This window comes from Pseudomonas sp. LBUM1660 (assembly GCF_059695935.1).
This window is the reverse complement of the sequence record NZ_CP166795.1, coordinates 5294413-5350188: the sequence shown is the minus strand read 5'-3', so window position 1 is coordinate 5350188 and position 55776 is coordinate 5294413. Positions and strand designations below refer to the sequence as shown.

The following is a 55776-nucleotide window of genomic DNA, read 5'->3' as shown; positions in this document are numbered from 1 at the left end:
CTCGCGTTTGAAGCGTTTTTCCCGCGACAGGCGCGAGAACCAATAAAGCAATTCGTCGGTGGCGCCGTCCGGTTCTTGCTCCAGCAGCCAGGTCATCAGATCCGGCATTGGCAGGGCGTCTTCGCAGCGCTCGAGCATTTCGCGAACGGTGCGCGGCGCGCGCGGGGCTTCGCCTTTCTGGGTCTTGTGGGCCTTGGGGAAGCGCGCCGGTTTTGGCTCGAAACGCGCCAGCGCATACACGTAGGCTTCAACCTGACTGGCGCTGCCGAGGAAGGTGCTTTGCGGTCGGGTGAACATCGGCATCGCGGCTTGTGGCACCGCATCGATGCCTTTGCGACGGATGGCCGACAAGGCCAGCGCCGCGCCACGGGTCACGGCGTTGTGGCGGCGCGCTTCTTCACGCAGCGGCAGCAACAATTCGCGGGCGTGGCGCAGGGTCAGCTGGGCGCTGGTCTGCATTTCGAGGATGCGCGCGTGGGTGCGCAGCAGCATGTCGTCATCGACCAGATGGCCGAGGCGCTGCTGTTCGGTGAGCATCTTCAGCAGGACGTTTTCGACCTTGCGCACGCCTTGCTCGAAGGCGCCGTCGGCGTTCACCAACTGAATCATCGGCTCGACGTATTCGTCCCAGGTCGCCAGCACTTCGGCGTAACGCTGACGCAGCGGGATTTGCCGGTCGCTGGTTTTGGCGCGTTCGGCGACGGCCACCAGGGCCTGTTCGTCGTTCGCGAGCTTCTTCAGTACATCGCGCACACGCATGTCGAGCAGGCGCAATTGACGCGCCAGGTCGTGGCCGTCGCGGATGTCGAAGGCGTCCTGGATGTAACCGGCAAGGCGTTCGAGGTGGCGCAGATAGGCTTCGATCTCCAGGCACAGGCCCAGACGGTGCTCACGGCGCAGGTAAGCGAGGAAGTCGTGGATCTGCGCATTGAGCTCGAAACGGTTCGGGCTTTTCGCCACGGGAACCAGAATGTCGAGGCGGATCCACACGTCCAGCAGGCTGGTGATGTCCTGCGGCGTACTGTCGAGTTGCTGGGCGGCCAACTGTGAACGCAGTTCGTTGAGGCTCAATGTGCCTTGGTCGAAGTGCTCGCACAGTGGCTCCAGAAGTGCCCAGTGTTCAGCGAGGGCGCGCAAGACGCGCTTGGGTTCGATCATCGGAATGGCCGGCTGGTTGGCGATTAAAAGCCGCGATTGTACTGCATCGGGGCCGATGCGATTCACTCTCGGGACGGGCTGTAGCTGTTTCTAAGGGAAAGAGTATCGATCAAGCGCGGGCGATCTTGAGCGAAGGGCGGTAGAATCAGCGCACTTTAGTTATCCACAAGTGGCCGACCTTTGCTTATCGAGTCCCGTCGCCGCGCCTATTTGACCGCCATGCAGGTGGTCAACTGGCTGCCGCGCACCGAATTGCCCTTTGCCGCGCCCTCGCGTCCCGAGCTGCTGGCGATGCCGGAGCCGTTGGTCGCCGCCGCGCCGGTGGTAGCGGCGTCCACACCTGCGCCTGCGCCTGCCGCCAACGTAGCGGCTGCGCCGATGGTGGCGCCGACGGAGCGAGTCAAGATCGAGGTGCCGCGCCCCTCATTGGCCAGCACCCGCACGAACGCCAAGGTCGAAGAAGAGGCCGCACCGGTCGTCGCCAAGGCAGTCCAAGTGCCGCCACCGCGTTTTTCCCTGCAATTGTTGCGCGCCGGTCGTTGCCTGCTGTTGGTCGAGTTACCCACAGGCGAACCGTTCCAGACCCGCGATCCAGCCTATCTTTTGCTCAAAGATATGCTGCGCGCCGCCGGTCTGCCTGACGCCCCGCAGATCATCGGCGAGCCGGTCCGCTGGCCGCTGCTGGCCCGGGGCACCATGGACCAGGGGCCGGAAGCCGCTCGGGATTTTGTGCAAGGTTTCCTCTCGGCCCGGCTGGAAGACGCTCCGTGCGTCTGCGTGTGGCTGATCGGTCTGCCAGCGGTGCGTTTTGCCGGTGAAGCGAACGCCGAATCCTTCAACCGTGAACTCCAGGTCGAAGGCCTGGGCTCGGTCTGGGCCCTGCCGGGCCTGGAATTATTAATGGAAGAGCCACAGCGTAAGGCTGATGTCTGGCAAGCCATGCGTCGGCTGATGGCGCGCTGGAAAGAATCGAATGAGTGACGCTGTATCGTTTCGCCCGATGACCGAGGCGGACCTCGACGCTGTACTGAAAATCGAATACGCGGCGTATAGCCACCCATGGACCCGCGGGATTTTTCAGGATGGGCTGGGCAAGTACCAGATCTGGCTGATGTTCGAAGGTCAGCAACAGGTCGGTCACGGCGTGGTGCAGATCATTCTGGATGAAGCGCATCTGCTGAACATCACCGTCAAGCCGGAGAATCAGGGCCGTGGCCTGGGTTTGACGCTGCTGGAGCATTTGATGTCCCGGGCGTATGACGCCAAGGCGCGGGAATGTTTCCTGGAAGTGCGCGACAGTAACCGTGGGGCGTTCAAGTTGTATGAGCGGTATGGGTTTAACGAGATCGGGCGGCGACGGGATTATTATCCGGCCGTTGGCGGGCGGGAAGATGCCGTGGTCATGGCCTGTACCCTCGTCGATTGAGCCTTTTTAAAAGCTTCGCGGGCAAGCCTCGCTCCTACGGGATTAGTGGGTACGACACCAATCCTGTAGGAGCGAGGCTTGCCCGCGAAGGCGTCCTGACTGACATCAACGATCAACGATTACCATCCATCGGATCCCGCCGCGCCAGTTCCTCTTCATCCAGCCCATTCCCCCCGCCAATATCGTCTTCATCGACAATGCTCAAATCCCAATCCGCCTGATTGCCTTCACCGGCCTCATGGGCATCCCGCGCACCGTCTTCACGGATCAACGTTTCCGGACTCATGTCATCATCGGTAGACTCATGGTCATCGGTCGAGGCCCCCGTCATGCCCGCTTCACGCACACGCTCCCGAGGCATCAGCCGTTCGCGCTCGGTTTCCGACAGTTCGTCGCCGATTTTCGCGCTGGGTTCGTCCTCGTCGAAATCCAGTTCATGCATCGAACCCATGCGGTCTTCGTTGTCGTCGATGGGCTCGGGCTGCGTCGCATCGAACGGACGTCGTGAATCAGTCATGGCAATTCCTCATACTGTGGGCCTTACTACGGTGGACCCGCTGAACTCCTGAGAATTCCACCGGCAATACTTGCATCAAGCGCGTGACCCCGACGGGCGGTTGTCTGTCAAACCAGCGCATCATTCTTGAGGCTTTACAGCATGAACGAATTACAAGATCTGATTGATAACAACGAACGCTGGGCCGAGGCGATCAAACAGGAAGATCCGGACTTCTTCTCCAAGCTGGCTCGCCAACAGACGCCGGAATACTTGTGGATTGGCTGTTCCGACGCCCGTGTGCCGGCCAACGAGATCGTCGGCATGCTGCCCGGCGACCTGTTCGTCCACCGCAACGTGGCCAACGTGGTGCTGCACACCGACCTCAACTGCCTGTCGGTGATTCAGTACGCGGTCGACGTGCTCAAGGTCAAACACATCCTCGTCACGGGCCACTACGGCTGCGGCGGTGTACGGGCTTCGATGCAGGATCGCCAGTTGGGCCTGATCGACGGCTGGCTGCGCTCGATTCGTGACCTCTATTACGAAAAGCGCGAAGAACTGGCCGAGTTGCCGACCGAAGAAGAACAGGTAGACCGTCTCTGCGAGCTCAACGTGATCCAGCAAGTGGCCAACGTCGGCCATACCAGCATTGTGCAAAACGCATGGCATCGCGGGCAGAACCTGTCGATCCACGGTTGCATTTACGGCATCAAGGATGGCCGCTGGAAAAGCCTGAACACGACCATCAGCGGCTTTGAGCAATTGCCGCCGCAGTACCGACTGCGTCCGGTCGAGACGCTGTAAAACGGTTTAACAGAGACTGCGCCGACGCCAGTGGTGGAAATACAACTGGCCGTCGGCGTTCGGCGATTCTTCGTAGCCGCAGATCCAGCCGCGACACTCCCGGGACCCGCACTGACAGGCGAACTGGCGCAGCAGTTTGTCTTCGGTCGTGGCGTAATCCATCGTCAGGGTGTCGCCTTTCTTAATATCCTTCAGTGCCCACAACCACAGCTCGCTCATGTCGAAAAAGACATTGGGGTCACAAGAGTGACTGAGCAGACCGCTGAAGTGTGGGTCGTAGACGTGGATACCAGGCGCCAGTTGCCGGGTATGTGGATGGCGATAAGGCAGGAGATGCCCCGACACGCGGCAGATTCGGCTGATCCGTGGAAATTCGCGCAGGGCTACGATAGCCACCGCCAATCCACTGGCGTTGTAGATAATCTCGAAATCGTCCCGGGAGGGAAATCCAAGGCCCAGCGGTAGCTCCGGGAAGGGATAGATTCCATCGGGAGGTTGCGCAACGGTCCCGTGCAGGGAATGAGGTTTCATAACGATCCTTGTCGGCAGCGCGTTGCGACTTCCCAAACTGACGTCCTGTCAGCCCTGCAACACAGAGGTTTACCTCAAGATCTCGCAAATTAAACGACAGGTCTACTGTCAGAACTGACAGGAGGGAAGTGCGCTTTTGCGCGTAAGCCTTCACTCACGCGCAAACGTGCAAGGGCGATTACAGCGCTGGTACAGGGGCCGCAGTCTCAGGCGCCGGGGCTTGCAGCTGTTTGAGTTGCGCCTGGATCGGCGTCGTCGCGCACTTGGCCACGGCTTGTTCAGGCGTCAGGTTGCGGATTGAGGTGTAGAACAGCTCGCAGGTTTTTTCTTTCTGGGTCACCTGCCACGTCTGGGTACAACCTTTCAGTTGAACGGTCGGGTCGGTCCCGGGTTTGCTGCCCATACCGGCCTGCCAGCAGGCGGCGCTCAAGTCCTGGCCCATGACTTTAAGCCCCGCGGCGTCGGCCTTGGCCTGAGCATCGTCGCCGGTGTAGCTCTCCGGGTTGGCGGCGTACCAGATGTAACTCGGGTGGTTGGAACCCAGCACCGGCACTTTCACTCCCTCGCTCGGGCTGATCGTGGCCAGACCGAGCACATTCACGGTCGGACCATATTGCTGCTTGATCCAGTTACGCACCGGAGCGCCGAACGCGACCATCGGCAATGCGGCACCGCGAGCGTTCTGGCTGACCTCTTTGACCATGGTGGTCTGGTAGTCCTTGAAGTAGTCGTAGACGCCTTCCAGATCCTTGCCCGCACTGGCCGGCGCCGCAATCGGTGCGATATCGATGATGGTCTGGTAGCCCGGCGTCTGATCGGCGGGGATACCGTTGTCGGTCAGCAGCGTGGCCCAGCGATCCGTGGTGGCGGAGCGCAGGTAATCCTGGGCTTGCGTCAGGGAGTAATCCGGCGGGAAATGCAGCAGCTCGACGCTCTTGCGGTTTTCCAGGGCCATGCCCAGCGGCAGGAACAAATACCAGCTGTAAGCCCACTTGCCATCTACGTTGAGCTTTTTGGCGCCGGTGTAGGCCAGATCACCGGCATTGAGCAGCGCGGCCAGGGGTTTTTCGTAACCCTTCGGCACACCGCTGATGTCGGCGTAGAGCTGATCGTTATCGGTCTTGACCCGCACTTTCGCGGAGCTGTAGCCATCGCGCTGCACGCTTTGGGTCAGGTAGTGCTCGACGGTCTGCTCAAGCGTCCAGTTGCGGAAGCAAACTACGTTGCAGTTGTTGGGGTAGGCGAACAGCCGCGTGACGCGTTCGGTGCTGCCCAGTTTCAGATCGACATTGGCGTGGGCGGCGGCGCTTAGGGTGAGGGCCGCGAGGGTAAGTCCTGTCAGTTTGAACATGCTCAGATCCTTTTCAGCGTGGGTCCGCGTTGATCGCGGGCGATAGTTACTTAAGCAGATCGGCCGGCAATCGCTCACCTGAACATCAAATGAGTCAGGTGATACTCCGGGAAATACATCCGGCACACGAAGATGACGCCGACCATCACCAGCAAAAACACTAACTGCAACGGACTGAAGTGCGCCCAATGCAGCGCGGTCAACCATGGACGCCGAGCAGCCAGTTCAGGATCAAGCTGACCGATACGGCGCTTGTGCAAGAGTCCGATTAGCATAAAACCGACATAAGTCGCCATGCCCGGCCAACCCAACAGAAGCCCGAACAGCAGCGTGAGGACGGCTTGCGGAGCACCATGTCGGATCACCAGCCAGCGGGTATCCGGGTTCCAGTGTCGGGGGACCAGGCCTTCGGTCAGCCACAGGTCCTGGACAATGAAATGCGCGGTGTACGGCACCCACCAGCTCATGGTTGATCGGAAAAACCAGACCGGCGCGCAGGCGAATACCAACGGGATGAATATCATCGGGATGCTGATGCTGAAGCCTTTGGATTTGTACTCGGTCGGGAAATAAAACAAAAACAGCGCCAGTGCGATACCCGCCCAGACTTGCACCCAGGTTTCGGCGGCAATGGGGCGCGGCAGGAAACGTCGCCAGTGGAAAACATCGGCGTGGGGCAACCGCAAACGCAGTTCTGGGTAACGCCACTTAAGGGTTTGCGCAAGGTCATGGCAGGCCTGCCATTCGTTCTGGCCAAAGCCGTCGACCATTTTCTTCTGTTGCCCGGGCTTCATCGGGTTCATCAGCAGATGCGCAGCCTGAACATCGGCGGGCAGCCAGGTCCGGTTGTCTTGTGCCTTGACTTGCAGGCTTGCGTAGAAGCTTTCCTGATTACAGCGCTCGATCAGTGCCTGCCAGAGCGACGCTGGTTCAGGATGAATGCCTTTTTTATCGTCCCAGCCAAACACCTGACCGACGTGGTCGAACAGCGGCAGGCTCCATTGGGTGTCGTTGAACAATTGCAGAAGGATTCGCTGCCACTCCTGGCGTCGATCGAACACCTGCAGCCAGGGTTGTGCGGCGTAACTTTTGAGCTGCGTCAGGAATTCCCGCTCCTTGCCGGCTTCGAGCAACTCCTGCAACGCCTGCCGATAATCCTGCAGCAAACCACTGGCGAGAGCGTCTCGCTGCCAATCGGTCATCTCGACGTTTTGCCAGGGCGCGAGCCAATCGAGGTGCTGGACCGCCCAGGTGGCAATCGAATTGCGCAAGCCCGGGTGATCGAAGCACAACGCCAGCAGCAATCTCTCAAACGCTTGGGCGCAGTGCTGTTGTTGCGCTTGCGTCCAGCGTTCGGTCAGATTTTGCTCAGAGAGCCCATCGAGCAATGTGCGCGCTGCCAGCTCGTCCTGCGTGATGACCGGTTCGTGCAGGGGCGCGGGATCGGATGGTGCAAGGTTCAGCGAGCGAAGAGGGCCCGGACTTTCAAGGCTCAGCGGACGCAGCTCGAGCACATCGGACCACGCCTGGAGGTTGGCATGATTTGGCTGTTCGCCGACTTCGACCGTCGCGACTTCAGGTTCTTCGGCGGCATATTCGGCCCGCCATTGCACAACATCCAGCGCTCGCTCATAGGCTTCGCGCAAGCGTTGAAAGCCTTCGGGATCTTCATCGGGCCGGAAGGTTTTCAGCAGCCGCGCATAGCTTCGCTTGATGGTGCGCGCATCAGCGTCTTCGGGCAGTTCCAGCACAGACCAGCAATCCATGTTGCTGCTCCTTAGTGCCAGAGACCGTTGTCCAGCGTGCCCAGTTGCTGGGTCAGTTCGCTGCGCGCTTCACGGATCCGCCGTTCATCCTGCGAATCAAGCACGTGCTGAAACTGTTTGGCCCAATGACCGATCTGTTCACGCATCTGCCCCAGACTTTCCTGATAGAGACGCTCAAGGCGTGCGGTCAAAACGGTATTGACCTGTTGATCGCGCGGATGAATCTTCAACAGCGCCAGGCCCTCCAGTCGCTGCTGAATCTCCTCGGGTGTGAGCACGCCGGGATTGTTCTCGATGACCAGCGAATGCTTGTCGCCCGTCAGCGGGATGACCACTTGGGCTTCGAGCAACCCGTTGTTGTCGTAGGTGAAACGCACATCGAGGGCGACTTCGCCGGCCTTGCGTTTCGGCACCTTGATGTCAAGTTCGCCCAATGCCACGTTGTCTTTGACCAGGCGGCTTTCGCCCTGAAAGATCTTCAGCCGCACCTGGTCCTGATTATCTTGCAGGGTGTATACGGTTTTCACCCGGCTCACCGGCACGATGCTGTTGCGCTCGATGATCGGCAGGTAATGTCCGCTTTCGTATTGCTGGCCGATTTGGGTCGAAGTTTCGATGCCCAATGTGTAGGAACAGACGTCGGTCAGCACCACTTCTTCCAGCGCGGCGGAGCGTGCTTTCAAGGCTGCCTGGATCGCCGCACCGTGGGCCACGACTTCGTCCGGGTCGAGACTGATTGAAGGAAAACGCCCAAACAGGCCGGCCGCCAGTTTGCGAACCAGCGGCATGCGCGTCGTACCGCCCACCAGCAGGATTTCGTCGAGGTCACTGACCCTAATCCGCGCGTCTCTCAGGGCTCGTTCGATCGGTGTGCGCAGGCGTTCGAGCAATGGCGTGTAGAGCGTGGCCAATTGCGCTTGGGTGATGCTTTGCGTCCATTGCTGGCCGTCGACCCGCAGGCTGAATTCGGCGCTGCTGTCCTGGCCCAGGGCTTTGCGCACGCGCTCGGCCTCGCGACGCAACGGCTGGATGATGCTGGCGCGGTCAGGAAAGTTATCGGTGTTGCGATGGTGCTCGAGAAAATGCTCAAGCAGCACGCTGTCGAAATCTTCGCCGCCCAGGAAGTTGTCGCCCGCGCTGGCGCGCACTTCCATGACCCCGTCGAACAGCTCCAGGATCGACACATCGAAGGTGCCGCCGCCGAGGTCGAACACCAGGAACGAGGTTTCCTTGTCCCGTTGGTGCAGCCCATACGCCAGGGCTGCCGCGGTCGGCTCGTTGATCAGCTTTTCAACCTTCAGACCGGCCAGTTCACCGGCAATCCGCGTGGCCTTGCGCTGGGCATCGCTGAAGTAGGCCGGCACGCTGATCACCGCTTCATGCACGGTTTCGCCAAAGGCCCGTTCGACGTCTTCCTTCAGGCTTTTGAGCACCAGCGCCGAAAGCTCCTCGGGGCGGAATGACCTGTCTCCCAGCCGCACTTCCGTGGCGCTGCCCATGTGCCGCTTGAACAGCGAAGCGGTCTGGCGCGGGTGGGTGTGCAAACGCTCGCGGGCGGCCTGACCCACCAACACGCGGCCCTGATCATCGAGACCCACCACGCTAGGGGTGAGAAACTGGCCCAGGGCATTGGGCACCAACTCGCTGGACTCCCCACGCCAGACGGCGACGAGGCTGTTGGTGGTCCCCAAGTCAATCCCTACGATCATTACGATGAACTCCCTTTCCGGCCTGCAAAAAGTTGAAACAGATAATATTCGCGCAAGGATATTACCGGAGTAGCGGGGCGGTAAAGGAAAGTAGTGGCACTGAGCTATTATTTGCTACGGAACGTGGTTTGGCGTGCAGGGATTGACGAATTACGTCTTCGAATACAGCCGAGCCCTAATGTGGGAGCGGGCTTGCTCGCGAAAGCGATGTATCAGTCACTAATGATGTTGACTGTCGCACCGCTTTCGCGAGCAAGCCCGCTCCCACAATGGTTTTGTGGTGATTATCAGGTTGGGTTAAGGCATCACCGGCGCCGTATACGTCAACGTCGTCCCCAGCGCCCACAGCAGAAACAGCACCAGCGGCGTGTGCACCAGCAATTGCACGAACGAAAAACCGATCAAGTCCCGCGCCTTCAATCCGAGCACGCCCAGCAGCGGCAGCATGTAGAACGGGTTGATCAGGTTCGGCAGGGCTTCAGCCGCGTTGTAGATCTGCACGGCCCAACCCAGGTGGTAATTCAGGTCGGTGGCCACCTGCATGACGTAAGGCGCTTCGATGATCCATTTGCCGCCGCCGGATGGGATGAAGAAACCGAGAATCGCCGAGTAAACGCCCATCAGCAGCGCATAGGTGTCGTGGGATGCAATGCTGACGAAGAAGGTCGAGATGTGGTGGGCCAGGGTCTGCGCGTCAGTGCCTTTGACCGTGGTCATCAGCGCAGCGATCGAGCCGTAGAGCGGAAACTGGATCAGCACGCCGGTGGTGGTCGGCACCGCTCGGGACACGGCATCGAGGAAGCTGCGTGGACGCCAGTGCAGCAGTGCGCCGAGCATGATGAACAGGAAGTTGTAGGTGTTCAGGCCCGAGATCGCGCTGATCGCCGGCTTGGTCGAAAACTCGTGGAACAGCCATCCCGCCGCCAGCAGTACCAATAGAATCGTCAGCAGCGGGCTGTGCTCCAGCCATTCGCCGGGACGGGTGCGCGGTTGCAGCGGTGGCAGGTTGAAACTCGGGTCGATGCCGCAGGCTTCGGCGTCGCGGGCTGTTTTCGGCCCCGGCGCGGTGGCGTAGGCAATGATCAGCGAAATCACGATCAGTGCCAGCAACATGACGCCGGACTGCCAGAGAAAAATGGTCTGGGTGAACGGAATGACGCCGGTGATCGACAGAATCGACGGCGGCAGGCTGGCCGGGTTGGCCTGCAATTGCGCGGCGGACGACGACAGGCCCAAGGCCCACACGGCGCCAAGGCCCAGATAGGCGGCAGCACCGGCGGCGCGGTAATCCATTTTCAGGTCGGTGCGGCGGGCGAGGGCGCGCACCAGCAGGCCGCCGAACACCAGCGACAGGCCCCAGTTCAGCAGCGACGCCACCATGGAAATCAACGCGACCCAGGCCACGGCCGAGCGCCCGTTTTTCGGGATCCGGGCCAGGCGGTCGATGAGTTTCACCGCGGGCGGGGAGCTGGCGACGACATAACCGCCGATGACCACGAACGCCATCTGCATGGTGAATGGAATCAGGCTCCAGAACCCATCACCGAACGCCATGGCCGCGTCAGTCGGTTTGGCGCCCATGGCCAGGGTGGCCACGGTCACGATGATCACTGCCAGCGCGGCAAATACCCAGGAGTCGGGGAACCAGCGTTCGGCAAAACTTGAACAGCGCAGGGCAAAGCGGGCGGAGCGGGTATCTTCGATATCAGCGGCCACGGGAGTACCTCGAGTTTTTATGTTTATTGTGGTCTTTGGGGCGGCAAAGGCCCGTCTGGACAGGTGCCAACAGTAAATCAATCAGTCATATTCTGTGACGAAGATTAACCAGACTGAGACTTTGGTCTAACGGGTTGTCGGTGGGCGCGTTTGCGTAGACCATGGGCGCCTTGGTTTTTTGCCCGTGCCAGAGTTCTTTTCATGACTGCCAATACCGATTCGCGCCCGGCGCCGTTCAGCCGCTCGGACTACAAGACCCTTGGCCTGGCGGCCCTTGGCGGTGCGCTGGAAATCTACGACTTCATCATTTTCGTTTTTTTCGCCCTGACCCTTAGCCAGTTGTTCTTCCCGCCGGAAATGCCCGAGTGGCTGCGCTTGCTGCAAAGCTTCGGGATTTTCGTGACGGGGTATCTGGCGCGGCCTTTGGGCGGCATTCTGATGGCGCATTTCGCCGACCGGCTAGGGCGCAAGAAGGTCTTCAGCCTGAGCATCCTGATGATGGCGCTGCCGTGCCTGCTGATCGGTATCATGCCGACCTACGCCCAGATCGGCTATTTCGCACCGCTGCTGCTGTTGGTCCTGCGGGTCCTGCAAGGTGCTGCGGTCGGCGGTGAAGTGCCGAGCGCCTGGGTGTTCGTCGCCGAGCACGCGCCGGCCGGGCATCGCGGTTATGCCCTGGGTTTCCTGCAGGCCGGGCTGACCTTTGGCTACCTGATCGGCGCCCTGACCGCGACCTTTCTGGCGCAGGCGTTCAGCCCGGCAGAAATCCTCGATTACGCCTGGCGTTATCCGTTCCTGCTGGGCGGCGTGTTCGGGGTGATTGGCGTCTGGCTGCGCCGCTGGCTCAGCGAAACCCCGGTATTCATGGCGATGCAGGCGAAGCGTGATGCCGCCGTCGAACTGCCACTGCGCACGGTCTTGCGTGAACATCGCCTGGCGATTCTGCCGGCGATGCTCCTCACCTGCGTGCTGACGTCGGCGGTGGTGGTGTTCGTGGTCATCACCCCGACCATGATGCAAAAAACCTTCGGCATGACCGCCAGCCATACCTTCGCCTTGAGTGCCTTGGGCATTGTGTTCCTGAACATCGGCTGTGTACTCGCCGGGCTGCTCGTCGACCGCATCGGTGCCTGGCGCACGGTCATGCTCTATAGCCTGCTGCTGCCGCTGGGCATCGGCGTACTTTATACGTGCCTGATCACCGGGGGCGAATGGATCGGCTTGGCCTACGCGATTGCCGGCCTCGGTTGCGGGGTCGTCGGCGCGGTGCCGTCGGTGATGGTCAGCCTGTTTCCGGCGCGGATTCGCGTCTCGGGCATTTCCTTCACCTACAACATTGCCTACGCAGCGTGGGCGAGTGTCACACCGTTGTTGCTGATCGGTCTGATGCCTTGGAGTCCGTGGATTTGCGTGATCTTCAGTGCGGTGATGGGCGCGGTGGGCGTGAGCAGCGCGGCGTATTTCGGCACACGGATGCCCCGGGTTGAACATTGCCCGGCCGCTGGCGCGGCGTGAGTAAACAGCCTGATAGGCGTGCCACAACTATTTTTGTAGGACAACCCTGAAGCAGGCTTCAGAAAACATCCGCAAGGCCGATGGCTAAGCTATATGCCGCTTTCTATCCCTGTCCATCGGTGCTTTCCATGTTCAACAAACGCTTGAAGCAGGAGCTGTCGGCTCTTCGCGAAGAACTCTCCAGCCTTCAGCAAGTGAAGGAAAGTCTGGAAAGCGAGATGCTGGTGCTGACCCTCGATCCCGATGGGCGGATTCAATCGGTCAACCAGAACTTCCTCGGCGAGATGCTCTACAAGAGCAGCGACCTGATCGGCCGGCAAATCGAAGACATCGTCCCGGCCCATGTGAAATCGGACGAATTCCACCACCGCTTCAAGGCTGCGCTGACCCGTGGCGAGCATTTCGCCGGCACCGTGCGTTTGTTGCGTGGCAATGGCCAGGAAGCCTGGCTGCGCTCGATCGCGCAACCGGTGCGGTCTTCGGAAGGTCGGATCAAGCACTTCTCGATTTACTCCAGCGACCTGACCCGTACCATCGAGGCGTCCCGTGAGCATGAGAACCTGATCGGCGCGCTGGTGCGTTCGACGGCGGTCATCGAGTTCGATCTCAATGGCAACGTGCTGGCGGCCAACGAGCGGTTCCTCAGCGGCATGGGTTACAGCCTGGCGCAGATCAAAGGTAAACATCACCGTACATTCTGCGAACCAGAGGATTACAACAGCGCTGAGTATCAGAACTTCTGGCGACGCCTGAACGCCGGGGAGTTCGTCGCTGGCCGGTTCAAGCGTGTGGACAGCCACGGTCGTATGGTCTGGCTGGAGGCGTCCTACAACCCGGTGGTGGACGCCAACAACACACTCTACAAAGTGGTGAAATTCGCCACGCTGATTACCGATCAGGTCAATCAGGAGCAGGCTGTCGCCGAGGCGGCCAACATCGCCTACAGCACCTCTCAGCAAACCGATCAAAGCGCCCAGCGCGGCACCGCCGTGGTGACTCAGGCGGTGGACGTGATGCGTGACCTGGCCCGGCACATGCAAACTGCCGGCGAAGGCATCGAAGCGCTGAACGAGCAGTCGCTGGTGATTGGCACCATCGTCAAAACCATCAGCGGCATTGCTGAACAGACCAACCTGCTGGCGCTTAACGCGGCCATCGAAGCGGCGCGTGCCGGTGAGCAGGGCCGAGGTTTTGCCGTGGTCGCGGATGAAGTCCGGCAACTGGCTTCACGCACCAGCCAGGCAACCGATGAAATCGTTGGCGTGGTGCGCCAGAACCAGGACATGGCGCGCAATGCCGTGGCCCTGATGACCGACGGCAAACTCCAGGCTGAACAAGGTCTGGCGCTGGCGGCGGAGGCGGGCACGGTGATTGTCGAGATCCAGGACGGTGCGCAGAAAGTGGTCAACGCGGTCGGGCAGTTTGCCAACCAACTGGCGACTTGATACCTGACCTCCTGGCGGAAATCGCTACAATCAGCGTTTTGCCCCAGGAGCAGCCCTCATGAGCGTTTCTCATCGCCGTCCGGTTCCCTTGTCCAAGGCTTATCGCTTGCTCAATCACGGGCCGACCGTGCTGGTCAGCGCGGCACATGATGGCCAGCGCAACATCATGGCCGCCGCCTGGGCCATGCCGCTGGACTTCGAACCGCCGAAAATCGCCGTAGTGCTGGACAAGTCCACCTGGACCCGACAACTGCTGGAAGCGTCGGGCACCTTCGTGCTGAACGTTCCCTGCGCGGCCCAGGCCGATATCACCCAGACCGTGGGCTCGACGTCGGGCCTGGAACTGACCCAGGGCCAGGGCCTGGACAAGTTTCAGGTGTACGGCCTGCAGACGTTCAGCGGTGAACTGATCGACGCGCCGATGCTTGAAGGCTGCGTCGCCTGGCTGGAATGCCGACTGCTGCCGGAGCCCAGCAATCACCAGCAATATGACCTGTTCCTGGCCGAGGTGATTGCCGCCCAGGCCGATGAGCGCGTATTCAGCGAAGGCCGTTGGCACTTCGAGGGACACGATGCATTACGCACCCTGCACCATGTGGCGGGCGGGCATTTCCTGGCGATCGGCGACCCGGTGGAAGGCAAGACCTTGCAGCCATAAACCGGCTGCCTTTCACACCCATACGTCATTCTGCGCCGTGCGTTCGCCACCCTCACTGCCGGTGTTCAGTACACCCTTGGGTTCGATCAGCAGCAGTTTCACTTCCTGTTCCGCGCAGGGTTTGTGCTCGACACCCTTTGGCACCACGTACATTTCGCCCGCGTTCACCAGCACGTGGCCATCGCGAAAGTCGATGCGCAGCTGCCCTTCGAGCACGATGAAGGTCTCGTCGGTATCCAGGTGATCGTGCCAGATGAAATCTCCCAGCAATTTCACCACTTTGAACTGGTAGTCGTTCATTTCGGCGATGACCCGAGGGCTCCAGTGCGAGTCGATCCGGGCGATTTTTTCAGCGAAGTTCAGGCTTTGGTAGGCGTTCATGAAGCAAGCTCCCGTGGTTGATCGTGAAGCCACGATAGTCAGCACGGCAGCAGGCTTCTTGTACGATTGTGCGCGCTCAGCGGTGGTGCATTTTCATCCAGCGGGCCGGTGACAGGCCGTAGGTCTTGCTGAATTGCCGGGTCATGTGGCTCTGATCGGTGAAACCGGCGATCAGTGCCGCACTGACCAGTGACTGGCCCTGGATCAGCAGTGCGCGGACCAGGTCCAGGCGGCGCATGGTCAGGTATCGATAAGGGCTGGTGCCGAACAGCAGGCGAAAATCCCTCGACAGACTCCAGCGATCCCGACCGCTGTGTTGCGCCAGTTCCTCCAGCGTCACCGTGCGATCCAGAGCGCTGTGGATGAACTCGCGTGCGCGCTCCGCGGCCACATAATCGAAGCTTTTGCGCTGGGTGGAGGACGCTCCCGAAACGCTGCTCAAGGCCTGCGCCAGGTCGAACAGTGCGTCCTGTTCTTCCAATGGATCGAGGGGGCAATCCAGGCTTCGCAGCAGCACATCGGTGGCGGCGAACAGGCGTGGGTCGGTCGACAATCCGGTCTTGATGAACGGCAGCGGCTGCCCGCCGAGCATTTGCTGGATCAGCGCTGGCTCGATGTACATCATCCGGTATTTGAAACCGGCCTCGGTGCCGGCCTCGCCATCGTGGACTTCGTCCGGGTGCAGCACCAACGTTCCGCCCGGCAGACTGTGGCGCCAGCCGCCGCGGTACTGAAAACTCTGCACGCCGGCCAGGGTCCGGCCGATTGCGTAGGTGTCATGGCGGTGAAGGTCGTAGCCGTGGCCGGCAAAAAACGCCTCGAAACGCTGAACCCCGCCCACGTCGGGGGCGCGGTGGAACCAGTCGATGGGAGGCTTGTGCTTGGCCATGGTGTCGTGTTCTTGAACGCAATGGAGATCACGGTAACCCAGTGACCAGCCACCTGTCTTCCGGCCGACAAAACCCTCGGGGTTAGTAGAAAACCGCAGGCAAATGTTGCAAGGTGTCGAGCATTCTCTGCAGCCTGAAAGCCGTCGGGGCGCGGGTACGTATGATCGTTCGTTGAGGTGTCTGGTATGAGCAAGCTGCGGGTCGGGATTATTTTTGGTGGTCGTTCTGCGGAGCACGAAGTGTCGCTGCAGTCGGCGAAAAACATCGTCGATGCGCTGGATCGGTCGCGCTTCGAAGCGGTGCTGATTGGTATCGACAAGCAAGGCCATTGGCACCTCAATGACCCTTCGAACTTCCTGCTCAACCAGGAAAATCCGGCCCTGATCGCCCTCAACCAGTCCAACCGGGAACTGGCCGTGGTGCCGGGCAAGGCCAGCCAGCAACTGGTCGAAACCTCCGGCCAGGAACTGCTGGGTCACGTCGACGTGATTTTCCCGATCGTGCACGGGACGCTGGGTGAGGACGGTTGCCTGCAAGGCCTTTTGCGCATGGCGGATTTGCCGTTTGTCGGCTCCGACGTGCTCGGCTCGGCGGTGTGCATGGACAAGGACATCAGCAAGCGCCTGCTGCGTGACGCCGGGATTGCAGTCACCCCCTTCGTGACCCTGACCCGCGCCAGTGCCGCACGCACCGGGTTCGCCGAGGTCCAGGGCAAACTCGGCCTGCCGCTGTTCGTCAAACCGGCGAACCAGGGCTCATCCGTGGGCGTGAGCAAGGTTAGCGACGAAGCCGAGTATACGGCGGCAGTGGAGCTGGCCCTGGGTTTCGATGAAAAGGTATTGATCGAATCCGCCGTCAGCGGCCGCGAGATCGAGTGCGCGGTACTCGGCAACGAGGACGCCATCGCCAGCGGGTGTGGCGAGATCGTAGTGCGCAGCGGCTTTTATTCCTACGACAGCAAATACATCGACGCTCAAGCGGCAGAGGTCGTGGTGCCGGCGAACATCAGCACCGAAGCCAGCGAGCGCATCCGCGCCTTGGCCGTCGAAGCGTTTCAGGTGCTGGGCTGTTCCGGGCTTGCGCGGGTCGATGTGTTCCTGACCGACAGCGGCGAAGTGCTGATCAACGAAATCAACTCGTTGCCCGGCTTCACCCGCATCAGCATGTACCCCAAGCTCTGGCAGGCCACCGGCATGACGTACAGCGAGCTGGTCAGCCGCTTGATCGATCTGGCGCTGGAGAAGCACAAGGCACGGCAAGCGCTGAAGATCACCCGATAAGCGGCGCGCGACTATTCAATCAAGGATTTATGGATGAGCGATTCAACGGTGTACCTGTTTTCCTACGGCACCTTGCAGGACAAAGCCGTGCAACTGGCCAACTTCGGGCGCGAGCTGACCGGCAGTGCCGATGCGATGCTGGGGTACGAGCAGTCCTGGGTCGAAATCACCGACCCAGAGGTGTTGGCCACCAGCGGCAAGACCCACCACCCGATTCTTCGTCCGGGCAGCGCCAGCAGCGCGCCGATTCCGGGGATGGTGTTCCAGATCACACCCGAGGAACTGGCGGCCGCCGACAGTTATGAAGTAGCGGATTACAAGCGTGTCAGCGTAGTCCTTCAATCCGGGATTGAAGCGTGGGTGTACGTGAGCGTGTAGTGTGCCTGCGTGATATCCGATGAGCCGGGGAGGGGAGATTTTCAGCGTCGGCCAGTACGATTCGACCGACGTTTGATCAAGCTTGTTTCAGAGGTTTAATCAGGCTCTCTGCTGGTATTCCGAACAGATCATGTAGTTTCCATATCATCGGGAGCGTCAACGCACGCTTGCCATTAAGCACTTCGTAAACCCGGTTTGTCCGGCCAATGGCAGGCGCAAGGTCCGCTGCGGAAAGACCTGATTGTTCCATGCGGAATTTTATCGCATCGATTGGATTGGGCAGATCAACTGGAAACTGCTTCGATTCATAAGCTTCGATCAGTGTGATCATGATGTCGAAATAATCCCCTTAAGGCGTACCAGGCTCTGGCTCATTGTCGAAAAGGGCAGATACAGTCTTGAGGGCTGCGCGGTAGTCCTCGTCGGTGTGAATCGGACGAATGTTCATTGGTTACTCCATCTCGACGGTATCGGCGTCGATTGCGTCGTACTGCTTGTGAGTGCCGAAAAATTTTATGTAAACGGCGCCGAAGCGATAAGCGACAGCGACTTCGGATGGCCGAATTGATGCGAAAAATGATCTTTGAACTCTATCGAAGAAGCAGTGGTTTGCAGGTAGGAAAAGTCGGCGCAAGATAGCCGATCCGGATTTATTACGTAAAAAAAAGGCCTACCTCCCGGTAAGCCTTTTCCACCCTGCGCAGGACTCAATCCCCCAACGCTGCACCCTCGCGCCGAGGATCGGCCCCACCTGCCAACGACGCTTTCCCCTGCGCATCCTTCACCCGAACAATCGCCTGGGTGCCGCTGGTCATGTCGATCTCGCTGACGCTGTGCCCTTTGTCCTTCAGCGCCTGAATGAGCCCAGCGCTGAACTGCCCCTCTTCCAGCTCCGTCGGGCCGTTGCGGCTGCCGAAGTTGGGCAGGCTGATGGCGGCTTGCGGGTCGAGGTTCCAGTCGAGCAGGCCGATGGTGGATTTGGCGACGTATTCGATGATTTGCGAACCGCCCGGCGAGCCGATGGTGGCGAGGAAATCGCCGCTCTGGCGATCGAAGATCAACGTCGGTGCCATGGACGAGCGGGGGCGTTTGCCGGGTTCGACGCGGTTGGCGACTTTCTGCCCGTTTTCTTCGGGGATGAACGAGAAGTCGGTCATCTGATTGTTGAGCAGGAAGCCTTGCACCATCACGTGCGAGCCGAACGCGGATTCGACGGTGGTGGTCATGGACACCGCGCCCCCTTCGTCATCGACCGCTACCACTTGCGAGGTGGAGATGCGCAGCGGCGAACGGTCCGGTGCGTAGGCGACCTTGATGCCCGGCGGGGTGCCAGGTTTGGCCGTACCCATGCTGCGATCGCCGATCAGGGCTGCGCGGCTGGCCAGATAGGTCGGGTCCACCAGGCCTTTGACGGGGACGGGCACGAAGTCGGCGTCGGCCAGATAAAGCGCGCGGTCGGCGTAGGCCAGACGCTCGGCTTCGGCGATCAGGTGCACGGCTTCTGGCGTCGGCTCGGTGCCGGCGGTTTTGTCGGTCTTGACCGGCTTCATTGGGGCCAAGGCAAAACGCTGATCGCGAACTTCCAGCGCCTGGAGTGTGCCGAGGATCTGCGCCACGGCGATCCCGCCCGACGACGGCGGTGGCATGCCGCAGACCTGCCAGCGCTTGTAGTCGGTACACAGCGGCGCGCGCTCCTTGGCCGTATAGCTTTGGAGATCGTTCAGCGACAGGCTGCCGGGGTTGGCGTGGCCCTGAACCTTGGCGACGATTTCTTGCGCAACCGGCCCTTTGTACAGCGCGTCGGGACCTTCTTTGGCGATGCGCTTGAGCACGGCGGCCAGTGCCGGGTTTTTCAGCTGAGTACCGGCCGCTTTCGGGCTGCCATCGGCATTCAGAAAGTACGCCACCATGTCCGGCGAGCGTCGCATGGAAGCGTCTGAAGCGATCAGCTGATGCAGGCGCGGCGAGATGGCGAAACCTTGCTCCGCGAGTCTGATGGCCGGTTCGAACAGCTGCGCCCACGGCAGACGACCGTGTTGCTGATGGGCCAGCTCAAGCGCCCGCAACACGCCGGGCGTTCCCACTGAGCGACCCCCAATCTGTGCCTGGGTGAAGGCCATCGGTTTGCCGTCAGCCTGTAGGAAAAGCTTCTCCGTGGCGCCGGCCGGTGCGGTTTCGCGACCGTCGTAAGTGCGCACGTTCTTGCCATCCCACAACACAATGAACGCGCCGCCGCCGATGCCCGAGGATTGGGGTTCCACCAGCGTCAGCACTGCTTGCATGGCAATCGCGGCATCAACCGCTGAGCCACCCTGACGCAGCATCTCGCGGCCGGCTTCGGCCGCCAGAGGGTTGGCTGCCGCCGCCATGTGTTTCGCGGCGTGCCGGGTTTGCAGGTCGGTGCGATAACCCGAGGCGACTTCCGGCGCAACCGGCAGCGTTGACGCCGGTGGGGCATTGCATGCAGCGAGGGTCAGCGCGGTGGCGATCAGCGAAAAGGCTGACAGGCGATAGCGGCTCAAGCGAAAGGCTGAGAACACGTTGACACTCCGTCCGTGGGAAAAGATTAGGGGACTTTATCGGCCGACAGGGCGTGGTGCAAACCACGGATGACAGCCAAGACGCTTTTGCCCTTCATGAGTTGACGGATTTTCTGTAGGGTCGAGGGCATCAGACGGGTCAGAAGATCAACAAGAGGCAGCCATGCAGACCGAGTTTCCCACGCAGCCGAGTTATCGCACGCAACGTGAACAGTTCCTCGTGGCAGCGACCGCGGCCGGAGCGACATTGACCGAATATCCGCACCCACTCAAAGGACCCTTCGGCGAGCCCTTGAGCACCGATGTGGCGGTGTTGGGGGATCCGGGTGCCAAGCGATTGCTGATCGCGTTGAGCGGCACCCATGGGGTGGAAGGTTTCTACGGCTCCGGGTGTCAGATCAAGTGGATGCAGGAGTTGAGCAAGCGTTCACTGCCGGCCGATGTCGCGGTGGTGATGATCCACCTGATCAATCCCTGGGGCACTGCATGGCTGCGTCGGGTCAACGAAGACAACATCGACCTGAACCGCAATCACCTGAACTTCCAGCGTCCGCTGCCGGACAATCAGGCTTACGCAGCGCTGCATGACCTCTATGCGTTCACTGAGTTGCGGGGCCCCGAACGTGACCGCGCCGACGCCTTGCTCGACGGGCAGATTCGCGAACACGGCTGGCCAGCGGTGATGTCGATTGTCGAGGGCGGCCAACACAGTCATCCCGATGGCCTGTTTTATGGCGGGCTGGCGCCGAGCTGGTCGAACCGCACGCTGCACGAAATCCTGCAAAAACATATTGCCCACGCCGAGGTCGCGATGTGTTTCGACTTGCACACCGGCGCTGGCGAGTACGGTCATCCGATGTTACTGACCATCACCGAGGCCGCTTATCCCGCGCTGCCCGATGCGCAGGCCATCTACGGTCCGTGGCTCTACACGTTGCTGACCGGCGCCGACACTTTGAGCGAAACCGGTGTGGCGGCCACCGCGACGGGCTACACCTCGCAGGCACTGATCACTGCGTTGCCCCAGGTAAAACTGATGCCGTTTGTGATCGAGTGCGGGACTTACCCTGGGGCGGATGTTCATCGCCATTTGCGCGATGACCACTGGCTGCATCTGCACGGCAATCCAAGTGATGCGGTGGGGCGTGAGATCAAACTGAACCTGCTGGAGCAGTTCTATCCTGCCGACAGCGACTGGCAGGCGATGGTCTGGCTGCGGACTTGGCAGATTTGGGAGCGAGCGTTATCGGCGTTGCCGACGGTTCGTTCCTGAGGTGCTGTTCGAGGCACTTTTCTCGAGGCATAAAAAAACGGCCTACCTTTCGGTAAGCCGTTTTTAGTACTTGGTGGCTACACAGGGACTTGAACCCCGGACCCCAGCATTATGAATGCTATGCTCTAACCAACTGAGCTATGTAGCCAAGTGGCGCGCATTATTCACCGGTAATGCAGATGCGTCAAGCGTAAATCCAAAATATTTCTCTACGCTTTCAACCGCTTATCCACCTGAGCCGAATATTCGGGCCGGGGGAGGGCGTCAACTGAGCTGAAATCTCCCGGTATTGGCACTCAAGGCCTTGCTGCCCTGGCTCAAGGTGTCCGCCGCCAGGTTCACCGCCCGCGCGCCTTCGAGCAACCTTACGGCTGCCTGATCGACCTGCTGGATGTTGCCGCTGACTTCATCGGCGGTGCAGGCCTGTTCCTCAACCGCCGTGGCGATCTGCGCCAGGGTGTCGGTGACGCCTTGTACCGCGTGGGCGATTTCCCCAAGGCGTTCGCCCAGGCCGGTGACCGACTGGGCATCACTTTGCGCCTGGCTACAGGCCGCTTCCATCAGGCTGACCGCCTCATTGACCGTGCTGCGCAGGCTGTCGACAGTGCCGGCGATCTGCGCGGTGGAGGATTGGGTGCGTTGCGAGAGGCTGCGCACTTCATCCGCCACCACCGCAAAGCCGCGACCTTGTTCGCCAGCGCGAGCTGCCTCGATCGCCGCGTTGAGCGCCAACAGGTTGGTCTGCTCGGCCACGCCGCGAATGGTGTCGACCACCAATTGAATCTGTTGTCCTTGTTCGCTGACCCGGCCGAGTGCCGCCGCCGTGTCGTTCAAGCGCTGGTTGAGCTGCTGAATGCTCGCTGTGGTGCGCTGACTGTCACGACTGCTGTCGGCCGCAATGCGTTGGGTGTGTTGAGCACTGCCGGACGCCTGTTCGCAACTCTGGGCGACACCTTGAGAGGTCGCGGCCAACTGCGTGGCCGCAGCGGCGATCTGGCTGATCTGCAATTGCTGCGCTTCAACTTCGCCCAAGGCGCCGCTGGAGTGATGGTTGAGGGTGCGCACCGCGTTGCTCACCTGCAAGGTTTCGTGATCGACCCCCAGCAAACTGTTGCGCAGCTGCACCACGGCGACATTCAGGGCGGTGCTGATGGCCGCCAGTTCGTCGCGCCCCTGCACTGGCACTTGCAGGCTGAGGTTGCCGTCGCGCAAGGCTTCGGCCAACAGGGTGATGCCGCTGGCGCTGCGACGGATCGAGGCCTGCAAGCAGATGAACAGGTACAGCGCGGCCAGCAGCAGGCAGCCAAAGATCGTCGCCACCAGAATGAACTGGCGAATCGCCGATCCGTGGTAGTAATCCAGACGTTGATCCAGCGAAACCAATGACTGCTGGCGTAGCGAGGCGAGGTCGGTGAGCAGGCTGTCGAGGCTGCGCTCGAATTCTTCCGGCTTGAGCTTGATGCTGCCGCCGAAGACGCCGTCATCGAGGACTTTCAGTTCAGCGTCGAGATGCTTGAGGCTATCGTGGTATTGCCCGGCCCAGCTTTGCAACGCGCTGGGCAGGCGCGCTTCCAGGAGGCTGGCGGTTTTCGCCAGCTGTTCCCGGGCATCGCCGATACGACTGCGTAAATCGCGCAATTGCAGACGGCTTTGCAGGGTGAACTGCCCGGACACCACCGACGCTTGGCCGACACTGGCCAGGCGGCCGACCCGCTCAATCAGGTCCGGCGCATGCTGTGTCGAGATTTGCGTCAGCAGGTAGGTTTCCAGCCACGGCGCGAGCGTCAGGCGATTGTCCATGGCGATCTGCTCACGCAAGGCTTGCAGCGCACTCAAGGCATTGGTGAAACGATCGTAGCCATCTGGCCACCAACCGACGCTGCTCAGGCTTTTCGAGTCGAGGCCGTTGAGGGCGGTTTGAAGGGCCTGATAACGGGTCAGGGTTTCGCCCTCGGCGCCTTCAGTTTTCAGCGCATTACCGAGGTCCGAGGTGGCTTGGGCGACGGCGGGTTGAACCGCATCGAACGCGGCCATCGCGGCAAGGGTCGCAGGGGTTGGCTGGCGATTGGTTTCCGTCGCGCGCCAGCGGGCAGCGCGGTCACGTTGGGCCGCGAGCAGGTTATCGAGTGCATCCAAGGCGAGCAGTTGACGAACACCGGCACGTTCGCCGGAGATCAAATTAAGTTTGGCGCGATAGTCCTGACCGATCATCAACAGGCTGCCTGCCAGCGGCAGGATAAACAGCAGAAACAACAACTGAAATTTGCGTGCGAAGCCAAAACGGCCCAGCAACCCGATCCCCGGTGATAAAAAAGCCTGCATGCCCCATGACTCCTCTGGACACCACGCACCATTGGCGTGCGTCGGGGTCGTTGCGACCGCGACTTGTGCCCTTTTAAAAGGCCTCGAAAGTTCACCCTTGTCAGCTCTGTAGGCCGACTCTGTGGCGAAACTTCCCATTCTCGGTCCCCTTTGTAAGGGGCCGCGTTGAAGCGGATTAACAAGGCAAGATTCAGACCATGGCGTTGCGCTATCACCTTCTCGGCGATGAATGTCGAGGTCGTTAGCAGGCTAAGGGGATGGCGCTGCTGCACTGAAAAATGGCACATTGATGCACCTGCCCGTGTGCACCCATCCGCTGTACGGAAATTCTCATGGCTATCAGTAACGCTCAGACCGGCGCGACGTCGGCACCCGCGACTTCACAAAGCAGCCCTCTGGTCATGCGCATCATCGGCGCGGTGGCGCTGGCGCATTTGATCAATGACCTGATCCAGTCGGTTCTGCCGTCGATTTATCCGATGTTGAAGGCCAACTATGGCCTGACATTTACCCAGGTTGGGTTGATCACTTTGACGTTCCAGCTGACGGCTTCACTGTTGCAGCCATGGGTCGGTTACCACACCGATCGCCATCCCAAGCCCTGGCTGCTACCGGCGGGAACCGTCTGCACGCTGATCGGTATTTTGATGATGTCGGTGGTCGGCACTTTCCCGCTGATTCTGCTGGCGGCGGGTTTGATCGGCATCGGCTCGTCGACTTTTCACCCGGAAGCTTCTCGCGTGGCGCGACTGGCTTCGGGCGGACGCTTCGGCCTGGCGCAATCGACCTTTCAGGTCGGCGGTAATGCCGGCTCGGCCTTCGGTCCATTGCTGGCGGCGGCGATCATCATTCCCTTCGGCCAGGGTTATGTGGCGTGGTTTGGATTGTTCGCCGTGTTTGCGCTGTTCGTGCTCTATCGGATCAGCCGCTGGTACGCCAACCACTTGAACCTGTTCAAGCTCAAACAAGGTCAGGCGGCGACACACGGCTTGTCGAAACGCCGGGTGATCAGCGCGCTGGTGGTGCTCGGGCTGCTGGTGTTCTCCAAGTATTTCTACATGGCCAGTTTCACCAGCTACTTCACCTTCTACCTGATCGAGAAGTTCGACCTGTCGGTGGCCAGTTCGCAGCTGCATCTGTTCCTGTTCCTGGGCGCCGTGGCGGCGGGGACCTTCTTCGGTGGGCCGATTGGCGACAAGATCGGGCGTAAGGCGGTGATCTGGTTTTCGATCCTTGGCGTGGCGCCGTTCACGCTGATCCTGCCTCACGTCGACCTGTTCTGGACCAGCATTCTGAGCGTGGTGATCGGCTTCATCCTCGCGTCAGCCTTTTCGGCCATCGTGGTTTACGCACAGGAACTGGTGCCGGGCAATGTCGGGATGATTGCCGGGGTGTTTTTCGGATTGATGTTCGGTTTTGGCGGGATTGGTGCGGCGTTGCTCGGGCATCTGGCGGATGTTCACGGCATCGAATACGTGTACTTCCTGTGCTCGTTCCTGCCGTTGTTTGGGGTGTTGGCGATCTTGCTGCCAAGAACCAAGAAGGCGTAGCACCGCTCCACCTATAGGAGCGTGGCTTGCCCGCGAAGAACGATGACGCGGTGTTCCTGGCAAACCGCGTAACGGCCTTCGCGGGCAAGCCTCGCTCCTACAGGATTAGGTATCGCCCGGATTTCAGGCACAAAAAAGCCGCGTATCAAACGCGGCTTTTTCTTGTGCAGCTGCTTCGTCTTGAAAACTTAGACGTTGAAACGGAAGTGCATCACGTCGCCGTCTTTAACGATGTAGTCCTTGCCTTCCAGACGCCATTTACCGGCTTCCTTGGTGCCGGCTTCGCCCTTGTACTGGATGAAGTCGTCGTAGGCGATGACTTCGGCGCGGATGAAGCCTTTTTCGAAGTCGGTGTGGATCACGCCAGCGGCTTGTGGCGCGGTAGCACCCACGCGGACGGTCCATGCACGGACTTCTTCGACACCTGCGGTGAAGTAGGTCTGCAGGTGCAGCATTTCGTAGCCAGCGCGGATTACGCGATTCAGGCCAGGTTCTTCGAGGCCCAGGGCTTCGAGGAACATGTCTTTTTCTTCACCGTCTTCCAGCTCGGCGATTTCGGCTTCGATCTTGTTGCAGACCGGAACCACCATGGCGCCTTCTTCTTCGGCGATGGCTTTGACGATGTCCAGCAGCGGGTTGTTCTCGAAACCGTCTTCAGCGACGTTGGCGATGTACATGACCGGCTTGGTGGTCAGAAGGTGGAAGCCACGAATCACTGCTTTATCGTCGGCGCCCATGTTCTTCATCAGGGTGCGCGCAGGCTTGCCGAGGGTGAAGTGAGCGATCAATTGCTCCAGCAGGCCTTTCTGGACCACGGCCTCCTTGTCACCACCCTTGGCGTTGCGAGCGACTTTCTGCAGTTGCTTCTCGCAGCTGTCGAGGTCGGCGAAGATCAGTTCCAGGTCGATGATTTCGATGTCGCGTTTCGGGTCGACGCTGTTGGAAACGTGAATCACGTTTTCGTCTTCGAAGCAGCGGACCACGTGAGCGATAGCATCGGTTTCACGGATGTTGGCGAGGAACTTGTTGCCCAGGCCTTCACCTTTCGAGGCGCCGGCCACCAGGCCAGCGATGTCGACGAATTCCATGGTGGTCGGCAGGATGCGTTTTGGATTGACGATGGCTGCCAGGGCTTCCAGGCGCGGATCCGGCATCGGCACGATCCCGGTGTTCGGCTCGATGGTGCAGAAGGGGAAGTTCTCGGCCGCGATCCCGGATTTTGTCAGGGCGTTGAACAGGGTGGACTTACCGACGTTAGGCAGACCGACGATGCCGCAATTGAATCCCATGGTGTTTCCCCGAGGAGTTAGAGTCAGGCCTTCTGGCTGTGCAGGTTTTTCATCGCGCGGTTCCATTCCCCGGCGAGGATATCCGGCAGCACGCCGAGGGCAAAGTCGATGCTGGCATCGAGTTTTTCCTGTTCGGCGCGTGGCGCACGACCCAGGACGAAATTTGAAACCATACTGGCTACGCCCGGGTGGCCAATGCCAAGCCGCAAGCGATGAAAGGTATTCTGATTGCCCAGTTGCGCGATGATGTCGCGCAACCCGTTGTGACCGCCGTGGCCGCCGCCCTGTTTGAGTTTGGCAACGCCCGGTGGCAGGTCGAGTTCGTCATGCGCCACGAGGATTTCTTCAGGCGTGATGCGGAAGAAACCGGCGAGTGCCGCGACGGCCTGGCCGCTGCGGTTCATGTACGTGGTGGGAATCAGCAGACGAACATCCTGACCCTGATGCGAATAGCGCCCGGTCAGGCCGAAATATTTGCGATCGGCCACAAGGTTTACGCCTTGCGCGTTCGCGATGCGCTCAACAAAAAGGGCCCCTGCGTTATGCCGGGTCTGTTCGTATTCAGCGCCTGGATTTCCCAGGCCAACGATCAGTTTGATGGCAGTCACGATAGGGGCCCTTCCTTGGAGTGGTGGATAACATCGCCGCAATCAGTGTGTGCGGCGAAAGTGGACGAAAATTGCTCATTTACCATTATGTAAACTCCGCGTTCTCGCCCGCTTTCTCGCTACGTTCCAGTCCGCGATGTTACTTGATCACTCCGGCATGACAGAGTGAATTACTCTGCTGCGCCTTCTTCAGTAGCTTCTGGAGCAACACGTGGAGCGTGGACGTTGGCAACAGCCTTGTCATCGCCGTGTGCCAGAGCAACAAACTCAACGCCTTTAGGGGCTTTGAGGTCGGACAGGTGAATGATCGAACCGACTTCGGCGTTAGCCAGGTCGACTTCGATGAATTCAGGCAGGTCTTTTGGCAGGCAGGTCACTTCGATTTCCGAAACAACGTGCGAAACTTCGCCGCCTTTCTTGATCGGGGCTTCTTCACCAACAAAGTGTACAGGCACGATAGCGGTCAGTTTCTGGCCAGCTACAACGCGCACGAAGTCAGCGTGCAGTACATGGCCTTTGGCCGGGTGACGCTGCAGAGCCTTGATGATTACGTTTTGCTTGGTGCCGCCAACGTTCAGCTCGATGATGTGGCTGTAAGCCGCTTCGTTTTCGAGCAGTTTGGCAACTTCTTTAGCCAGCATGCTGATGGATTCAGGGGCTTTTTCGCCACCGTAAACTACAGCTGGAACCAGGCTTGCGAGACGACGCAGGCGGCGGCTCGCACCTTTCCCCAGGTCGGAACGCACTTCAGCATTCAGAGTAAAATCGTTCATGTTGTATCTCCAAAATAACCACATTCGCCCCAGCGGTTGCGACCAGCGCTAAAGGCGATATGGGCAAAAAAGCCCCGCCCCGACAGGAATGCCGGGGCGGGGCGCTTTTCGTCAACGAGACAGTCGAGAAGGGCAGGGCCCTTAACGGAACATCGCGCTGATCGATTCTTCATTGCTGATGCGGCGGACCGCCTCGGCAACGACCGGCGCGATATCCAGTTGACGGATACGCGAGCAGGCTTGAGCAGCAGCGGACAACGGGATGGTGTTAGTCACCACCAGTTCGTCCAGCATGGAATTTTCAATGTTTTCGATCGCCCGACCGGACAGCACAGGGTGTGTGCAGTAGGCGAAAACCTTGGCAGCGCCATGCTCTTTCAGGGCCTTGGCCGCGTGGCACAGAGTGCCGGCGGTATCGACCATGTCATCGACCAGAATACAGGTACGCCCTTCGACATCACCGATGATATGCATCACTTCAGAGTGATTGGCTTTCTCACGGCGTTTGTCGATGATCCCGAGATCAACGCCCAGGGATTTGGCAACAGCACGTGCACGCACGACGCCGCCAATGTCCGGGGACACGATCATCAGGTTTTCGAAGCGCTGATCTTCAATGTCATCCACCAATACTGGGGAGCCGTAGATGTTATCTACCGGAATATCGAAGAAACCCTGGATCTGGTCAGCATGCAGATCAACCGTGAGAACACGGTCGATGCCGACTACGGTAAGCATGTCAGCAACGACTTTCGCGCTGATAGCCACACGTGCGGAACGCGGACGGCGATCCTGACGGGCATAACCAAAGTAAGGAATAACAGCAGTGATACGAGTAGCCGAGGAGCGGCGGAAGGCATCAGCCATCACTACCAGTTCCATCAGGTTATCGTTGGTCGGAGCGCAAGTCGGCTGAATAATGAAGACATCTTTACCGCGGACGTTTTCATTGATCTCTGCAGTAATTTCGCCGTCGGAAAACTTGCCGACAGAGATGTCACCGAGAGGGATATGCAGCTGACGTACAACACGCCGAGCCAGATCGGGGTTAGCGTTCCCCGTAAAGACCATCATCTTGGACACGCGCAGTACCTGAAGGCTGAGGGTAACCTGGATGAGTATAGGAAAATGGCAGGGGCGGCTGGATTCGAACCAACGCATGGCAGGATCAAAACCTGCTGCCTTACCGCTTGGCGACGCCCCTGTATCTGTTGCAACGAGTACCCAGTACCCGGTTCCTTTTAGAGCAGACTTTGCAGCTTGCGATGCAACATCGAAACGTTGCTTCCCTTTGCTACAAACCCTGTAAGGGTCTCTGTAAGAAGGGCCGAGACTTTATCAGCTTCAGCTTTGCTTGGGAAGCCCCCAAACACACAACTTCCAGTTCCGGTGAGTTTTGCTTCGGTAAATTTACCTAACAAATTCAAAGCGTTACGTACATCTGGATAACGCCTTGCTACCACCGGTAAGCAGTCATTTCGACTGTTTCCCTTGGGAACGGGGCGCACTTTAATGGGAGAAGAGTTACGTGTCAACAACGGATCTGAAAAAATTTCTGCTGTACTTACAGAGACTTGCGGCACAAGCACGAGATACCACGGTTCTTCGGGGTCTACAGGGGTGAGTTTCTCCCCCACGCCTTCGGCGAAAGCTGCGTGCCCGCGCACGAAAACCGGGACGTCGGCGCCCAGTGTCAGGCCCAGCGCGGCAAGGCGATCCTCATCCCAATCCAGTTTCCAGAGATGATTCAGACCGAGCAAAGTCGTTGCGGCATTTGAACTGCCGCCACCGATTCCGCCGCCCATGGGCAGAATTTTTTCGATCCAGATGTCGATACCGAGCGAACAACCGGATTGCTCCTGAAGTTTTTTTGCCGCTCGAACAATCAGATTACTGTCGTGAGGAACGCCATCGAATTCGGTGTGCAATCGAATCACACCGTCGTCACGCACGGCGAAGGTGATTTCATCGCCGTAATCGAGAAACTGAAAAATCGTCTGCAACTCGTGATAACCGTCTTCACGACGACCGAGGATGTGCAGCATCAGATTGAGTTTGGCCGGGGAGGGCAGCGTCAAGCGCGCAGCGGTCATGTTCACTGCCCCAGTTTGCGTGGTTGCCATTCCTTGATCACCAGCGTGACATCAAGGTCGGTGCCGTGCAGTTTGATCCGCTCGGGCAGCCAATAGCCGTTTTGCTCGGCATAACTGAGGTATTCCACTTTCCAACCGTCCTGCTCGAGATTGGCCAGCCGACTGTCGGCATCCAGGGTCAGGCGACTTTTGCTGTCCGGGGCCGGAAGCCCGCGAACCCACCACGCCAGATTGGACACCGGCAGCTTCCAGCCGAGCTGTTCTTCAACCAGCGCTTCGGGTGTCGTGGCGTCATAACGGCCCTGATTGGCCACTTCCAGCGAGACTTTGCCAGGGCGACCGGTCAAGCGAGCTGCGCCGCGACCCAGTGGGCCGGAAAGGCGGATGTCGTAGTAGTCCTGTCGCTGCAGCCAGTACAGCGTGCCGCTGCCCGAATCTTTTGGCGCGCGGATACCGATCTTGCCGTTGATCTGCCAGCCATCAAGGCCGGTCAGCTGTTGTTTGTACTCGCGCCATTGGGTCGTGTTGCCTTGGCCCTGGACCGATTCGCGGGCGCCGAAGCCCGCGCAACCGGCGAGCAGGGCGATGAAGCTGAAAACAATAAGGTGGCGCAAAAACATAATCTTAAAGAGTCTCTGATCCGGTCAGGCGCTTGATGGTGCTGCGCAGGATGGGGCTGTCGGGTTGTTCCTTGAGGAACTTGCTCCAGACTTGTTTAGCTTCCCGTTGCTTGCCATTGGCCCACAGGACTTCGCCCAGGTGAGCGGCCACTTCCTGATCGGGAAAACGATCCAGGGCCTGGCGCAGATAGCGTTCGGCTTCATCGAGGTTGCCCAGGCGGAAGTGCACCCAGCCGAGGCTGTCGAGTACCGCCGGGTCTTCCGGGTTGATCTGGTGCGCTTGTTCGATCAGGGCCTTGGCTTCGGCGTAACGCGTCGTGCGATCCGACAGGGTGTAGCCGAGGGCGTTCAACGCCATCGCATTGTCCGGGTCGCGCTTGATGATCAGGCGCAGGTCTTTTTCCATCTGCGCCAGGTCATTGCGTTTTTCCGCCTGCATGGCGCGGGTGTAAAGCAGGTTCAGATCGTCCGGGTATTTTTGCAGCGCGGTTTCCAGCACCTTCCAGGCCTTGTCGGGCTGATTGTTGGCAGACAAGGTCTCGGCTTCGATCAGGTACAACTGAATCGCGTAATCGGGTTGCTCGTCGCGTTCCTTAGCCAGACGGCTTTGGGCTTCGGCGGTCTTGCCGTTGTTGATCAGAATGTCGGTCTGACGCAGTTGCGCGGGCAGGTAGTCGTTGCCTGGGCCGACCTGGGCGTACTCGATCAGCGCGCCTTGCGGGTCGTTGCGCTCTTCGGCGATGCGACCGAGGTTCAGGTGTGCGGAGTCGACGTGACTTTCACGCGCGATCAAGTCTTCCAGATAACCCTTGGCTTCTTCCCAGGCCTTGGCTTCCAGGCACACCAGCGCCAGGGAATAACGCAGTTCGTCGTCTTCCGGGTATTGCTGGACCAGGCTTGAGAACTCGACCTTGGCGTCGTCCATGCGGTCCTGTTCTACCAGCATGCGCGCATAGGTCAGGCGCAGGCGCTTGTCGTCCGGGTATTTCTTGATGCTTTTTTGCAACAGCGGCAAGGCTTCGTCGCCACGGTTGAGCACCTGCAACAGGCGCGCGCGCAGCAGGATCGGGGCTATTTCGCCGTCGTCCGGTGGATTGTCCTCGAGCAAGGCCAGTGCGCCTTTGGCGTCACCGTCCTGTTGCAGCAGCAAAGCTTTGCCGAAAATCAACTGGCTGTTATTCGGGTGGCGCAGCAACAAACGGTCAAAGCTTTTCATCAGTCCGTTGCGCGTGTCCTGGTCGGTATCGGCCGCGGACAGGGCGAGGAAGTCGAAATGCGTGTCGCCCTTGCCGAGCAGGACTTTCTCCATATAGACCATGGAGTCGTCATAACGCCCGGCGCGCGCCAGTTGCACCGCAGCCGCGCGTTGTGCCTCGAGGTCGTCCGGGGCGTTTTTCGCCCAGATCAAAGCGGTATCCAGGGCAGCCTGATCGGCGCCCAGGTACTCAGCAATGCGGAAGGCCCGCTCGGAGATGCCCGGATCCTGGGTGTTGATGGCCTGGGTGACGTAGTTGTCCAGGGCAATGTCGAAACGATTGCGCTGGCCAGCCAGTTCGGCGCTCAACAGACTGAAGACGGTTTCTTCACTGAATGAGCTGTAAACCTTGGGCTTTTCAGGGGCCGGAGTGCTGTCTTCGACCGGCGGCGTACCGTCCGACGAAACGGGTGCCAAGGCCTGGCAGCCGCTGAGGAAGACAAAAGCGAGGAGCAACGCGGAGGATCTATTCATATAGGAAGAGGACGACTAACCTGCGGTCGGATCATCATGACACAAGCCTTCGGCCAAACATAACCGAGTCTCGATTGACGCCTTTATAGAGGCAGGTCATTGGGACAATAGTCAGCGGTAGTTGTTCTGGCTCTGTCGAAGTAGGACAATTGCCGGCTTCACGTCACCATCAGCGACCATGAATGGCCTTCCTTGCACTCGGTATCAACCACAAGACTGCTTCAGTAGACGTCCGCGAGCGCGTGGCCTTTACCCCTGAGCAGCTGGTGGAGGCCTTGCAGCAGCTCTGCCGACTCACCGACAGCCGCGAAGCTGCGATCCTCTCCACCTGCAATCGCAGTGAACTCTATATAGAACAGGATCACCTTTCGGCAGACATCATCTTGCGCTGGCTGGCCGATTACCATCATTTGAGCCTCGACGAGCTGCGCGCGAGCGCTTATGTGCACGAAGATGATGCGGCAGTTCGTCACATGATGCGGGTCGCCTCCGGGCTCGATTCGCTGGTGTTGGGTGAACCGCAGATTCTCGGTCAGATGAAATCGGCCTACGCCGTGGCGCGCGAGGCCGGCACCATCGGGCCGCTGCTTGGGCGTTTGTTTCAAGCGACGTTCAACGCCGCCAAGCAAGTGCGCACCGATACGGCCATCGGCGAGAACCCGGTGTCCGTGGCGTTTGCCGCGGTCAGCCTGGCGAAACAGATTTTCAGCGACTTGCAACGCAGCCAGGCCTTGTTGATCGGCGCCGGCGAGACCATCACCCTGGTCGCCCGTCATCTGCACGAACTGGGTGTGAAGCGCATCGTGGTCGCCAACCGTACCCTGGAACGGGCGAGCATCCTCGCTGAACAGTTTGGCGCCCATGCCGTTTTGCTCTCGGACATCCCGGCAGAACTGGTGCGCAGCGACATCGTCATCAGCTCCACCGCCAGCCAGTTGCCGATCCTCGGTAAAGGCGCGGTGGAAAGTGCCCTGAAGCTGCGCAAGCACAAACCGATCTTCATGGTAGACATCGCCGTCCCTCGGGATATCGAGCCGGAAGTCGGTGAGTTAGACGACGTTTACCTCTACAGCGTCGACGATCTCCACGAAGTGGTCGCCGAGAACCTCAAGAGCCGGCAGGGCGCAGCCCAGGCGGCGGAAGAGATGGTCTCGATCGGTGCCGAAGATTTCATGGTCCGTCTGCGCGAGCTGGCGGCGGTGGATGTGCTCAAGGCCTATCGTCAACAAAGCGAGCGCATGCGCGACGAAGAATTGCAGAAAGCCCAGCGCATGCTGGCCAACGGCAGCAGCGCCGAAGAAGTGCTGGTGCAATTGGCGCGCGGCCTGACCAACAAACTCTTGCACGCCCCGAGTGTGCAGTTGAAAAAGCTTTCTGCCGAAGGCCGCCTTGATGCGCTGGCCATGGCCCAGGAACTCTTTGCCCTGAATGAGGGCTCATCGGATAGCTTTTCGGATAAGAAACCGCAATGAAAGCGTCACTGCTCAATAAGCTGGACATCCTCCAGGACCGTTTCGAGGAATTGACCGCCTTGCTTGGCGATGGCGAAGTCATTTCCGATCAGAACAAATTCCGCACCTATTCCAAGGAATACGCGGAAGTCGAACCGATTGTCGCCACCTATAAACAGCTGCTCAAAGTGCAAGGCGACCTCGAAGGCGCCCAGGCACTGCTCAAGGACAGCGACCCGGACATGCGTGAAATGGCCGTGGAAGAAGTTCGCGAAGCCAAAGAGCAACTGATCGACATCGAAGCCAGCCTGCAACGCATGCTGCTGCCCAAGGACCCGAATGACGGGCGCAACGTGTTCCTCGAAATCCGTGCCGGCACCGGCGGTGACGAAGCGGCGATTTTCTCCGGCGACCTGTTCCGCATGTATTCGCGTTACGCCGAGCGGCGTGGCTGGCGGGTGGAGATCCTTTCGGAGAACATCGGTGAGCACGGCGGCTATAAAGAAGTCATCGCCCGGGTTGAAGGCGAAAACGTCTACGGCAAACTGAAATTCGAATCCGGTGCACACCGGGTGCAACGGGTTCCGGCCACCGAATCCCAGGGGCGCATCCACACCTCGGCCTGCACCGTGGCGGTGTTGCCCGAACCGGATGAGCAGGAAACGATCGAAATCAACCCGGCGGACCTGCGTGTCGATACCTATCGTTCCTCCGGTGCCGGCGGCCAGCACGTCAACAAGACTGACTCGGCGATCCGCATCACGCACTTGCCGTCCGGTATCGTCGTCGAATGCCAGGAAGAACGTTCCCAGCACAAGAACCGTGCACGGGCGATGTCATGGCTGTCGGCCAAACTCAACGATCAGCAGACCAGCGCCGCCGCGAACGCCATCGCCAGCGAGCGTAAGTTGTTGGTCGGTTCGGGTGATCGCTCCGAGCGCATCCGCACCTACAACTTTGCCCAGGGCCGAGTGACCGACCACCGGGTCAACCTGACGCTGTATTCCCTCGATGAAATCCTCGCGGGCGGCGTCGAGGCGGTGATCGAACCGTTACTGGCCGAGTTCCAGGCCGATCAATTGGCAGCGATAGGTGAGTAAATGACGATCATTGCCAGTTTGTTGCGCGCAGCCGACCTGCCGGATTCGCCCACCGCGCGCCTGGATGCCGAACTATTGCTGGCCGCTGCGTTGGGCAAGTCCCGCAGTTTTCTGCACACCTGGCCGGAACGCATTGTGCCGAGCGAAGCCGCGCTGAAATTTGCCGAGTTCCTGCAACGCCGTCGCGGCGGTGAGCCAGTGGCTTACATCCTCGGTCAGCAAGGTTTCTGGAAGCTTGATCTGGAAGTTGCGCCGCACACGCTGATCCCACGCCCGGACACCGAACTGCTGGTGGAGGCTGCGCTGGAACTGCTGCCGGCCACACCAGCCTCGGTACTCGACCTCGGCACCGGCAGCGGCGCCATTGCCCTGGCTTTGGCCAGCGAGCGTCCGGCCTGGAAGGTTACCGCCGTGGATCGCGTGCTCGAAGCCGTGGCCCTGGCCGAGCGCAATCGCCAGCGACTTCACCTGAATAACGCCACCGTGCTGAGCAGCCATTGGTTCAGTGCGCTGGAAGGTCAGCGTTTTCAGCTGATCATCAGCAACCCACCTTACATCGCCTCCGCCGACCCGCATCTGGTGGAAGGCGATGTGCGTTTCGAACCGGCCAGTGCCTTGGTGGCCGGCGTCGACGGGCTTGACGATCTGCGTCTGATCGTCGCCCAGGCGCCGGATTATCTGGAGGCGGGTGGTTGGCTGATGCTCGAACACGGTTACGACCAAGCTGAAGCCGTGCGCGACTTGCTGCTGAGTCGCGGCTTTGGAGAAGTCCACAGCCGCACCGATCTGGGCGGTCATGAACGTATCAGCCTGGGGCGCCTGCCGTGCTGAATGATCAGGAGTTGTTGCGCTATAGCCGGCAGATTCTGTTGCAGCATGTCGACATCGACGGCCAGTTGCGGCTGAAAGAAAGCCGCGTATTGATCGTCGGCCTCGGCGGTCTCGGCTCACCGGTTGCGCTTTATCTGGCTGCGGCCGGTGTCGGCGAGCTGCACCTGGCGGACTTCGACACCGTCGACCTGACCAACCTGCAACGCCAGATCGTTCACGACACTGACAGCGTCGGCTTGAGCAAGGTCGATTCGGCGATTCGCCGTCTCAGCGCAATCAATCCCGAGATCCAACTGATCGCCCATCGCACCGCGCTGGACGAAGACTCCCTGGCCGCCGCCGTGGCGGCGGTGGATCTGGTACTGGACTGTTCCGATAATTTCTCGACCCGTGAAGCGGTCAACGCGGCGTGCGTCGCCGCCGGTAAACCGCTGGTCAGCGGCGCGGCGATTCGCCTCGAAGGGCAATTGTCGGTGTTCGACCCGCGCCGCCCGGAAAGCCCGTGCTACCACTGTTTGTACGGTCATGGCAGCGAAGCCGAATTAACCTGCAGTGAGGCCGGCGTTGTCGGTCCACTGGTTGGGCTGGTGGGCAGCCTCCAGGCGCTGGAGGCCCTGAAACTGCTGGTGGGTTTCGGTGAGCCGTTGGTGGGGCGTCTGTTATTGATCGATGCCCTGGGTTCGCGCTTCCGTGAATTGCGGGTCAAGCGTGATCCGGGCTGCAGCGTCTGTGGTTCGAAACATGCGTGAAGCGCCGATCGGCGTGTTCGACTCCGGCGTCGGTGGGCTCTCGGTGCTGGCCGAGATCCAGCGTCTGCTGCCCAACGAGTCTCTGCTGTACGTCGCCGATTGCGGGAATATTCCCTACGGCGAGAAAACCCCTGAGTTCATCCAGCAACGTTGCAGCGTGATGGCCGAATTTTTTCAGCAGCAGGGCGCGAAGGCCTTGGTGCTGGCCTGCAACACGGCGACCGTCGCCGGTGTTGCGGACTTGCGGCGCGATTACCCTGAGTGGCCCATCGTCGGCATGGAGCCCGCCGTCAAACCCGCCGCTGCCGCCACCCGCAGCGGTGTGGTCGGCGTACTCGCCACCACCGGCACGCTGCAGAGCGCCAAGTTCGCGGCGTTGCTTGACCGTTTCGCCACTGATGTACGCGTCATCACTCAGCCGTGCCCCGGCCTGGTGGAGCTGATTGAAAACGGCGATCTGCACAGCGAGGCATTGCGTCAGTTGCTGGCCGGGTACGTCGGGCCGCTGCTCGGTGCCGGGTGCGACACAATAATTCTCGGCTGCACGCATTATCCCTTCCTAAAGCCATTGCTTAAGCAGATGATCCCCGATGACATCAGCTTGATCGACACTGGCGCCGCTGTAGCGCGGCAACTTCAGCGCCTGTTGGCCGAGCGTGAATTGCTCGCTGGGGGCCCCGCACGTGCTGCGCAGTTCTGGACGAGTGCCGATCCGGAACATTTCAGAAATATCTTGCCGATCCTGTGGAATACCGCTGGTGGTGTGCGAAGCTTCAAAGGGTAAGTTAAATCCTGGGGCAAACGAGTAATTGGGGTGAACTTCTGATTAAGCGTCGAATTCTATAGCGGTAAGCAACAAAAAAATCTTACGAAATCGTTCGGAAAAGGATGTTTCTAATGAAGCGACTATTCTGCTTGGCCGCGATTGCGGCCGCACTGATGGGGCACAGTTTTACTGCACAGGCAGCAGGCGTGGAGTTCGCAGTCGGCCAGACCAGCGATTCAACCATGACCTATCGACTGGGCATGCAATTCGATTGGGACAAGAGCTGGCTGCAGAGTGATATCGGTCGTTTGACCGGGTACTGGAGCAGCGCCTACACCTACTGGGATGGCGACGAGGCCTCCAGCAATCACAGCCTGTCGTTCTCGCCGGTGCTGGTTTACGAGTTCGCCGGCCAGACCGTCAAGCCCTACATGGAGTTGGGCGTTGGCGTCGCGGTGTTCGCCAATACCGAAGTCGAAAACAATCAACTCGGCAGTGCCTTTCAGTTTGAAGACCGGTTCGGTTTTGGCCTGCGCTTTACCGGCGGACATGAAGTCGGCATTCGTGCGACGCACTATTCCAATGCCGGGATCAGTAGCCCGAACAACGGTGTAGAAAGTTACGCGCTGCACTACACGATGCCGCTCTAAGACTCGCTACTTTAGATGTTGGAGCGAGCCTGCTCGCGATGGATGCCTGTCAGTCAATACTGTTGCTGAATGGCAGGGCGCAATCGCGAGCAGGCTCGCTCCCACATTGGATCTGCGTCGACTTCAAATTCAGCGATACGCCGTGGTAATCCCCTGGCGCTCATCGATGCATTCCGGTGCGCCCATCTCGAACTCCCGGCAGATCAGCGGGCGTTTTTCGTAGATGGTGCACATCATGCTGTTGCGATCCAGCGCAGCGCACCAGCCGTCATCCAGACGCAGCATGACTTCCCCGCCCCAATCATCGGTATCGATAAAACGTTCAGGCACGCCCGTGTCGGTGATCAGCATAACTTCGAGCTGGCAGCAGCAAGCTGCGCAGGTCGAGCACGTGACGGCCGGTTCGGTGATTTGCGTGTGGGGAATGGTTTTCATGGCGGGCAGTGTAAGGCAGTGCGCCTTGGCTGTGTTAAAGGCCTGACGGACGCTTAGCCGCGGGTGTCCGCCGCCAACCGTTGAGACATGAAATGCAGGGTGGGAAGCAAAACGGCCCAGAGCACGCCGATGCCCAGCAGCGTGGGCACCTGACCGTAAGGAAACTGCACGCCGGCCAGTTGTCCACCGGCGTAATACGACACCGGCCCACCCACGGCGCCCAGCAGGCTGCCGAGCCACCAAGGGTTCGCGGTCCATTGCAGGCAGTGGCGCAAAGTGGTTGCCAGTAATGCCCACAACAGCATCAGCCACAGCGGGATCAAGGGCGCGACGTCGGCAAAGTCGAACACCCCCAGCCAGCGCAACGAACTGTCGACGGTGGTGCCCAGCAGCACAACGCTGAGAATCAGTCGGCCTTCATCCGCCCAGCGACTTATCCACAGCAGATGAATCACCAGTGCCGCCAGCGCCACCAGCAACCACACACTGTTGCCGCCCACCACGCAGGCAAACCAGCCGAGCTGAAACAGCGCGGCATTGGCCAAGCGCTCACGCATCGAAGCGACCCAGCAGCGGCGCGGGCATCGCCGACGGTTTGGCCAGCAGCATTTGCGCGGTGCCGATGGTGCGCTCCAGAAATCCCCCTTCGCAGTAGCACAGATAAAACTCCCACAACCGCAGGAAATAATCGTCGTAGCCCAACTCGCTCAGGCGCCCCTGGGCTCGGCGAAAATTCTCATGCCACAGGCGCAGGGTTCGGGCGTAGTGCAGGCCAAAATCCTCCATGTGCAACAGATTCATGTCGGTGTCGCGGCTGATGACTTCCAGCATCTTCTGCACACAGGGCAGGGCGCCGCCAGGAAAAATGTAACGCTGAATGAAATCGACGCTGCCCTTGGCCTGTTCGTAGCGCTGTTCGCGGATGGTGATCGCCTGCAACAGCATCAAGCCGTTGCTTTTGAGCAACTGCGCGCATTGCTTGAAATAGACCGGCATGAAGCGATGGCCGACCGCTTCGATCATCTCGATCGACACCAGTTTGTCGTACTGCCCGGTGAGGTCGCGGTAATCCTTGAGCAGCAGCGTGACCTGGTCTTGCAGGCCGAGGGCTTCAATGCGTTGTGCCGTGAAGGCGTACTGTTCTTTTGACAGCGTGGTGGTAGTGACTTTGCAGCCGTAATGCTGCGCCGCGTAAAGCGCCATGCTGCCCCAGCCGGTGCCGATTTCCAGCAAGTGATCACTGGGTTTGAGCGCGAGTTTCTGGCAGATCCGTTCCAGCTTGTTCAACTGTGCCTGTTCCAGGCTGTCTTCGTCCGTCAGGAATTGCGCGGCGGAATACATCATCGTGGGGTCGAGAAACTGTTCGAACAGGTCGTTGCCCAGGTCGTAGTGGGCAGCGATGTTTTTCTGCGAACCCTTGCGCGTGTTGCGATTGAGCCAATGCAGGGCTTGAACGAAGGGGCGGCCGAGTTTCGCCAGGCCACCTTCCAGCGCATCCAGCACCTCAAGGTTACTGACGAACACGCGAACCACCGCGGTCAGGTCCGGCGAACTCCAATAGCCGTGGATAAACGCTTCGCCAGCGCCGATCGAGCCGTTACCCGCCACCAGTCCCCACGCCGCCGCGTCGAGGATATGGATCTCCCCGATCAATGCGCTGCCTGCGGTACCGAAGACATGCCGTTCGCCGTTTTCGATGACCACCAATTGTCCATGTTTGAGCTGCGTGAGTTGCCGCAATACACCACGGCGCAGCAACGATCCGGTCAGGCCGTTGGTGCTGAGCAGATTGACTTTGGCCGAGACGCTAGAGGATTTCATGACGGTGATCCTTGGGAGGAACGATGGCGGTTTGAACGCTGCCATCGGCAGCCTGATGAGCAAATATCGGTGCGCGTTTAAGCAGCAGGCGCAGGGCCTGCCAATAGATCGCCAGGCAGGTTTTCGCCGTCATCCATGGAAAACGCCACAAGTAACGGTGCAGGCTGGCGCGATCCAGAGCTTCGTGTTTCAGGTTGAGCGTGGCGTCGAACAGTTTCAGTTCGCCCTGCCAGTCCGCCATGTGCACGCCGAGCTTTTTCGCGGCGGGGCTGAAGCTCATGCGGTATTCCAGGTCCGGCGGCAAAAACGGCGAGACGTGAAACGCCTTCGCCACGGCAAAATGTTGATGGAAATCGCCCAGGTTCACCGGGGCCTTGGCCGGTAAGACATAGTGATAACGCTCGCGCCACGGGGTGTTGGTGACTTCGCAAAGAATCGCTGCCAGTTGCCCGTCTGCCTCATGGCAGTAGAAAAAACTCACCGGGTTGAACGACAAGCCCCAACTGCGCGGCTGGGTCAGCAGGCAGACCGAACCTTGGGGCGCATGGCCGATGGCCTGGCCGACGAGTTCGCGCACCGCATCAATCAGGCGCATGCCGCTGCCGGTATAGGTTTTGAGGTAATCGCTCTCGCGAAACGAGAACGGTGCGAAGCGACTGTTGCCCGAGAGCGGCGACAAGCCGAGCACGGCATCCTGTTCGTCGAGGTCCAGGTACAACAGACCGATCCGGTAACGGAAGGCATGAGGCTTTGGGGCGAACCGCCGATGGGCGATCCATCCGCTGTAGAGGGCGCTGTTCACAACACTTCACCAAACGAGCGAGCAACGCGCAACGCACTGACCACGCCGTCTTCATGGAAACCGTTGGCCCAATAGGCGCCGCAGTAATAAGTGTGTTGCGCGCCGTCCAGTTCCTCCCAACGGCTTTGCGCTGCAACCGCAGCCAAGCTGAATTGCGGATGGGCGTAAGTGAATCTGGCGAGCACTTTGCTCGGGTCGATGCCAGCGCTCTGGTTGAGGCTGACGCAGAACGTGGTGTCGCTCTGGATGCCTTGCAGGATGTTCATGTCGTAGGTGACGGCGGCCCGTGTATGGCCCGGGCCACCGAGACGGTAATTCCAGCTGGCCCACGCGAGTTTTCGGTTGGGCAGCAGGCGTGTGTCGGTGTGCAGCACCACTTCGTTGTCGGCGTAGGGCAGGGCGCTGAGGATCGATCGTTCGGCATCGCTGGGCGTGGCCAACAGTTTCAGGGCCTGATCGCTGTGGCAGGCAAACACCACTTTATCGAATCGTTCGCTGCCGGCGGCGCTGTGGATAATGACACCTTGCTCATCGCGCTCGACTCGGGTCACCGGGCAGTTGAGACGGATGTTCTCTTTGAACGTCGCCGTCAGTGGTTTGATGTAAGCGCTCGAGCCCCCTTCGATCACTCGCCATTGCGGGCGATTGCTGATGGATAGAAGGCCGTGATTCTTGAAAAACCTGACGAAGGATTGCAGCGGAAAACCCAGCATGTCAGCCATGGACATCGACCAGATCGCCGCGCCCATCGGCACGATGTAATGCAGGATGAAGCGCTCGCCATAGCGGCGGGTTTTCAGATAGTCGTCCAGCGTGGTGTCGGCATCGATCCGACCCTCGGCCAGGTCACGCTGCGCCTCTTTGTTGAAGCGCTGGATGTCGCGCAACATGCCCCAGAAGCCGGGTGACAACAGATTCCGCCGTTGGGCGAACAAGCTGTTGAGGTTATTGCCGTTGTACTCCAGGCCCGAATCCGGATCCGCCACTGAGAAACTCATTTCAGTCGGTTTGGAGCCCACGTCGAGCTGGCCGAGCAGGCGAATGAAATTCGGGTAGGTCCAGTCGTTGAACACTATGAAACCGGTGTCCACGGCGTAGTGCTGGCCATCGGCGGTCACGTCCACAGTGTGGGTGTGACCGCCGATCCAGTCGCTGGCTTCGAACAGGGTGATCTCATGCCTGCGATTGAGCAGGTAGGCGCTGGTGAGCCCCGAGATTCCGCTGCCAATGATGGCAATGTTCACGGCACGTCCCGGATTGGTGGGCTGCTGCGCACCATGCGTTTGCCGATCGCCAGTTTCACGCAGTTGGGCATTTTCGACAGAGGCCAGAGAGCAGCCATGAACAGTCCGGGAAAGGCGATCTCCAGGGGACGGTTCTTGAGTTTGGCGAAGATGTGCCGGGCGGCTTTCGCTACGGGCCAACTGAGCGGCATCGGGAAATCGTTTTTCGCCGTCAGCGGGGTCTCGACAAACCCCGGGCTGACCACCGTGACTTCGATGCCTTCCGGCGCAAGATCAATGCGCAGGGATTCGAACAGATAACGCAGCCCGGCCTTCGACGCGCCATAGGCTTCGGCCCGTGGCAGCGGCAGGTAGGTCACCGAACTGGCGACGCCCACCAGATGCGGCGCGGTACCCTTGCGAAGCAGGGGCAAAGCGGCCTCGATGCAATAAGCGCTGGCGAGCAGGTTGGTGCGCACCACGTGCTCGATGATCGACGAATCGAACTGCTGAACGTCGACGTATTCGCAGGTGCCGGCGTTGAGAATCACCGTGTCCAGCGAGCCCCATTCATGGGCGATCTGCTCGCCGATCTCGCGCACCGTCTGACTGCTGGTCAGATCGCCAGGCACGACCAGCACTTGCCCGGGATAACGCTGGGACAAGACTTTCAGCACCGCTGTGGACCGCGAACTCACGGCCAGATGGGCACCGGTTTTCAGGATTTCTTCGGCCAACGAGGCGCCAATGCCGCTGCTGGCGCCCGTCAACCAGTATCGCCGTGGAGGTGTAATACTCATCCCATTCTCCTTTTCAGCCAGGCAATCGCCCGACCCAATACGGGTAAATGTTCGTAAAGCAGTGCCCCGGCATCGAAGTAATCCCGGTGGCGATAAACCTTGTCGCGCCAGCGCAGGTGCGAGCAGCCGTTGACTCGAATCAACTGGCCTCCGCTCAGGCGTGGATGGCGGTAGCTCATGACCCAGCGCAGATACCCTTCGCCTTCGCCGGTCTGGTCGAAAGCATGAAAATCGAAACGCAGTTCGGTGACGTTGGCGTAGAGCTCGGTGAAATAGCCGCGCAACTGTCCGAGCCCTTGCACTTCGTGCAGCGGATCGGTGAAGTGCACGTCTTCGGTGTACAGCTCGCCGAGGCGTTGCAAACTGTCTTTGTCCAGCTGCGCGAATTGCCGGGCAAACTGCCGCAGGAAATCACTCATGAGCGCCTCCGGCATCGTGCCGCGATGGCAGGTTCTTGAACGCGGCCAAGGCTCGCTGGCGTGAAGTACTCAGGTTGACGATCGGCGACGGATAATCCACCACGCCGAACAGACCGCCGAGGTTCGCCGGGTTGTGCACGTCTTTTTTGTTCAGCCCGGCCAGTTGCGGCAACCAGTGCTTGATGAACACGCCTTCGGCGTCGAATTTTTCCGACTGGCTCAGCGGATTGAAAATACGGAAATAAGGAGCCGAATCAGTGCCTGTGGACGCACTCCACTGCCAGCCACCGTTGTTCGCCGCCAGGTCGCCGTCGATCAAGTGGCGCATGAAAAAGCGTTCGCCTTCGCGCCAGTCGATCAGCAGGTTCTTGGTCAAGAACATCGCCACGACCATGCGCAAGCGGTTGTGCATCCAGCCGGTTTCGAGCAATTGGCGCATCGCGGCGTCGATGATCGGCAGGCCGGTACGGGCTTGCTGCCAGGCCAGCAGTTCTTGCGGGGCGTCGCGCCAGGCCAAGGCTTCTGTTTCCGGGCGGAAGGCGCGGTGACGCGAGACCCGTGGGTAGCCCACCAGAATGTGTTTGTAGAACTCGCGCCACAGCAACTCGTTGATCCAGGTGACCGCGCCCACCTTGCCGCTTTCGAACTCGCCTTGATTACTGTGCAGGGCGGCGTGCAAACACTGGCGTGGGGAAATCACCCCGGCAGCGAGATAAGCCGAGAGCTGGCTAGTGCCGGGTTTGGCGGGGAGGTCGCGTTCGTCTTTGTAGTAGTCGATTTGCGCGTCGGCGAAGGTGTCGAGACGACGGTGGGCTTCGGCTTCACCGGCAGGCCAGAGCGTGCGCAAGTGATCGCTGGGGGTGTCGAACCCTTTAACGCTCGACGGAATGTCGTCACTGCTGATGTGCAATGGAACCTGTACGGCCGGTGCTGCCACCCGCCCCGGAAGCGAGCGATGCAGACGTTCGTAACAGACTTTGCGGAACTGACTGAAGACCTGGAAGTAAGTACCGGTCTTGGTCAGCACGGTGCCCGGTTTGAACAGCAGTTGATCGAGGTAGCTATAGAAGTCGATGTCATGGGCTTTCAGCGTTTCGGCGACCGCCGTATCGCGACGGCTTTCATGAATCCCGTATTCCTCGTTGACGTGCACCGCCTCCGCGTTTAATTGCTGACACAGCTCGAGCAGAACCTTCGGCGCCTCATCCCAGCGAGGGGCTTGGCGAACCAAAAGCGGAATGTTCAGCTCGCCCAGCGCGCGGCTCAGTTCATCCAGATTACGCAGCCAAAAATCCACTTTGCATGGCGCGTCATCGTGTTCCAGCCATTGCTCCGGGCTCAACAGGTACACCGCCACCGTCGGGCCGCGCGCTGCGGCAGCCGAGAGAGCGGTATTGTCGTGGAGGCGCAAATCGCTGCGCAGCCAGATCAATTGCAGGGGGATGTCCGCACTGTTCATTAAATAAGCCCACGCTTGACCAGTTCCTGATGAGCCGAAAGCGGGTCTTCAGCCAGGAACAAATCAGTGATTTCGGAAGTTCTTACGGACAGCTCAGCGTGGTGGATGCATACCGTTGGTCCGGCAATCATTTTTGGGCAACTGACACCATTCAAAAGTTTCAACAGCTGCGAAATGTTCATGGCTTTGCTGGAGTACAGCAGTACGCCGCGGGCTTGCAGGTGATCGACCGCCAGCGCGAGTTCGCCCGTCGGCAGCGGCCAGTCGAACACTTCCACCGGGCAATCGGCGCTGCTGATCAGCCACGCGGTCAGCCACAGGCAAGGTTCCAGTGGCAGGTCCGAGTGGTTGATCAACAGCAATGGCGCAGTGCGTAGCTGACGGTTGTTATGGTAGATACGTGCGCCGAATTTGCTGCGCAACCAGGAAAAGAAAAACACCCGCTCCATCTGCGCGCCGAACTGGCCCTGCCAGCGTTGTTCCAGTTCCGCCAGCAACGGTATCAGCAGTTGTTCGCACAACGTGCGGGGCGGATACAGCGCCATGGCTTGATTGACGGTGTCATCCAGCGTGCGCTCATTGAGTTGGGTCACCGCTTGCAACAGCGTCTGGCCCAGCACCTGCCAATCGTTTGAGAGGGTTTCGGTAACGGCCTGGGGCGTGTCGAGCAGCTGCTTGATCTGACTGACGGCTACGCCGCGATTGAGCCAGGTGAGGATGGTCAAAATCCGTTGCACGTGTTCGGCAGAGAACAGGCGATGCCCCTTGGGCGTGCGCTGGGGCACGATCAGCCCGTAACGTCTTTCCCAGGCACGCAGGGTCACGGCGTTCACGCCGGTCTGGCGCGCCACTTCGCGAATTGGCAACCAGCCTTCGTCCAGGGCTTTCTTGAAGTCGGCGCCAAGGTCTTCGCTGGCGCTGGTGTCGATTGGGCTTTTCATTAGATTGCGTTTCGCAGGCTGAGGTTTTCCGGGTGCGGCTGAAGGTAAACCTGCTGCGCGATGTAAGGATCCGGGTGTTGGCGGAAGTAGTGTTTGAGCAGCATCAGTGGCACCACCAGCGGCACGATGCCTTGCCGGTATTGGCCAATGACGTGCTGCATTTCCTGCTTGTCTTCAGGGCTGATGACTTGCTTGAGATAACCGCTGATGTGTTGCAGAACGTTGGTGTGGGTGCGCCGCGTGGCGCATTTCTTCAATGCCGCCATCAGCTCGCTGAAATAGCGCGGGCCGAGTTCCGCAGGATCGGTCTGACCCATATTGCCCAGCAGATTGCCCAGGATTTTGTACTGCACCGGGTTATGGGCCATCAGCAGGTATTTGTAGCGCGAGTGAAACTCCGTGAGGCCGCGTCGCGTTATCCCTTCCTGCAGTAACTGTTGCCAGGCGCTGTAGGCGAACACGCGGGTCAAGAAGTTTTCGCGCAGTACCGGGTCGTTAAGGCGGCCATCTTCTTCCACCGGCAAGTCGGGGTGCAGGGCGCAGAACGCCTGGGCGTAGATGCCGCGTCCACCGCCCTCCACCGGCGCTCCGTTGGCGTGGTAGACCTTGACCCGGTCGAGGCCACAGGAAGGGGATTTCTGCATGAAGATGTAGCCGCAGATATCGTCCAGCTCAGCGGCCATTTTCTGACCGTACTCGGCGAGCGGCCGGGTGACGTTGGTGTCGGGGTTGACGGTGCCGACGGCTTCGGGATGTTCGGGGTCGCCGATCAGGCGGATCGGTTCGCGAGGGATACCCAGGCCAATGGCGACTTCCGGACACACCGGTAGGAACTCGAAATAGTCGGTGAGGGTTCGGCTGCACAGGCGCGATTCCTTGTGCCCACCGTTGAAACGCACCTCGGCCCCCATCAAGCAGGCGCTGATGGCGATTTTCGGTAGAGTCGTTGGCTGTGCATGCATCGGAACACCTCGAATCCATACCTGTACAGAGTTGTGGCTCCGTACAACTTTGTCTTTATCATAGATTCAAAGGTGTACAAGTCAAATTATTTGTATAAGTTTTCGAAAGAGATGCATTCCCTTGTGGGAGCGAGCCTGCTCGCGATAGCGGTGGATCAGGCAATACATGGGGGGCTGACACACCGCATTCGCGAGCAGGCTCGCTCCCACAGGATCTACTTCCAGCCGAGTATCCAGCCGTCGCTATCTTTCAGGGACTGCCAGGGGAGACGCTCACTGCGCTGGGTCAGCACCGCCTGCAACTCGACTTCCAGCACCGTGCCTTCCTCATCGCGGAACAACTCGGTCACCAGAAAATGTTTTTCGCGGTTTTGCGGGTGGGCTGCTGTCCATTTTGACAGCAGCAATTTACTCGGATTGATTCTATTCACTGCAAGTGCTCATGCAACCGTCGTGCAGCTTCCTGGCCACTGAGCCAGGCGCCTTCGACACGCCCGGACAAGCACCAGTCGCCGCACACATACAGGCCCAGGTCGGCATCGGCCAGGGCGCCCCATTCGTGACTGCTGGCAGGCCGCGCATAGAGCCAGCGGTGCGCGAGGCTGAAGGTCGGGGCGGGCATGGCACTGTGCAACAGTTCTGCAAACGCACCGTGCAGTTGCTCGATCACCGCCTCCTTGGGCAGGTCGATATGTTGCCGGCTCCAGGCGCTGGTCGCATGCAGCACCCACGTGTCCAGGGTGTTGTCGCGCCCGGGTTTGCTGCGGTTGCGCGCCAGCCAGTCGAGCGGGCTGTCCTGCACGAAGCAACCTTCCAAGGGGGTATCCAGCGGCGTATCGAATGCCAGCGCTACCGCCCAGGTCGGCTCCATTTTCACCCCGGCGGCGGCCCCGGCGAGTTTCGGTGCGGAGGCCAGCAATGCCGTGGCTTGAGGCGCCGGCGTAGCGATCACCACGTGACTGAACGGACCATGGGTGAAGCCTTCGGCGTCTTGCAGATGCCAGTGTTCTTCACCGCGATACACCTCGGTGATCCGGCAGGCGAAATGCACTTCCAGATCGCCAAGCAGGCCACGGGTGATCGCGCTCATGCGCGGCGTGCCGACCCAGCGTGTCTGTTCGTCCGGTGACAGGTTGAGCTGGCCGCCTTGGAAGGTGTAGAGCTGTGGCGTCCACTCGGCGACCCAGCCGTTGGATTGCCAACGCTGGACCTCGGTGACGAAGCGACGGTCGCGGGCAGTGAAATACTGCGCGCCCATGTCCAGGGCACCCGCATCGCTGCGCTTGCTCGACATGCGTCCGCCACTGCCGCGGCTTTTATCGAAAAGTTGAACGATGTGCCCGACTTCCGTCAGGGCCTGCGCGGCTGAGAGCCCGGCGATGCCGGTGCCGATGATTGCGATGGGTACAGTCATAGGGGCCTCGTTTACCTTTCTGTACAGACTACGCCGTGGTTTAAACCTGTACAATATTGTTTTTTGGTATAACTTTTAGCGTTCTCGATCTGACAGCTTGGCCTATTGTTAAACACAGACACTGCCCGATACCAAAGATCCCTGCTTATAAAAATAGACTAGTGATCAGGGTAAAACGCCACGCGAGGAAGAAGTCATGCACATATTGCTGACCGGCGGTACTGGTTTGATAGGACGTCAACTCTGCCGACACTGGTTGAGCCAGGGACATCGCCTGACCGTCTTGAGCCGCACACCGGAAAAAGTCGCGAACATTTGTGGTGCCCAGGTTCGCGGCGTCGCGTTGCTGGAAGACCTCGGGCAAGAGCCAGTTGATGCGATTATCAACCTGGCGGGCGCACCCATTGCCGACCGGCCATGGACCACCAGACGCAAAGCCTTACTCTGGAGCAGTCGCATCACCCTGACCGAAACCTTGCTGGCCTGGCTCGAAAGCCGCGAGCAGAAACCGCAGGTGTTGATCTCGGGTTCTGCCATTGGCTGGTACGGCGACAGTGGCGAGCGGGAGCTGACCGAAGCGTCTCCGCCGTCCATCGATGATTTCGCCAGTCAGTTGTGCATTGCCTGGGAAGAAACCGCTCAGCGCGCCGAGGCCATGGGGGTTCGGGTGGTTCTGATTCGAACCGGCCTGGTGTTGTCCGCCGAAGGCGGCTTTTTGTCGCGGCTGTTGCTGCCGTTCAAACTGGGGCTGGGCGGGCCTTTGGGTAGTGGTCGGCAGTGGATGCCCTGGATTCATATCAACGATCAAATCGCCCTGATTGATTTTCTTCTGCATCGCAATGACGCGAGCGGTCCATATAATGCCTGCGCGCCTAAACCGGTGCGCAACCGCGAGTTCGCCAAGACATTGGGCGGTGTGCTGCACCGCCCGGCGTTCATGCCGATGCCGGCCCTGGCCTTGAAAGTGTGCCTGGGCGAGTTGTCACTGTTGTTGCTGGGCGGCCAGAAGGCTGTACCGGAGCGCTTGCTGGAAGCGGGTTTCACGTTCCAGTTCACTGATTTGCGCGCGGCCCTGGACGACCTGTCCAGCCGCCTCTGAAATAGGACGTTGCATGACCGATCACGCGTTGCTTCTGGTTAACCTGGGTTCGCCTGCCTCCACATCAGTGGCGGATGTGCGCAGTTACCTCAACCAATTTCTGATGGATCCCTACGTGATCGACCTGCCATGGCCGGTGCGACGCTTATTGGTGTCGCTGATCCTGATCAAGCGCCCGGAGCAGTCCGCCCACGCCTACGCGTCGATCTGGTGGGAGGAGGGCTCGCCGCTGGTGGTGCTCAGCCGTCGCCTGCAGCAGGCCATGACTGCTCAGTGGAGCCACGGGCCGGTAGAGCTGGCGATGCGTTATGGCGAGCCGTCGATTGAGACGAAACTGGTCCAGCTGGCGGCTCAGGGCCACAAAAACATCACCCTTGCGCCGCTTTATCCACAGTTCGCCGACAGCACCGTGACCACGGTGATTGAGGAAGCCAAGCGGGTAGTGCGCGAGAAGCAGCTCGACGTGCAGTTTTCGATTCTCCAGCCGTTCTACGATCAGCCGGAGTACCTCGATGCGTTGGTGGCCAGCGCGAAGCCTTATTTGCAGCAGGATTACGATCACTTGCTGCTGAGCTTTCACGGTTTGCCAGAGCGGCACCTGACCAAGATCGACCCTACCGGTCACCATTGCTTCAAAGGCGAGAATTGCTGTCTGAACGCTTCGCCAGAGGTATTGGCGACCTGCTACCGAGCCCAATGCCTGCGCACGGCGTCGGAGTTTGCCAAGCGCATGGGGCTGGCGGATGGCAAGTGGTCAGTGTCGTTCCAGTCGCGTCTGGGTCGAGCAAAATGGATTGAACCCTACACCGAGGCGCGCCTCGATGAATTGGCCGGGATGGGCGTGAAGAAAGTCCTGGTCATGTGCCCGGCGTTTGTTGCCGATTGCATCGAGACGCTTGAGGAGATCGGTGATCGCGGCAAGGAATTGTTCCGCGAGGCGGGGGGCGAGGAATTGGTGCTGGTGCCGTGTCTCAACGATGATCCGCAGTGGGCGCGGGCGTTGAGTGCCTTGTGTGAACGAGCGCCGCTGGCGCTTTAGAAGCTTCGCGGGCAAGCCTCGCTCCTACAGGTTGTGTGTCGCTCAACAAAACGACGCAATTCTGTAGGAGCGAGGCTTGCCCGCGAAGGCATTCTCAAGGCTGACTACAACAACGGCTCATCCGCCTTCTTGTGCTTCCAGCTGTCATTGCCCGGCAGCAACAGATTCAGCCCGATCGCCACCACCGCGCATAGCGCGATGCCTTTGAGGCCGAAGTCGTCGGGGCCGGTGCCGGTGCCGACCAGCACACCGCCAATCCCGAATACCAGCGTCACCGAGACAATCACCAGGTTGCGCGCCTCGCCCAGGTCGATCTTGTGGCGAATCAGCGTGTTCATCCCCACCGCCGCGATCGAGCCAAACAACAGGCACAGAATCCCGCCCATCACCGGCACCGGGATGCTTTGCAGGAGTGCGCCGAACTTGCCGACGAACGCCAGGCTGATGGCAAAGATCGCCGCCCAGGTCATGATTTTCGGGTTGTAGTTTTTGGTCAGCATCACCGCGCCCGTCACTTCGGCGTAGGTGGTGTTGGGTGGGCCGCCGAACAGCCCGGCTGCGGTGGTGGCAATGCCGTCGCCGAGCAGGGTGCGATGCAGGCCGGGCTTCTTCAGGTAATCGCGGCCGGTCACGCTGCCGACGGCAATCACCCCGCCGATGTGCTCGATGGCCGGCGCCAGGGCTACCGGAACGATGAACAGAATCGCCTGCCAGTTGAACTCCGGCGCGGTGAAGTGCGGAATCGCAAACCACGGTGCCGCGGCAATCTTCGCGGTATCGACGACGCCGAAGTAGAACGCCATGGCAAAACCGACCAGCACGCCGGAAATGATCGGCACCAGGCGGAAAATGCCTTTACCGAACACTGCGACGATCAGGGTGGTCAGCAATGCCGGCATCGAAATCAGCATGGCGGTCTGGTAATGAATCAGCTCGGTGCCATCGCCAGCCTTGCCCATCGCCATGTTGGCGGCAATCGGCGCCATGGCCAGGCCGATGGAGATGATCACCGGACCAATCACCACCGGTGGCAGCAGGCGGTCGATGAAACCGGTGCCTTTGATCTTCACGGCCAGGCCGAGGAAGGTGTAAACGAAACCCGCCGCCATCACGCCGCCCATGGTTGCCGCGAGGCCGAACTGGCCCTTGGCGAGAATGATCGGGGTGATGAAGGCAAAGCTCGACGCCAGGAACACCGGCACCTGACGCCCGGTGACGATCTGGAACAAAATCGTCCCCAGACCTGCGGTAAACAGCGCCACGTTCGGGTCGAGGCCGGTAATCAGCGGCATCAATACCAGGGCGCCGAAGGCCACGAACAGCATCTGTGCGCCAGACAGCACCGTGCGCCAGAGCGGATCGTTGAACTCTTGCTGCATGCTCAAGCGTCCTTCTGCTTGGTGCCGAAGATCTTGTCACCGGCATCGCCAAGGCCTGGGATGATGTAACCGTGTTCGTTGAGTTTTTCATCAATGGAGGCGGTGTAGATCATCACGTCCGGGTGCGCTTTGCCCACTGCGGCGATGCCTTCCGGCGCGGCAACCAGCACCATGGCGCGGATGTCGCGGCAACCAGCCTTTTTCAGCAGGTCGATGGTGGCGACCATGGAGCTGCCGGTGGCGAGCATCGGGTCGATGATCATTGCCAGGCGTTCATTGATTTCCGGAACCAGTTTTTCCAGATACGTATGGGCCTGCAGGGTTTGTTCGTTGCGGGCCACGCCGACGGCACTGACTTTGGCGCCCGGGATCAGGCTCAGTACGCCTTCGAGCATGCCGATGCCGGCGCGCAGGATCGGCACCACGGTGATTTTCTTGCCGGCGATTTTCTCCACCGACACGGTGCCGCACCAACCTTCGATGTCGTAGGTTTCCAGCGGCAGGTCTTTGGTGGCTTCATAGGTCAGCAGGGCGCCGACTTCCTGAGCGAGCTCACGGAAATTCTTCGTGCTAATGTCGGCGCGGCGCATGAGGCCGAGTTTATGACGGATCAGCGGATGGCGGATCTCGAGGATGGGCATGGGAAAGGCTCCGGCGGCGGGCAAAAAAACCGGCTTAGATTAATCTATCCGAGGGTGTTGTCCTATAGACATACAGTACGTTAGTCCACAAACGCTTGATCTGGCCGTGCGGGATGCGTACCTTTGCCCGCTTTTCCTTAATCAGTCCCCCCCCTGGAGAGCGCCATGTCCGCTGATCTCGAGCATATCCGTCAAATCATGCGAGAGGCTGACTGCCTGTACACCGAAGCTGAAGTCGAGGCGGCCATCGCCCGCGTCGGTGCACACATCAACGAACAACTGGCTGACAGCAATCCGGTGGTGTTCTGTGTGATGAACGGCGGCCTGATTTTCGCCGGCAAGCTGCTCACCCATCTGCACTTCCCGCTGGAAGCGTCCTACCTGCACGCCACCCGTTATCGCAACGAAACCAGCGGCGGCGACCTGTTCTGGAAAGCCAAGCCGGAAGTTTCGTTCCTCGACCGCGACGTGCTGATCATCGACGACATCCTCGATGAAGGTCATACCCTGGGCGCAATCATCGACTACTGCAAACACGCTGGCGCGCGCAAAGTGCACACCGCCGTGCTGATCGACAAGGACCACGACCGCAAGGCTCGCCCGGACCTGAAAGCCGATTTCGTCGGCCTGCCGTGCATCGACCGTTATATTTTCGGTTACGGCATGGACTACAAAGGCTACTGGCGTAACGCCAACGGGATTTTTGCTGTTAAAGGAATGTAATCATTGGCCACGCCGAGCTTTCTTGATCAAACACTGTTCACTGAGTTGGCCGAGAAGGCTGCGGCCAATCCGCGCGGGCGCCAGCATCACAACTTTCATCGGATGGAAGAGCCGTGCCATCGCATGGCCGTGGGTTTGCAGCCAAGTACGTATATTCCCCCTCATCGGCACCTGAGTGATGACAAGGCGGAAACGCTGTTGGTGCTGCGGGGGCGTCTCGGCCTGTTGATTTTTGATGAGTCTGGAGGCGTTATCCACACGAGCGTTCTGCAAGCGGCTGGCGAATCGGTGGGCGTCGATCTTCCTCACGGCGTGTTCCATGGCCTGGTCGTGCTGGAAGCCGATAGCGTGATGTTCGAGTGCAAAGCCGGCCCTTATCGCCCGGTCGGTGAGGGTGAGCTTGCTCCGTGGGCGCCACGCGAAGGCGAGCCTGGTGTGGCCGAGTATCAGGCGTGGATGCGCGCGCAGTTTGATTGAGCCGTGCGCTCAATTTTCCCCGGCCAGCCAGCGTTCGCTTTTGCGACGCGCCTGTTCCAGGTTGTTCACGTAGGCCAACTGACGCTGTTCCCGATGGATGCCCGCGCGTCTGAGCTTCAGGCGCACCCTTGGAGCGGTCGCCACCAGAATCAGGCCGATGCCGTCCGTGCGGTAATCCCTCAGGATATTGTCGAAGGCCACCAGCGCTGTCATGTCCAGCATCGGCACGGCGCTCATCTCGACGATCACCACTTTGACCTCCGGGTTGAATTTGCGTAGCACCCCCAGGGCTTTTTCAGCAGCGCCGAAGAACAGCGGCCCGCGTATCGCATAGCAACGAACATGCTCCGGCATGTCCTGCAAGGCCTGATGGAAGGCGCGGGGCAGTTCGGCGGTGTCGGTGAGATCGCTCATGCGTTTGATAAATAACCCGGCGGCCAGCAGCAGGCCGACGGCGACGGCCATCACCATGTCGAACAACACCGTCAGGCTCAGGCAGGTCAGCAAGACCAGCACATCGCTGCGAGGCGCGATGCGCAAGGTATGGAGCACGTGCCGGGCCTCGCTCATGTTCCACGCCACCATGATCAGCAAAGCGGCCAGTGCAGCCATCGGCAAGTAGCTGAAAAGCGGTGCGAGGACGAGTATTGCCATCAGCACCACGGCGCTATGAATAATGGCGGCCAGTGGCGAAAAGGCTCCGCTGCGCACGTTGGTGGCACTTCGGGCAATGGCCGCCGTGGCGGTAATGCCACCGAACAACGGTGCGATCAGGTTGCCCAGGCCCTGGCCCAGCAGTTCTGCGTTGGGGTCGTGTTTGCTGCCGGTCATGCCATCCGCCACCACCGCACACAACAAGGATTCAATGGCGCCGAGCATGGCAATGGCGAACGCCGGCGCCAGTAACTGACGGATCAAATCGTAAGACAGGTGCAGCGGCTGGCCGTCGGGGCCGGGTAGATTCCAAGGCCAATCGAAGCTTGGCAGGAACGGCGGAATGCCGGGATGGCTGACGCCGTCGACCATATAGCTGAAACGCTCACCCAATGTCGCCACCGCCAGCCCGCCGTGCTCCAGCGCCAACCCCAGGAGCGCGCCGATGGTCAGCGCCACCAGATGCCCCGGAATCCTCGGCACCCAACGTGGCCAGACAATCAGAACGGCCAGGCAGGTGAGGCCGATGATCCCGTCCCCTAGCCGGGCGCTGGGCAACGCCAGAATCAATACGCCCAGCTGTTCGATGTAGTGTTCTGCCTGGCCGGCGGTGTTCAGGCCCAGCAAATCCTTCAATTGCAGGGTGGCAATGACAATGCCGATCCCGGCGGTAAAGCCCAGGGTGACCGGGTACGGAATGTACTGAATCAACCGCCCGGCTCGAATCAGCCCCATGGCAATGAGGATGACGCCGGCAAGCATGGTGCAAAGCAGCAGGCCGCCCAGGCCATATTGTTGGGTGATGGGCAGCAGAATGACTACGAACGCGGCGGTCGGCCCACTGACATTGAAACGCGAACCGCCTGTCAGGGCGATCAGGGGCGCAGCGATCAGTACCGTATACAACCCTTGCTGGGGCGGTACACCCACGGCAATCGCCAGGGCCATGGCCAACGGGATGGCGATAATCCCTACCGTCACCCCGGCACTGATGTCGCCGCGTAAGCGCCTGAGGGTGTAGCCGGCGCGCCAGGTCTGACGCCAGGCCGCAAACAACGGGGGGACGGAGAACGTCATGAACACTCCCTAGAAGACGAAGCACTGTTGAACGACGGCTGAAAGCTCGTCCAGCATGGCCAGCCTCGTACTGCGAAGTATTGACCTATATCGCCAATTCGCGCGGTTGATCCTCATGCTAGAGTGCCTGGCCTCGCCTTCGGAGCCCGTCATGAGCCTTTTGATCCGCAGCTGCGCCGCCCTGTTGCTGACCCTCAGCCTGCCTCTGGCGGCCGCCCCGGCGCCGATGCACGCGCAGTTCCTGCCGCCCGACGACCTGACCCTGCGTGACGCGGAGCCCGAGCAGCAACAGCTGTTGCAGGTCACCGAATATTCGGTGGTGGTCGGCAGCCAGCGTCAGTCCAATCAACAGCCGATTCCGGTCACGTCGCCGGTGTTGATCCGTCTCAAGGGCAAATCCTTGAACAAGGGCGCGACCATCAACCAGGTGTTGGTCAACTTCGATGGCGAAAGCAAAAGCCTTAAAAAGCCGATCTACGACGAAAAAAGCAAAACCCTGACGCTGTTTTACCCGATGGCGCAGTACCGGGTGGTGATCGACCTGTTGCGCAATGACACGG

General features: G+C 60.0%; 54 protein-coding genes, 2 tRNA genes and 3 pseudogenes (2 of these 59 cut by a window edge). 22 read left to right on the top strand and 37 right to left on the bottom strand.

Translation table 11 applies throughout. The features are described 5' to 3' along the window. Nucleotides 1–1158, bottom strand: partial view of an Mks condensin complex protein MksB gene (mksB, locus tag ACA068_RS24810; protein WP_497305459.1) — the 5' portion only. 120 nt of this gene lie to the left of the window's left edge; the window shows 1158 of its 1278 coding nt (coding positions 1–1158); its start codon is at nt 1156–1158; the stop codon falls past the left edge of the window. 219 nt (nt 1159–1377) lie between these two features. Between mksB and ACA068_RS24805 the strand changes: the two genes are divergently transcribed. Further along, complete coding sequence (locus ACA068_RS24805; RefSeq protein WP_497310661.1) at nt 1378–2139, top strand: energy transducer TonB; 762 nt, start codon at nt 1378–1380, stop codon at nt 2137–2139. Then, the gene (gene rimI, locus ACA068_RS24800) at nt 2132–2584 is read left to right on the top strand and encodes a ribosomal protein S18-alanine N-acetyltransferase (RefSeq protein ID WP_497305457.1); all 453 of its coding nucleotides are present in this window, start codon (nt 2132–2134) and stop codon (nt 2582–2584) included. The genes ACA068_RS24805 and rimI overlap by 8 nt, the downstream gene beginning before the upstream one ends. A 112-nt stretch (nt 2585–2696) precedes the next feature. Here rimI and ACA068_RS24795 read toward each other — a convergent pair whose 3' ends face one another. Continuing rightward, nucleotides 2697–3101 carry a serine kinase/phosphatase gene (locus ACA068_RS24795; protein WP_497305455.1) on the bottom strand — a complete coding sequence of 135 codons (405 nt, stop codon included), beginning with the start codon at nt 3099–3101 and terminating at the stop codon, nt 2697–2699. Between the two features lie 141 nt (nt 3102–3242). Here ACA068_RS24795 and can point away from each other — a divergent pair, with 141 nt between their 5' ends. Next, entirely contained in the window at nt 3243–3887 is a 645-nt protein-coding gene (gene can, locus ACA068_RS24790) for a carbonate dehydratase (RefSeq protein ID WP_497305454.1), read from the top strand. 6 nt (nt 3888–3893) lie between these two features. Here can and ACA068_RS24785 read toward each other — a convergent pair whose 3' ends face one another. The 5 genes from ACA068_RS24785 to ACA068_RS24765 all read right to left on the bottom strand — a co-directional run bounded on the left by ACA068_RS24785 (nt 3894) and on the right by ACA068_RS24765 (nt 10960). Beyond that, the gene (locus ACA068_RS24785) at nt 3894–4418 is read right to left on the bottom strand and encodes an SET domain-containing protein-lysine N-methyltransferase (RefSeq protein WP_497305452.1); all 525 of its coding nucleotides are present in this window, start codon (nt 4416–4418) and stop codon (nt 3894–3896) included. 178 nt (nt 4419–4596) lie between these two features. After that, nucleotides 4597–5769 (bottom strand): hypothetical protein, encoded by a 1173-nt coding sequence (locus ACA068_RS24780; RefSeq protein WP_497305451.1) that lies wholly within the window; start codon nt 5767–5769, stop codon nt 4597–4599. A gap of 74 nt (nt 5770–5843) precedes the next feature. After that, nucleotides 5844–7535 (bottom strand): J domain-containing protein, encoded by a 1692-nt coding sequence (locus ACA068_RS24775; RefSeq protein ID WP_497305449.1) that lies wholly within the window; start codon nt 7533–7535, stop codon nt 5844–5846. Nucleotides 7536–7546: 11 nt separating this feature from the next. Continuing rightward, complete coding sequence (locus tag ACA068_RS24770; RefSeq protein WP_497305447.1) at nt 7547–9244, bottom strand: molecular chaperone HscC; 1698 nt, start codon at nt 9242–9244, stop codon at nt 7547–7549. 297 nt (nt 9245–9541) lie between these two features. Next, on the bottom strand, nt 9542–10960 hold the full coding sequence (locus ACA068_RS24765) for a short-chain fatty acid transporter (protein WP_497305446.1): 1419 nt from the start codon (nt 10958–10960) through the stop codon (nt 9542–9544). 201 nt (nt 10961–11161) lie between these two features. Here ACA068_RS24765 and ACA068_RS24760 point away from each other — a divergent pair, with 201 nt between their 5' ends. From ACA068_RS24760 to ACA068_RS24745, 4 genes and pseudogenes are all read left to right on the top strand, one after another. After that, complete coding sequence (locus tag ACA068_RS24760) at nt 11162–12475, top strand: MFS transporter (protein WP_497305444.1); 1314 nt, start codon at nt 11162–11164, stop codon at nt 12473–12475. An 80-nt stretch (nt 12476–12555) separates the two neighbouring features. Then, nucleotides 12556–13380 (top strand): annotated as a pseudogene (locus ACA068_RS24755) (PAS domain-containing protein); the annotation flags it as partial. 84 nt (nt 13381–13464) lie between these two features. Further along, nucleotides 13465–13920 (top strand): methyl-accepting chemotaxis protein, encoded by a 456-nt coding sequence (locus tag ACA068_RS24750; RefSeq protein ID WP_497310660.1) that lies wholly within the window; start codon nt 13465–13467, stop codon nt 13918–13920. Nucleotides 13921–13978: 58 nt separating this feature from the next. Continuing rightward, a complete protein-coding gene (locus tag ACA068_RS24745) occupies nt 13979–14578 on the top strand; it encodes a flavin reductase family protein (RefSeq protein ID WP_497305442.1) in 600 nt (199 codons plus the stop codon). 12 nt (nt 14579–14590) lie between these two features. Here the strand turns inward: ACA068_RS24745 and ACA068_RS24740 are convergent, their stop codons facing one another. Beyond that, a complete protein-coding gene (locus ACA068_RS24740; RefSeq protein WP_497305441.1) occupies nt 14591–14959 on the bottom strand; it encodes a cupin domain-containing protein in 369 nt (122 codons plus the stop codon). Nucleotides 14960–15035: 76 nt separating this feature from the next. Next, on the bottom strand, nt 15036–15848 hold the full coding sequence (locus tag ACA068_RS24735; RefSeq protein ID WP_497305439.1) for an AraC family transcriptional regulator: 813 nt from the start codon (nt 15846–15848) through the stop codon (nt 15036–15038). Nucleotides 15849–16034: 186 nt separating this feature from the next. Between ACA068_RS24735 and ddlA the strand changes: the two genes are divergently transcribed. Both ddlA and ACA068_RS24725 read left to right on the top strand, forming a co-directional pair. Next, on the top strand, nt 16035–17129 hold the full coding sequence (ddlA, locus tag ACA068_RS24730; RefSeq protein ID WP_497305437.1) for a D-alanine--D-alanine ligase: 1095 nt from the start codon (nt 16035–16037) through the stop codon (nt 17127–17129). A gap of 33 nt (nt 17130–17162) precedes the next feature. After that, complete coding sequence (locus tag ACA068_RS24725; protein WP_497305435.1) at nt 17163–17507, top strand: gamma-glutamylcyclotransferase family protein; 345 nt, start codon at nt 17163–17165, stop codon at nt 17505–17507. 76 nt (nt 17508–17583) lie between these two features. Here the strand turns inward: ACA068_RS24725 and ACA068_RS24720 are convergent. The 3 genes and pseudogenes from ACA068_RS24720 to ggt form a co-directional block, all read right to left on the bottom strand. After that, nucleotides 17584–17955, bottom strand: a pseudogene (locus ACA068_RS24720) (helix-turn-helix domain-containing protein). A 3-nt stretch (nt 17956–17958) separates the two neighbouring features. Beyond that, nucleotides 17959–18057: pseudogene (locus ACA068_RS24715) on the bottom strand (type II toxin-antitoxin system HigB family toxin); the annotation flags it as partial. A gap of 157 nt (nt 18058–18214) precedes the next feature. Next, entirely contained in the window at nt 18215–20047 is a 1833-nt protein-coding gene (gene ggt / locus ACA068_RS24710) for a gamma-glutamyltransferase (protein WP_497305433.1), read from the bottom strand. Nucleotides 20048–20210: 163 nt separating this feature from the next. On the opposite strand from ggt, the gene ACA068_RS24705 reads away from it, so the two are divergent. After that, nucleotides 20211–21320, top strand: coding sequence for a DUF2817 domain-containing protein (locus ACA068_RS24705; protein WP_497305431.1), 1110 nt, complete (start codon nt 20211–20213; stop codon nt 21318–21320). A gap of 71 nt (nt 21321–21391) precedes the next feature. On the opposite strand, the gene ACA068_RS24700 is transcribed toward ACA068_RS24705, so the two are convergent. Beyond that, nucleotides 21392–21468: transfer RNA gene (locus tag ACA068_RS24700), tRNA-Met, on the bottom strand. A 116-nt stretch (nt 21469–21584) separates the two neighbouring features. Further along, nucleotides 21585–23642 carry a methyl-accepting chemotaxis protein gene (locus ACA068_RS24695; protein ID WP_497305430.1) on the bottom strand — a complete coding sequence of 686 codons (2058 nt, stop codon included), beginning with the start codon at nt 23640–23642 and terminating at the stop codon, nt 21585–21587. A 332-nt stretch (nt 23643–23974) separates the two neighbouring features. Here ACA068_RS24695 and ACA068_RS24690 point away from each other — a divergent pair, with 332 nt between their 5' ends. Continuing rightward, nucleotides 23975–25192 carry an MFS transporter gene (locus tag ACA068_RS24690; RefSeq protein WP_497305428.1) on the top strand — a complete coding sequence of 406 codons (1218 nt, stop codon included), beginning with the start codon at nt 23975–23977 and terminating at the stop codon, nt 25190–25192. Between the two features lie 188 nt (nt 25193–25380). Here the strand turns inward: ACA068_RS24690 and ychF are convergent, their stop codons facing one another. The 8 genes from ychF to ACA068_RS24650 form a co-directional block, all read right to left on the bottom strand. After that, entirely contained in the window at nt 25381–26481 is a 1101-nt protein-coding gene (ychF, locus tag ACA068_RS24685; RefSeq protein ID WP_497305426.1) for a redox-regulated ATPase YchF, read from the bottom strand. 23 nt (nt 26482–26504) lie between these two features. After that, the gene (gene pth, locus ACA068_RS24680; RefSeq protein WP_008153430.1) at nt 26505–27089 is read right to left on the bottom strand and encodes an aminoacyl-tRNA hydrolase; all 585 of its coding nucleotides are present in this window, start codon (nt 27087–27089) and stop codon (nt 26505–26507) included. Between the two features lie 170 nt (nt 27090–27259). After that, nucleotides 27260–27862, bottom strand: a complete 603-nt coding sequence (locus tag ACA068_RS24675) for a 50S ribosomal protein L25/general stress protein Ctc (protein WP_027925948.1) — start codon at nt 27860–27862, stop codon at nt 27260–27262. 141 nt (nt 27863–28003) lie between these two features. Then, nucleotides 28004–28945 (bottom strand): ribose-phosphate pyrophosphokinase, encoded by a 942-nt coding sequence (locus ACA068_RS24670; protein WP_003208392.1) that lies wholly within the window; start codon nt 28943–28945, stop codon nt 28004–28006. Nucleotides 28946–28991: 46 nt separating this feature from the next. Further along, nucleotides 28992–29066 (bottom strand) — tRNA-Gln (locus ACA068_RS24665). 37 nt (nt 29067–29103) lie between these two features. After that, complete coding sequence (ispE, locus tag ACA068_RS24660; RefSeq protein ID WP_497310659.1) at nt 29104–29955, bottom strand: 4-(cytidine 5'-diphospho)-2-C-methyl-D-erythritol kinase; 852 nt, start codon at nt 29953–29955, stop codon at nt 29104–29106. 2 nt (nt 29956–29957) lie between these two features. After that, a complete protein-coding gene (lolB, locus tag ACA068_RS24655) occupies nt 29958–30575 on the bottom strand; it encodes a lipoprotein insertase outer membrane protein LolB (RefSeq protein ID WP_497305425.1) in 618 nt (205 codons plus the stop codon). A 4-nt stretch (nt 30576–30579) separates the two neighbouring features. Next, nucleotides 30580–32304 (bottom strand): tetratricopeptide repeat protein, encoded by a 1725-nt coding sequence (locus tag ACA068_RS24650; RefSeq protein WP_497305424.1) that lies wholly within the window; start codon nt 32302–32304, stop codon nt 30580–30582. Nucleotides 32305–32486: 182 nt separating this feature from the next. On the opposite strand from ACA068_RS24650, the gene hemA reads away from it, so the two are divergent. The 6 genes from hemA (at nt 32487) to ACA068_RS24620 (ending at nt 37851) form a co-directional block, all read left to right on the top strand. Further along, nucleotides 32487–33776 carry a glutamyl-tRNA reductase gene (gene hemA, locus ACA068_RS24645; protein WP_497305422.1) on the top strand — a complete coding sequence of 430 codons (1290 nt, stop codon included), beginning with the start codon at nt 32487–32489 and terminating at the stop codon, nt 33774–33776. After that, a complete protein-coding gene (prfA, locus tag ACA068_RS24640) occupies nt 33773–34855 on the top strand; it encodes a peptide chain release factor 1 (RefSeq protein WP_219094342.1) in 1083 nt (360 codons plus the stop codon). Before hemA ends, prfA begins: the two co-directional genes overlap by 4 nt. Beyond that, nucleotides 34856–35686 (top strand): peptide chain release factor N(5)-glutamine methyltransferase, encoded by an 831-nt coding sequence (gene prmC / locus ACA068_RS24635; RefSeq protein WP_497305420.1) that lies wholly within the window; start codon nt 34856–34858, stop codon nt 35684–35686. After that, the gene (locus ACA068_RS24630; RefSeq protein WP_461955693.1) at nt 35680–36435 is read left to right on the top strand and encodes a molybdopterin-synthase adenylyltransferase MoeB; all 756 of its coding nucleotides are present in this window, start codon (nt 35680–35682) and stop codon (nt 36433–36435) included. The genes prmC and ACA068_RS24630 overlap by 7 nt, the downstream gene beginning before the upstream one ends. Further along, nucleotides 36428–37219, top strand: a complete 792-nt coding sequence (gene murI, locus ACA068_RS24625) for a glutamate racemase (RefSeq protein WP_497305418.1) — start codon at nt 36428–36430, stop codon at nt 37217–37219. Before ACA068_RS24630 ends, murI begins: the two co-directional genes overlap by 8 nt. Nucleotides 37220–37332: 113 nt before the next feature. Continuing rightward, entirely contained in the window at nt 37333–37851 is a 519-nt protein-coding gene (locus ACA068_RS24620; protein WP_497305416.1) for an acyloxyacyl hydrolase, read from the top strand. Between the two features lie 129 nt (nt 37852–37980). Here ACA068_RS24620 and ACA068_RS24615 read toward each other — a convergent pair whose 3' ends face one another. The 12 genes from ACA068_RS24615 to ACA068_RS24560 form a co-directional block, all read right to left on the bottom strand. Then, on the bottom strand, nt 37981–38286 hold the full coding sequence (locus ACA068_RS24615) for a YkgJ family cysteine cluster protein (protein WP_077749015.1): 306 nt from the start codon (nt 38284–38286) through the stop codon (nt 37981–37983). Nucleotides 38287–38339: 53 nt separating this feature from the next. After that, nucleotides 38340–38843 (bottom strand): DUF2878 domain-containing protein, encoded by a 504-nt coding sequence (locus ACA068_RS24610; RefSeq protein ID WP_497305414.1) that lies wholly within the window; start codon nt 38841–38843, stop codon nt 38340–38342. Next, nucleotides 38836–40107 (bottom strand): class I SAM-dependent methyltransferase, encoded by a 1272-nt coding sequence (locus ACA068_RS24605; protein WP_497305412.1) that lies wholly within the window; start codon nt 40105–40107, stop codon nt 38836–38838. Before ACA068_RS24605 ends, ACA068_RS24610 begins: the two co-directional genes overlap by 8 nt. Next, nucleotides 40094–40909, bottom strand: coding sequence for a DUF1365 domain-containing protein (locus ACA068_RS24600; protein ID WP_497305410.1), 816 nt, complete (start codon nt 40907–40909; stop codon nt 40094–40096). The genes ACA068_RS24605 and ACA068_RS24600 overlap by 14 nt, the downstream gene beginning before the upstream one ends. After that, a complete protein-coding gene (locus ACA068_RS24595) occupies nt 40906–42153 on the bottom strand; it encodes an NAD(P)/FAD-dependent oxidoreductase (protein ID WP_497305408.1) in 1248 nt (415 codons plus the stop codon). Before ACA068_RS24595 ends, ACA068_RS24600 begins: the two co-directional genes overlap by 4 nt. Further along, nucleotides 42150–42932 carry an SDR family NAD(P)-dependent oxidoreductase gene (locus ACA068_RS24590; protein WP_497305406.1) on the bottom strand — a complete coding sequence of 261 codons (783 nt, stop codon included), beginning with the start codon at nt 42930–42932 and terminating at the stop codon, nt 42150–42152. The genes ACA068_RS24595 and ACA068_RS24590 overlap by 4 nt, the downstream gene beginning before the upstream one ends. Then, nucleotides 42929–43351, bottom strand: a complete 423-nt coding sequence (locus ACA068_RS24585) for a nuclear transport factor 2 family protein (RefSeq protein WP_497305404.1) — start codon at nt 43349–43351, stop codon at nt 42929–42931. The genes ACA068_RS24590 and ACA068_RS24585 overlap by 4 nt, the downstream gene beginning before the upstream one ends. Then, complete coding sequence (gene phrB / locus ACA068_RS24580) at nt 43344–44789, bottom strand: deoxyribodipyrimidine photo-lyase (protein WP_497310658.1); 1446 nt, start codon at nt 44787–44789, stop codon at nt 43344–43346. The genes ACA068_RS24585 and phrB overlap by 8 nt, the downstream gene beginning before the upstream one ends. Nucleotides 44790–44809: 20 nt before the next feature. After that, a complete protein-coding gene (locus tag ACA068_RS24575; protein ID WP_497305402.1) occupies nt 44810–45751 on the bottom strand; it encodes a MerR family transcriptional regulator in 942 nt (313 codons plus the stop codon). Next, nucleotides 45751–46713: a YbgA family protein gene (locus ACA068_RS24570; RefSeq protein WP_497305400.1), complete on the bottom strand. Its 963-nt coding sequence runs from the start codon at nt 46711–46713 to the stop codon at nt 45751–45753. Before ACA068_RS24570 ends, ACA068_RS24575 begins: the two co-directional genes overlap by 1 nt. A 215-nt stretch (nt 46714–46928) precedes the next feature. Further along, a complete protein-coding gene (locus tag ACA068_RS24565; protein ID WP_497305398.1) occupies nt 46929–47144 on the bottom strand; it encodes a TIGR02450 family Trp-rich protein in 216 nt (71 codons plus the stop codon). Further along, nucleotides 47141–48127 (bottom strand): NAD(P)/FAD-dependent oxidoreductase, encoded by a 987-nt coding sequence (locus ACA068_RS24560; protein ID WP_497305396.1) that lies wholly within the window; start codon nt 48125–48127, stop codon nt 47141–47143. The genes ACA068_RS24565 and ACA068_RS24560 overlap by 4 nt, the downstream gene beginning before the upstream one ends. A gap of 196 nt (nt 48128–48323) precedes the next feature. Between ACA068_RS24560 and ACA068_RS24555 the strand changes: the two genes are divergently transcribed. Both ACA068_RS24555 and hemH read left to right on the top strand, forming a co-directional pair. Further along, the gene (locus ACA068_RS24555; RefSeq protein ID WP_497305394.1) at nt 48324–49226 is read left to right on the top strand and encodes a TIGR01777 family oxidoreductase; all 903 of its coding nucleotides are present in this window, start codon (nt 48324–48326) and stop codon (nt 49224–49226) included. Nucleotides 49227–49239: 13 nt separating this feature from the next. Next, entirely contained in the window at nt 49240–50265 is a 1026-nt protein-coding gene (gene hemH / locus ACA068_RS24550) for a ferrochelatase (RefSeq protein WP_497305392.1), read from the top strand. Nucleotides 50266–50369: 104 nt separating this feature from the next. On the opposite strand, the gene ACA068_RS24545 is transcribed toward hemH, so the two are convergent. Together ACA068_RS24545 and upp are read right to left on the bottom strand one after the other, a co-directional pair. After that, the gene (locus ACA068_RS24545) at nt 50370–51644 is read right to left on the bottom strand and encodes a uracil-xanthine permease family protein (RefSeq protein ID WP_131059474.1); all 1275 of its coding nucleotides are present in this window, start codon (nt 51642–51644) and stop codon (nt 50370–50372) included. A gap of 2 nt (nt 51645–51646) precedes the next feature. After that, on the bottom strand, nt 51647–52285 hold the full coding sequence (gene upp, locus ACA068_RS24540; RefSeq protein WP_010458234.1) for a uracil phosphoribosyltransferase: 639 nt from the start codon (nt 52283–52285) through the stop codon (nt 51647–51649). 165 nt (nt 52286–52450) lie between these two features. On the opposite strand from upp, the gene ACA068_RS24535 reads away from it, so the two are divergent. Then, on the top strand, nt 52451–53008 hold the full coding sequence (locus ACA068_RS24535; RefSeq protein WP_219094372.1) for a hypoxanthine-guanine phosphoribosyltransferase: 558 nt from the start codon (nt 52451–52453) through the stop codon (nt 53006–53008). Nucleotides 53009–53011: 3 nt separating this feature from the next. Next, nucleotides 53012–53485 (top strand): WbuC family cupin fold metalloprotein, encoded by a 474-nt coding sequence (locus ACA068_RS24530; RefSeq protein ID WP_497305390.1) that lies wholly within the window; start codon nt 53012–53014, stop codon nt 53483–53485. 9 nt (nt 53486–53494) lie between these two features. Here the strand turns inward: ACA068_RS24530 and dauA are convergent, their stop codons facing one another. Further along, nucleotides 53495–55216: a C4-dicarboxylic acid transporter DauA gene (gene dauA, locus ACA068_RS24525; protein ID WP_497305388.1), complete on the bottom strand. Its 1722-nt coding sequence runs from the start codon at nt 55214–55216 to the stop codon at nt 53495–53497. Nucleotides 55217–55367: 151 nt separating this feature from the next. On the opposite strand from dauA, the gene ACA068_RS24520 reads away from it, so the two are divergent. Then, nucleotides 55368–55776, top strand: partial view of a hypothetical protein gene (locus ACA068_RS24520; protein ID WP_497305386.1) — the 5' portion only. It continues 77 nt past the right edge of the window; 409 of the gene's 486 nt are visible here — the first part of the coding sequence; the start codon lies at nt 55368–55370; its stop codon lies off the right edge, out of view.

Bases quoted from the DNA above. Each gene is read 5' to 3' on its own strand.
- ACA068_RS24695 (WP_497305430.1), bottom strand. From the start codon at position 23,642: ATGCAGGCTTTTTTATCACCGGGGATCGGGTTGCTGGGCCGTTTTGGC.
- ACA068_RS24805 (WP_497310661.1), top strand. From the start codon at position 1,378: ATGCAGGTGGTCAACTGGCTGCCGCGCACCGAATTGCCCTTTGCCGCG.
- ACA068_RS24555 (WP_497305394.1), top strand. From the start codon at position 48,324: ATGCACATATTGCTGACCGGCGGTACTGGTTTGATAGGACGTCAACTC.
- ACA068_RS24740 (WP_497305441.1), bottom strand. From the start codon at position 14,959: ATGAACGCCTACCAAAGCCTGAACTTCGCTGAAAAAATCGCCCGGATC.
- ACA068_RS24570 (WP_497305400.1), bottom strand. From the start codon at position 46,713: ATGCATGCACAGCCAACGACTCTACCGAAAATCGCCATCAGCGCCTGC.
- ACA068_RS24770 (WP_497305447.1), bottom strand. From the start codon at position 9,244: ATGATCGTAGGGATTGACTTGGGGACCACCAACAGCCTCGTCGCCGTC.
- ACA068_RS24675 (WP_027925948.1), bottom strand. From the start codon at position 27,862: ATGAACGATTTTACTCTGAATGCTGAAGTGCGTTCCGACCTGGGGAAA.
- ACA068_RS24735 (WP_497305439.1), bottom strand. From the start codon at position 15,848: ATGGCCAAGCACAAGCCTCCCATCGACTGGTTCCACCGCGCCCCCGAC.
- upp (WP_010458234.1), bottom strand. From the start codon at position 52,285: ATGCCCATCCTCGAGATCCGCCATCCGCTGATCCGTCATAAACTCGGC.
- ACA068_RS24590 (WP_497305406.1), bottom strand. From the start codon at position 42,932: ATGAGTATTACACCTCCACGGCGATACTGGTTGACGGGCGCCAGCAGC.
- murI (WP_497305418.1), top strand. From the start codon at position 36,428: ATGCGTGAAGCGCCGATCGGCGTGTTCGACTCCGGCGTCGGTGGGCTC.
- ACA068_RS24610 (WP_497305414.1), bottom strand. From the start codon at position 38,843: ATGCGTGAGCGCTTGGCCAATGCCGCGCTGTTTCAGCTCGGCTGGTTT.
- ACA068_RS24780 (WP_497305451.1), bottom strand. From the start codon at position 5,769: ATGTTCAAACTGACAGGACTTACCCTCGCGGCCCTCACCCTAAGCGCC.
- dauA (WP_497305388.1), bottom strand. From the start codon at position 55,216: ATGACGTTCTCCGTCCCCCCGTTGTTTGCGGCCTGGCGTCAGACCTGG.
- ACA068_RS24585 (WP_497305404.1), bottom strand. From the start codon at position 43,351: ATGAGTGATTTCCTGCGGCAGTTTGCCCGGCAATTCGCGCAGCTGGAC.
- ddlA (WP_497305437.1), top strand. From the start codon at position 16,035: ATGAGCAAGCTGCGGGTCGGGATTATTTTTGGTGGTCGTTCTGCGGAG.
- ACA068_RS24725 (WP_497305435.1), top strand. From the start codon at position 17,163: ATGAGCGATTCAACGGTGTACCTGTTTTCCTACGGCACCTTGCAGGAC.
- ACA068_RS24545 (WP_131059474.1), bottom strand. From the start codon at position 51,644: ATGCAGCAAGAGTTCAACGATCCGCTCTGGCGCACGGTGCTGTCTGGC.
- ACA068_RS24705 (WP_497305431.1), top strand. From the start codon at position 20,211: ATGCAGACCGAGTTTCCCACGCAGCCGAGTTATCGCACGCAACGTGAA.
- ACA068_RS24575 (WP_497305402.1), bottom strand. From the start codon at position 45,751: ATGAAAAGCCCAATCGACACCAGCGCCAGCGAAGACCTTGGCGCCGAC.
- prfA (WP_219094342.1), top strand. From the start codon at position 33,773: ATGAAAGCGTCACTGCTCAATAAGCTGGACATCCTCCAGGACCGTTTC.
- ACA068_RS24690 (WP_497305428.1), top strand. From the start codon at position 23,975: ATGGCTATCAGTAACGCTCAGACCGGCGCGACGTCGGCACCCGCGACT.
- ACA068_RS24620 (WP_497305416.1), top strand. From the start codon at position 37,333: ATGAAGCGACTATTCTGCTTGGCCGCGATTGCGGCCGCACTGATGGGG.
- ACA068_RS24605 (WP_497305412.1), bottom strand. From the start codon at position 40,107: ATGAAATCCTCTAGCGTCTCGGCCAAAGTCAATCTGCTCAGCACCAAC.
- ACA068_RS24615 (WP_077749015.1), bottom strand. From the start codon at position 38,286: ATGAAAACCATTCCCCACACGCAAATCACCGAACCGGCCGTCACGTGC.
- ACA068_RS24650 (WP_497305424.1), bottom strand. From the start codon at position 32,304: ATGAATAGATCCTCCGCGTTGCTCCTCGCTTTTGTCTTCCTCAGCGGC.
- ACA068_RS24560 (WP_497305396.1), bottom strand. From the start codon at position 48,127: ATGACTGTACCCATCGCAATCATCGGCACCGGCATCGCCGGGCTCTCA.
- lolB (WP_497305425.1), bottom strand. From the start codon at position 30,575: ATGTTTTTGCGCCACCTTATTGTTTTCAGCTTCATCGCCCTGCTCGCC.
- ychF (WP_497305426.1), bottom strand. From the start codon at position 26,481: ATGGGATTCAATTGCGGCATCGTCGGTCTGCCTAACGTCGGTAAGTCC.
- ispE (WP_497310659.1), bottom strand. From the start codon at position 29,955: ATGACCGCTGCGCGCTTGACGCTGCCCTCCCCGGCCAAACTCAATCTG.
- prmC (WP_497305420.1), top strand. From the start codon at position 34,856: ATGACGATCATTGCCAGTTTGTTGCGCGCAGCCGACCTGCCGGATTCG.
- ACA068_RS24745 (WP_497305442.1), top strand. From the start codon at position 13,979: ATGAGCGTTTCTCATCGCCGTCCGGTTCCCTTGTCCAAGGCTTATCGC.
- hemH (WP_497305392.1), top strand. From the start codon at position 49,240: ATGACCGATCACGCGTTGCTTCTGGTTAACCTGGGTTCGCCTGCCTCC.
- ACA068_RS24795 (WP_497305455.1), bottom strand. From the start codon at position 3,101: ATGACTGATTCACGACGTCCGTTCGATGCGACGCAGCCCGAGCCCATC.
- ACA068_RS24535 (WP_219094372.1), top strand. From the start codon at position 52,451: ATGTCCGCTGATCTCGAGCATATCCGTCAAATCATGCGAGAGGCTGAC.
- ACA068_RS24785 (WP_497305452.1), bottom strand. From the start codon at position 4,418: ATGAAACCTCATTCCCTGCACGGGACCGTTGCGCAACCTCCCGATGGA.
- ACA068_RS24760 (WP_497305444.1), top strand. From the start codon at position 11,162: ATGACTGCCAATACCGATTCGCGCCCGGCGCCGTTCAGCCGCTCGGAC.
- ACA068_RS24775 (WP_497305449.1), bottom strand. From the start codon at position 7,535: ATGGATTGCTGGTCTGTGCTGGAACTGCCCGAAGACGCTGATGCGCGC.
- hemA (WP_497305422.1), top strand. From the start codon at position 32,487: ATGGCCTTCCTTGCACTCGGTATCAACCACAAGACTGCTTCAGTAGAC.
- can (WP_497305454.1), top strand. From the start codon at position 3,243: ATGAACGAATTACAAGATCTGATTGATAACAACGAACGCTGGGCCGAG.
- rimI (WP_497305457.1), top strand. From the start codon at position 2,132: ATGAGTGACGCTGTATCGTTTCGCCCGATGACCGAGGCGGACCTCGAC.